This is a genomic window from Kitasatospora purpeofusca (genome assembly GCF_034043715.1).
Taxonomy (GTDB): Bacteria; Actinomycetota; Actinomycetes; order Streptomycetales; family Streptomycetaceae; genus Kitasatospora; species Kitasatospora purpeofusca_A.
The window spans coordinates 1-56,755 of the sequence record NZ_JAXCLC010000013.1 but is presented as its reverse complement, the minus strand read 5'-3'; the positions used below and the strand labels follow the sequence as shown (position 1 = coordinate 56,755).

52 protein-coding genes and 1 tRNA gene (1 of these 53 cut by a window edge) are annotated in these 56,755 nt (G+C 70.9%); 29 read left to right on the top strand and 24 right to left on the bottom strand.

The window, feature by feature from the left end:
* Positions 1-793: the end of an MMPL family transporter gene (locus SM793_RS09665; RefSeq protein ID WP_320437666.1), read on the top strand. It extends 1,415 nt beyond the left edge of the window; the window shows 793 of its 2,208 coding nt (coding positions 1,416-2,208); its start codon lies off the left edge, out of view; the stop codon is at positions 791-793.
* 121 nt (positions 794-914) lie between these two features.
* Here the strand turns inward: SM793_RS09665 and SM793_RS09660 are convergent, their stop codons facing one another.
* Positions 915-2,366 carry a PLP-dependent aminotransferase family protein gene (locus SM793_RS09660; RefSeq protein ID WP_320437665.1) on the bottom strand — a complete coding sequence of 484 codons (1,452 nt, stop codon included), beginning with the start codon at positions 2,364-2,366 and terminating at the stop codon, positions 915-917.
* Between the two features lie 271 nt (positions 2,367-2,637).
* Between SM793_RS09660 and SM793_RS09655 the strand changes: the two genes are divergently transcribed.
* The 8 genes from SM793_RS09655 to SM793_RS09620 all read left to right on the top strand — a co-directional run bounded on the left by SM793_RS09655 (position 2,638) and on the right by SM793_RS09620 (position 10,728).
* Positions 2,638-3,498 (top strand): B3/4 domain-containing protein, encoded by an 861-nt coding sequence (locus SM793_RS09655; protein ID WP_320437664.1) that lies wholly within the window; start codon positions 2,638-2,640, stop codon positions 3,496-3,498.
* 55 nt (positions 3,499-3,553) lie between these two features.
* Positions 3,554-4,774: an ATP-grasp domain-containing protein gene (locus SM793_RS09650; protein WP_320437663.1), complete on the top strand. Its 1,221-nt coding sequence runs from the start codon at positions 3,554-3,556 to the stop codon at positions 4,772-4,774.
* 5 nt (positions 4,775-4,779) lie between these two features.
* Positions 4,780-6,111, top strand: coding sequence for an MFS transporter (locus tag SM793_RS09645; protein WP_320437662.1), 1,332 nt, complete (start codon positions 4,780-4,782; stop codon positions 6,109-6,111).
* A 52-nt stretch (positions 6,112-6,163) separates the two neighbouring features.
* Complete coding sequence (locus SM793_RS09640) at positions 6,164-7,465, top strand: TrpB-like pyridoxal phosphate-dependent enzyme (protein ID WP_320437661.1); 1,302 nt, start codon at positions 6,164-6,166, stop codon at positions 7,463-7,465.
* Positions 7,466-7,702: 237 nt separating this feature from the next.
* Positions 7,703-8,383 carry a flavodoxin family protein gene (locus SM793_RS09635; RefSeq protein WP_320437660.1) on the top strand — a complete coding sequence of 227 codons (681 nt, stop codon included), beginning with the start codon at positions 7,703-7,705 and terminating at the stop codon, positions 8,381-8,383.
* A 52-nt stretch (positions 8,384-8,435) separates the two neighbouring features.
* Positions 8,436-8,849, top strand: a complete 414-nt coding sequence (locus SM793_RS09630) for a cupin domain-containing protein (protein ID WP_320437659.1) — start codon at positions 8,436-8,438, stop codon at positions 8,847-8,849.
* Positions 8,846-9,253: a chorismate mutase gene (locus tag SM793_RS09625; RefSeq protein ID WP_320437658.1), complete on the top strand. Its 408-nt coding sequence runs from the start codon at positions 8,846-8,848 to the stop codon at positions 9,251-9,253. Before SM793_RS09630 ends, SM793_RS09625 begins: the two co-directional genes overlap by 4 nt.
* A complete protein-coding gene (locus SM793_RS09620) occupies positions 9,250-10,728 on the top strand; it encodes a UbiD family decarboxylase (RefSeq protein WP_320437657.1) in 1,479 nt (492 codons plus the stop codon). The genes SM793_RS09625 and SM793_RS09620 overlap by 4 nt, the downstream gene beginning before the upstream one ends.
* On the opposite strand, the gene SM793_RS09615 is transcribed toward SM793_RS09620, so the two are convergent.
* Both SM793_RS09615 and SM793_RS09610 read right to left on the bottom strand, forming a co-directional pair.
* A complete protein-coding gene (locus SM793_RS09615; RefSeq protein ID WP_320437656.1) occupies positions 10,703-12,250 on the bottom strand; it encodes a PLP-dependent aminotransferase family protein in 1,548 nt (515 codons plus the stop codon). The two genes, SM793_RS09620 and SM793_RS09615, sit on opposite strands and share 26 nt — an antisense overlap.
* A 175-nt stretch (positions 12,251-12,425) precedes the next feature.
* Positions 12,426-12,866 (bottom strand): DUF5994 family protein, encoded by a 441-nt coding sequence (locus SM793_RS09610; protein WP_320437655.1) that lies wholly within the window; start codon positions 12,864-12,866, stop codon positions 12,426-12,428.
* A gap of 315 nt (positions 12,867-13,181) precedes the next feature.
* Between SM793_RS09610 and SM793_RS09605 the strand changes: the two genes are divergently transcribed.
* From SM793_RS09605 to SM793_RS09590, 4 genes are all read left to right on the top strand, one after another.
* Positions 13,182-13,649: a CBS domain-containing protein gene (locus SM793_RS09605; RefSeq protein WP_320437654.1), complete on the top strand. Its 468-nt coding sequence runs from the start codon at positions 13,182-13,184 to the stop codon at positions 13,647-13,649.
* Positions 13,650-13,710: 61 nt separating this feature from the next.
* Positions 13,711-14,490 (top strand): maleylpyruvate isomerase family mycothiol-dependent enzyme, encoded by a 780-nt coding sequence (locus SM793_RS09600; RefSeq protein ID WP_320437653.1) that lies wholly within the window; start codon positions 13,711-13,713, stop codon positions 14,488-14,490.
* 120 nt (positions 14,491-14,610) lie between these two features.
* On the top strand, positions 14,611-14,892 hold the full coding sequence (locus tag SM793_RS09595) for a type II toxin-antitoxin system Phd/YefM family antitoxin (protein WP_320437652.1): 282 nt from the start codon (positions 14,611-14,613) through the stop codon (positions 14,890-14,892).
* Positions 14,893-14,897: 5 nt separating this feature from the next.
* The gene (locus SM793_RS09590; RefSeq protein WP_320437651.1) at positions 14,898-15,176 is read left to right on the top strand and encodes a type II toxin-antitoxin system RelE/ParE family toxin; all 279 of its coding nucleotides are present in this window, start codon (positions 14,898-14,900) and stop codon (positions 15,174-15,176) included.
* Positions 15,177-15,263: 87 nt separating this feature from the next.
* Here SM793_RS09590 and SM793_RS09585 read toward each other — a convergent pair whose 3' ends face one another.
* Positions 15,264-15,983, bottom strand: coding sequence for a response regulator transcription factor (locus SM793_RS09585; RefSeq protein WP_320437650.1), 720 nt, complete (start codon positions 15,981-15,983; stop codon positions 15,264-15,266).
* Positions 15,980-16,810 (bottom strand): sensor histidine kinase, encoded by an 831-nt coding sequence (locus SM793_RS09580; RefSeq protein ID WP_320437649.1) that lies wholly within the window; start codon positions 16,808-16,810, stop codon positions 15,980-15,982. Before SM793_RS09580 ends, SM793_RS09585 begins: the two co-directional genes overlap by 4 nt.
* A gap of 140 nt (positions 16,811-16,950) precedes the next feature.
* Between SM793_RS09580 and SM793_RS09575 the strand changes: the two genes are divergently transcribed.
* The 5 genes from SM793_RS09575 (at position 16,951) to SM793_RS09555 (ending at position 22,291) form a co-directional block, all read left to right on the top strand.
* Entirely contained in the window at positions 16,951-17,661 is a 711-nt protein-coding gene (locus SM793_RS09575; protein WP_320437648.1) for an ABC transporter ATP-binding protein, read from the top strand.
* Positions 17,658-19,967 carry an FtsX-like permease family protein gene (locus SM793_RS09570; RefSeq protein ID WP_320437647.1) on the top strand — a complete coding sequence of 770 codons (2,310 nt, stop codon included), beginning with the start codon at positions 17,658-17,660 and terminating at the stop codon, positions 19,965-19,967. The genes SM793_RS09575 and SM793_RS09570 overlap by 4 nt, the downstream gene beginning before the upstream one ends.
* Before the next feature lie 249 nt (positions 19,968-20,216).
* Positions 20,217-20,501, top strand: coding sequence for a hypothetical protein (locus tag SM793_RS09565; protein ID WP_320437646.1), 285 nt, complete (start codon positions 20,217-20,219; stop codon positions 20,499-20,501).
* Positions 20,483-20,896: a DNA-binding protein gene (locus SM793_RS09560; protein WP_320437645.1), complete on the top strand. Its 414-nt coding sequence runs from the start codon at positions 20,483-20,485 to the stop codon at positions 20,894-20,896. The genes SM793_RS09565 and SM793_RS09560 overlap by 19 nt, the downstream gene beginning before the upstream one ends.
* Before the next feature lie 246 nt (positions 20,897-21,142).
* A complete protein-coding gene (locus tag SM793_RS09555) occupies positions 21,143-22,291 on the top strand; it encodes a N(5)-(carboxyethyl)ornithine synthase (RefSeq protein ID WP_413815906.1) in 1,149 nt (382 codons plus the stop codon).
* A 152-nt stretch (positions 22,292-22,443) separates the two neighbouring features.
* On the opposite strand, the gene SM793_RS09550 is transcribed toward SM793_RS09555, so the two are convergent.
* Positions 22,444-23,649, bottom strand: coding sequence for a hypothetical protein (locus tag SM793_RS09550; RefSeq protein WP_320437643.1), 1,206 nt, complete (start codon positions 23,647-23,649; stop codon positions 22,444-22,446).
* A gap of 180 nt (positions 23,650-23,829) precedes the next feature.
* Between SM793_RS09550 and SM793_RS09545 the strand changes: the two genes are divergently transcribed.
* Positions 23,830-24,783, top strand: a complete 954-nt coding sequence (locus SM793_RS09545) for a sigma-70 family RNA polymerase sigma factor (protein ID WP_320437642.1) — start codon at positions 23,830-23,832, stop codon at positions 24,781-24,783.
* 56 nt (positions 24,784-24,839) lie between these two features.
* Positions 24,840-25,400, top strand: coding sequence for a dihydrofolate reductase family protein (locus SM793_RS09540; RefSeq protein WP_320437641.1), 561 nt, complete (start codon positions 24,840-24,842; stop codon positions 25,398-25,400).
* A 490-nt stretch (positions 25,401-25,890) separates the two neighbouring features.
* Here the strand turns inward: SM793_RS09540 and SM793_RS09535 are convergent, their stop codons facing one another.
* Positions 25,891-26,442 (bottom strand): ImmA/IrrE family metallo-endopeptidase, encoded by a 552-nt coding sequence (locus SM793_RS09535; RefSeq protein WP_320437640.1) that lies wholly within the window; start codon positions 26,440-26,442, stop codon positions 25,891-25,893.
* The gene (locus SM793_RS09530) at positions 26,439-26,972 is read right to left on the bottom strand and encodes a helix-turn-helix domain-containing protein (RefSeq protein ID WP_320437639.1); all 534 of its coding nucleotides are present in this window, start codon (positions 26,970-26,972) and stop codon (positions 26,439-26,441) included. Before SM793_RS09530 ends, SM793_RS09535 begins: the two co-directional genes overlap by 4 nt.
* Before the next feature lie 151 nt (positions 26,973-27,123).
* Here SM793_RS09530 and SM793_RS09525 point away from each other — a divergent pair, with 151 nt between their 5' ends.
* From SM793_RS09525 to SM793_RS09510, 4 genes are read left to right on the top strand one after another with little or no spacing between them, the layout of a single operon-like run.
* Complete coding sequence (locus tag SM793_RS09525) at positions 27,124-27,387, top strand: hypothetical protein (RefSeq protein ID WP_320437638.1); 264 nt, start codon at positions 27,124-27,126, stop codon at positions 27,385-27,387.
* Between the two features lie 16 nt (positions 27,388-27,403).
* Positions 27,404-27,847: a hypothetical protein gene (locus tag SM793_RS09520; protein ID WP_320437637.1), complete on the top strand. Its 444-nt coding sequence runs from the start codon at positions 27,404-27,406 to the stop codon at positions 27,845-27,847.
* The gene (locus tag SM793_RS09515) at positions 27,844-28,344 is read left to right on the top strand and encodes a hypothetical protein (protein ID WP_320437636.1); all 501 of its coding nucleotides are present in this window, start codon (positions 27,844-27,846) and stop codon (positions 28,342-28,344) included. Before SM793_RS09520 ends, SM793_RS09515 begins: the two co-directional genes overlap by 4 nt.
* On the top strand, positions 28,334-29,815 hold the full coding sequence (locus SM793_RS09510; RefSeq protein WP_320437635.1) for a ThiF family adenylyltransferase: 1,482 nt from the start codon (positions 28,334-28,336) through the stop codon (positions 29,813-29,815). Before SM793_RS09515 ends, SM793_RS09510 begins: the two co-directional genes overlap by 11 nt.
* 220 nt (positions 29,816-30,035) lie before the next feature.
* Here the strand turns inward: SM793_RS09510 and SM793_RS09505 are convergent, their stop codons facing one another.
* Entirely contained in the window at positions 30,036-31,022 is a 987-nt protein-coding gene (locus SM793_RS09505; RefSeq protein WP_320437634.1) for a hypothetical protein, read from the bottom strand.
* Positions 31,019-35,611: an AAA domain-containing protein gene (locus SM793_RS09500; protein ID WP_320437633.1), complete on the bottom strand. Its 4,593-nt coding sequence runs from the start codon at positions 35,609-35,611 to the stop codon at positions 31,019-31,021. The genes SM793_RS09505 and SM793_RS09500 overlap by 4 nt, the downstream gene beginning before the upstream one ends.
* 370 nt (positions 35,612-35,981) lie before the next feature.
* Here SM793_RS09500 and SM793_RS09495 point away from each other — a divergent pair, with 370 nt between their 5' ends.
* Entirely contained in the window at positions 35,982-37,043 is a 1,062-nt protein-coding gene (locus tag SM793_RS09495; RefSeq protein ID WP_320437632.1) for a homoserine kinase, read from the top strand.
* On the opposite strand, the gene SM793_RS09490 is transcribed toward SM793_RS09495, so the two are convergent.
* Genes SM793_RS09490 through SM793_RS09460 form a run of 7 tightly spaced genes read right to left on the bottom strand, consistent with a single transcriptional unit; the run spans position 37,033 to position 44,267 of the window.
* Positions 37,033-38,241: a DegT/DnrJ/EryC1/StrS family aminotransferase gene (locus tag SM793_RS09490; RefSeq protein WP_320437631.1), complete on the bottom strand. Its 1,209-nt coding sequence runs from the start codon at positions 38,239-38,241 to the stop codon at positions 37,033-37,035. The two genes, SM793_RS09495 and SM793_RS09490, sit on opposite strands and share 11 nt — an antisense overlap.
* 20 nt (positions 38,242-38,261) lie before the next feature.
* The gene (locus SM793_RS09485) at positions 38,262-39,230 is read right to left on the bottom strand and encodes an aminoglycoside phosphotransferase family protein (protein ID WP_320437630.1); all 969 of its coding nucleotides are present in this window, start codon (positions 39,228-39,230) and stop codon (positions 38,262-38,264) included.
* Positions 39,217-40,185, bottom strand: a complete 969-nt coding sequence (locus SM793_RS09480; RefSeq protein ID WP_320437629.1) for a Gfo/Idh/MocA family oxidoreductase — start codon at positions 40,183-40,185, stop codon at positions 39,217-39,219. The genes SM793_RS09485 and SM793_RS09480 overlap by 14 nt, the downstream gene beginning before the upstream one ends.
* Positions 40,182-40,823, bottom strand: coding sequence for a dTMP kinase (locus SM793_RS09475; protein WP_320437628.1), 642 nt, complete (start codon positions 40,821-40,823; stop codon positions 40,182-40,184). The genes SM793_RS09480 and SM793_RS09475 overlap by 4 nt, the downstream gene beginning before the upstream one ends.
* Positions 40,820-42,352: a glycosyltransferase family 2 protein gene (locus SM793_RS09470; RefSeq protein WP_320437627.1), complete on the bottom strand. Its 1,533-nt coding sequence runs from the start codon at positions 42,350-42,352 to the stop codon at positions 40,820-40,822. Before SM793_RS09470 ends, SM793_RS09475 begins: the two co-directional genes overlap by 4 nt.
* Before the next feature lie 23 nt (positions 42,353-42,375).
* Positions 42,376-43,248, bottom strand: coding sequence for a glycosyltransferase family 8 protein (locus SM793_RS09465; RefSeq protein WP_320437626.1), 873 nt, complete (start codon positions 43,246-43,248; stop codon positions 42,376-42,378).
* Positions 43,245-44,267, bottom strand: coding sequence for a UDP-glucuronic acid decarboxylase family protein (locus SM793_RS09460; RefSeq protein WP_320437725.1), 1,023 nt, complete (start codon positions 44,265-44,267; stop codon positions 43,245-43,247). The genes SM793_RS09465 and SM793_RS09460 overlap by 4 nt, the downstream gene beginning before the upstream one ends.
* Before the next feature lie 472 nt (positions 44,268-44,739).
* Between SM793_RS09460 and SM793_RS09455 the strand changes: the two genes are divergently transcribed.
* The gene (locus tag SM793_RS09455) at positions 44,740-46,086 is read left to right on the top strand and encodes a transcriptional regulator (protein ID WP_320437625.1); all 1,347 of its coding nucleotides are present in this window, start codon (positions 44,740-44,742) and stop codon (positions 46,084-46,086) included.
* Positions 46,087-46,165: 79 nt separating this feature from the next.
* Here SM793_RS09455 and SM793_RS09450 read toward each other — a convergent pair whose 3' ends face one another.
* The 5 genes from SM793_RS09450 to SM793_RS09430 form a co-directional block, all read right to left on the bottom strand.
* The gene (locus SM793_RS09450; protein WP_320437624.1) at positions 46,166-46,525 is read right to left on the bottom strand and encodes a hypothetical protein; all 360 of its coding nucleotides are present in this window, start codon (positions 46,523-46,525) and stop codon (positions 46,166-46,168) included.
* 63 nt (positions 46,526-46,588) lie between these two features.
* A complete protein-coding gene (locus SM793_RS09445; protein WP_320437623.1) occupies positions 46,589-48,331 on the bottom strand; it encodes a relaxase/mobilization nuclease domain-containing protein in 1,743 nt (580 codons plus the stop codon).
* A complete protein-coding gene (gene mobC, locus SM793_RS09440; protein WP_320437622.1) occupies positions 48,328-48,984 on the bottom strand; it encodes a plasmid mobilization relaxosome protein MobC in 657 nt (218 codons plus the stop codon). The genes SM793_RS09445 and mobC overlap by 4 nt, the downstream gene beginning before the upstream one ends.
* A 431-nt stretch (positions 48,985-49,415) precedes the next feature.
* Positions 49,416-50,225 (bottom strand): DUF2637 domain-containing protein, encoded by an 810-nt coding sequence (locus SM793_RS09435; protein WP_413815905.1) that lies wholly within the window; start codon positions 50,223-50,225, stop codon positions 49,416-49,418.
* 137 nt (positions 50,226-50,362) lie between these two features.
* Positions 50,363-52,144: a DnaB-like helicase N-terminal domain-containing protein gene (locus SM793_RS09430; protein WP_320437621.1), complete on the bottom strand. Its 1,782-nt coding sequence runs from the start codon at positions 52,142-52,144 to the stop codon at positions 50,363-50,365.
* Positions 52,145-52,425: 281 nt separating this feature from the next.
* Here SM793_RS09430 and SM793_RS09425 point away from each other — a divergent pair, with 281 nt between their 5' ends.
* The 3 genes from SM793_RS09425 (at position 52,426) to SM793_RS09415 (ending at position 55,462) form a co-directional block, all read left to right on the top strand.
* On the top strand, positions 52,426-53,130 hold the full coding sequence (locus tag SM793_RS09425; protein ID WP_320437620.1) for a helix-turn-helix transcriptional regulator: 705 nt from the start codon (positions 52,426-52,428) through the stop codon (positions 53,128-53,130).
* 219 nt (positions 53,131-53,349) lie between these two features.
* Positions 53,350-53,646 carry a helix-turn-helix domain-containing protein gene (locus SM793_RS09420; RefSeq protein WP_320437619.1) on the top strand — a complete coding sequence of 99 codons (297 nt, stop codon included), beginning with the start codon at positions 53,350-53,352 and terminating at the stop codon, positions 53,644-53,646.
* A 10-nt stretch (positions 53,647-53,656) separates the two neighbouring features.
* The gene (locus SM793_RS09415) at positions 53,657-55,462 is read left to right on the top strand and encodes a tyrosine-type recombinase/integrase (RefSeq protein WP_320437618.1); all 1,806 of its coding nucleotides are present in this window, start codon (positions 53,657-53,659) and stop codon (positions 55,460-55,462) included.
* A gap of 85 nt (positions 55,463-55,547) precedes the next feature.
* On the opposite strand, the gene SM793_RS36360 is transcribed toward SM793_RS09415, so the two are convergent.
* Together SM793_RS36360 and SM793_RS09410 are read right to left on the bottom strand one after the other, a co-directional pair.
* Entirely contained in the window at positions 55,548-56,378 is an 831-nt protein-coding gene (locus tag SM793_RS36360; RefSeq protein ID WP_413815909.1) for a restriction endonuclease, read from the bottom strand.
* A gap of 303 nt (positions 56,379-56,681) precedes the next feature.
* Positions 56,682-56,755, bottom strand: a tRNA-Ser gene (locus SM793_RS09410).

Genomic DNA, 56,755 nt, shown 5'->3' with positions numbered 1-56,755 from the left:
GGTCGGCGGCACCGTGCTGAGCCCGGACGGCCGCGCCGCCCGGATCGACCTCTACCTGACGGCCGACCCGCAGAGCGCGAAGGCCCGCGAGCTGGTCTCCGGCCCGGTCCGCGCCGCCGTCGCCGCGAACACCCCGGCCGGTACGAACGCCCATGTGGGCGGCACGGCGGCGATCTTCGCGGACATCTCGGTCGCCGTCGACCACGACCTGGCCGTGGTCTTCCCGGTCGCGGCTGCCCTGATCGCCCTGATCCTGCTGCTGCTCCTGCGCAGCCTGCTGGCCCCGCTGGTGCTGATGCTCGCGGTCGGGCTCGGCTTCGCCGCCACCCTGGGCGCCGCGACCCTGCTGTTCCAGCACCTGCTGGACAAGCCCGGCGTCAGCTTCACCCTGCCGCTGGTGCTGTTCCTGTTCGTGGTGGCGCTGGGTACGGACTACAACATCCTGATCACCGACCGGATCCGGGAGGAGATGCAGCGGCCCGGTCCGGTCCGCGGCGCCGTGGCCCGCGCCGTCCGCCACACCACGCCCGCCATCGCCACGGCGGGCCTGGTCCTGGCCGGCTCCTTCGCCACCCTCGCCACCACTCCGGGCAGCGAGCAGGTCGCCTTCGCGATGACGCTCGGCATCCTGCTCTCGGCGCTCGTGCTCTCCCTGGTCCTGGTCCCGGCGCTGGCCGCGCTGCTCGGCCGGGGCCTCTGGTGGCCGCTGCGGCCCACCCCGCGCCATGGGTCCGCCGGGGCGGAGGCGGTGGCGCCGGACCGGGAGCCCGTTCCCGAGCGGCTGAACGTCTGAGGGCCTGAACGTCCGAGCGCTCGAACAACTGAGGGCTTGAACGTCCGAGCGCCTCTCACGGCCCCCGGTGCCCGGCCTGCCCCCGCAGGCCGGGCACCGGCTGCTGTCCCGGCACCGGCGGCTACGGTGCGTCCCCCGCCGCCGCCCCCGGCAGCAACCGCCGGTAGGCGACGCCGAGTTCGGCGATCCCGCGGGCCAGTCCCTCGCACCCGACCGTGGCATAACTGAGGACCAGCGCCGGTGGCCGGCCGGTGTCGGTGAGGGTGTGGAAGCGCCCGCCGCGGATCAGCACCGAGCGGCCGCGGGCGGCGCGGATCAGGGCGTCCTCGTCCACGGCGGGCGGCAGTTCGAGGTAGGCCTGAAGGCCGCCGTCCCCGCCGAGTACCCGGGTGCCGGGCAGCTGCCGGGCCGCCTCCCGCCGGACGACCTCCCGGCGGCCGGCGAACTCCGCGCGCAGGCGCCGCTGGTGGCGGTCGAGCCCGCCGGTGTCGATGAAGCGGGCGAAGGCGAGCTGTTCCAGGCCCGAGCAGCCGATGTCCCAGCCCGCGCGCACATGCTCCAGCGAGGCCATCAGCTCGGACGGCGCGGCGAGCCAGCCCAGCCGCAGCGCGGGGGCGAGGACCTTGCTGGCGCTGCCCGCGTAGACGACCCGGTCCGGCGCCAGGCTCTGCAGGGCCGACGGCTGGCCGGAGCGGCTCCGGTAGGCGTTGTCGTAGTCGTCCTCGATGACGTAGCCGTCGACCGCCCGGGCCCAGGAGATCAGCTGTTCCCGGCGGGCCCGGCTCAGGCAGGCGCCGGTGGGGAACTGGTGGCCGGGGGTGGTCAGGACGGCGCGGGCGCCGGACTGTTCGAGCAGGTCGACGCGGATGCCCTCGGCGTCGACCGGGATGCCGACCGGCCGGATCCGGGCGCTCGCGATGAACTCCCGTTCGCCGGGGTGCCCCGGATCCTCCACGGCCAGCGTCCGGTGGCCCCGGTCGCCGAGGACGCGGCAGAGCAGGGCGAGGCCCTGGGCGAAGCCCGAGGTGATCATGAGGTCCTCGGAGCGGGTGCGCACCCCGCGGACCCGGCCGAGGTAGCCCGCCAGGATGTGACGGGTCAACGGGACCCCGGCGGGCGGGGAGTAGCTGAGTTCGCGGTGGCCGGCGGCGCCCAGCGCGGCGGTGACGCAGCGGATCCACTCCTGGCGCGGGAAGGCGAGCAGGTTGGAGGTGCCGGTCCGCAGGTCCCAGGAGGCCTCGCCGCCGTCGCCGTCCACCGGGGCGGAGACGGAGGTGGCGGCAGCGGCGGTGAGGGCGGAGGACACCGGGGCCAGGCCGCCGCCGTCCTCGGCGACCGAGGTGCCCGAGCCGCGCCGGGTCACGAGGTAGCCCTCGGCGGTGAGTTGTTCGTACGCCTCCACCACCACACTGCGCGAGACGCCCAGATCGGCGGCGAGCTGGCGGCTGGAGGGTAATCGCGTTCCGGCGCGGAGGGTCCCGTCCTCGACCAGGCGGCGTACCGAGTCACGCACTTGCAGGGCCAGTGGGACGCGGGAGCCGCGATCGACCTCGAGGGCCAGGTGCCAGGCCAAGTGGCCTCCTGTGCAGAGGGTGAAGTGGTATGGACCGAGCATTGTCACATTTGATGGACTCCTTCCGCACAGGCAACCGCCGCGCGGGAACGCGTGAGGGGCCCGGGACCCGTCGCGGGAGCGGCAGGGCCGTCGACCGGGCGCCGTCGGGTGGCCGAGTGGACGGAAGTGGCACCAACAGATGTCCGGGAATTGGCCGCAGTCGGACGCGGCCCGGCTCCCTATCGTCGGTCAGGTCATCAACCCAGCTCGGACGCGAAGGACTCACCTCATGGACCGGACCAGCGCCCTGAAGGTCATCGTCGACGAAAGCCTTCTGGCGCGGGTGCCCGGCTACGTCCTCGGACTGATCGCCGTCCCGGTGGTCGACGTCGCGGCGGCCGCGGCGGAGGCCGACGACCTCCTCACCGCCGCCGAGGACGCCGTCCACGGGCTCTCCCTGGGCAAGGCGGAGGTCTCCGCCCTGCCCTCGATCGCCGCCTGGCGGGACGCGTACCGCAGCGTCGACGTCAACCCCAATCGCTTCCCCTGCGCGGCGGAGTCGGTGCTGCGTCGGGTGGCCAAGGGCGACCGGCTGCCGCGGATCAACGCCCTGGTCAACCTCTGCAACGCCGTCTCGCTCGACAGCCGGCTGCCGGTCGCCTCCTGCGACGTCGGCGACATCACCGGGGAGCTGGCCGTCCGGCTGGCCCACGGCGGCGAGACCTACCTGCCGCTGGGCGCGCCGGACGCACCGGAGCACCCGGAGCCGGGCGAGGTCGTCTACGCGGACGCCCAGGACCGCGCGCACTCGCGGCGGTGGAACTGGCGGCAGAGCGAGGTGATCAGGACCGACGTCGGCCGACGCCGACTGCTGCTCACCGTCGAGGCGGTGCACGAGGGCGGTCGCGCCGACGTGGAGCGGGCGCTCGACCGCCTCGCCGCCGCGCTCGACGCGCTCGGGGCGGTGCGTCAGCGGCCCGTCGTGCTCGACGCCGCCGGGCCCTGGGCCGAGCTGTTCGCGCCGGAGCGGGACGCGCCGGAGTCGGACGGGCCGAAGCAGGACGCGCCGGAGCAGGACGCGTCGGAGCGGTCCGTGCCGGAGCAGTCGGCAGCGGAGCCGACGGCCGGACCGTCCGTCGTCGCGGGTTGATCGTCGTGGGAGCCGGCCCCGGTGCCGGACCGACCGCTACCTCCAGGAGAACCCGATGAACCCCGCGATTCTGATCGTCTACCGCCCCGCCGCCGGCCGCTACCTCGCGCAGTTCCGCAGCGTGGTCGAGGTCGCCACCGAACTCGGCCACCACCCCGTCGTCCTGGTACCCACCGGGGAGCCGGCGCCCGAGACCGAGGGTCTGACGGTGCGGGAGGCCGAGCTGGACTCCACCGCGGCCTTCCGCGCCGCCGTGGACGAGATCGCCGCCGAGTACCGGCTGGTCCGGATCTTCCCGCTGTTCGAGGGCGACGTCCTGCCCGCCGCCCGGGCCCGCCGGGACCACGGCATCCCCGGACTGACGCCCGACCAGGCGCTCAACTTCCGCGACAAGAACGTGATGCACCGCCGCGCCGAGGAGCTGGGCGTCAGGGTCGCCCGCTCCTGCCGCCCCGACACCCTGGGCGCCGTCGAGGAGTTCGCCGCGCAGGCCGGCTACCCGCTGGTGATCAAGCCGTACGCGGGCTGGGCCTGCGGCAGCACCTACCGGGTCGACGGTCCTGAGCGGCTGGCCGAGGTGTGGGAGGAGATGGGCGACGACCGGCACGAGTACCGGGTCGAGGAGTTCGTCCACGGCACCGAGTTCCATGTGGACGCGCTGCTCCAGGACGGCGAGGTCGTCTTCGAACAGCTGTCCCGCTACACCTACTCGGTGCTGGAGTACCGGGACGAGCCGGGCGGCACCATCTCCCGCAAGCACGACCTCAGCAAGCACGAGCAGCGGATCCTGGAGCTCAACGCCACGGTGCTGCGCGGTTTCGGGATGCGCACCGGCGTCGCGCACGTCGAGTTCTTCCTGGACGACGACGGCGAGGCGGTGTTCGGCGAGGCGGGCGCCCGGGCCGGCGGCGGCTCGATCGTCCCGGCGATCCAGGCCGGGCGCGGCATCAACCTGGCCGGCGAGTGGGCCCGGCTCGAACTCGACCCGGACCACCGCACCGAGGCCCGGCTCGGCCCGGAGATCGGCACCGAGTACCTGTCCTCGGGCAAGTACGGCCGGATCACCGGGATCAGCTCGCCCGCGGACCTCAACGCGCTGGACGGCGTCCTGGACGCGGACGTCTGGAAGGGTGTCGGCGACGTGCTGGCCCCGCCGGTCGCCTCCAACGACGTGCTCGGCTGGTACGTCTGCGAGGGCCGCGACTACGACGACGTGCTGGCGCGGTTCGGCACCGTCCGCAGGGCCTTCCTGGTCGAGACCGAGCCGGCGGTCTGAGCGGGATGGCCACAAGTACCGGAGAAGGGGCCGCCGCCCCGAAAGCCTGGTCGGCCAGGTTCAGGGAGCTGCCGCTCCCGCTGCGGGTGCTGTTCGTGACGTCCTTCGTCAACCGCGCGGGCATGTTCGTCTTCCCGCTGCTCGCCGTCTACCTGGTGCGCAGCAAGGGCCTCGGCACGGCCGAGGCGGGGCTGCTGATCTCGGTCGGCTCGACCGGCCTGCTGGTGGGCTCGCTGCTGAGCGGGCCGGTGTGCGACCTGCGCGGTCGCCGGGACGCCCTGGTCGCGGCCCTGGTGCTCAACGCGGTCGGCTACCTCGGCCTGGGCACCCTGGACGGCCCGCCGTGGACGTACGCCCTGCTGCTGTTCGTCGCCCTGGTGGGGATGGGCATGTTCGGCCCGGCGGCCAACACCCTGATCGCCGACCTGGCGACCCCCGAGCAGCGGCCGTTCTCGTACACGGTCAGCTACATCGGCAACAACCTGGGCATGGGCATCGGCCCGCTGCTGGGCGGGGTCGCGGCCGCGTACTCGTACCACGTGATGTTCGCGGGCAACATCGTCGTCGGGCTGCTGTGCGCGGTCGTGATCCGGATCTGGGTGCCCCGGGACACGCGTACCGGCACCGCCGCGCCCAAGGCGGCCGGCGGCGGGTTCCGGCTCGGCGGCGTCCACGGCCATGTGCTGTGGATGGTGCTCGCCTCGTTCTTCTACGTGGCGCCGCTGATCGGGCTGGAGTACGCGCTGCCGCTGGCCGTGACCACCGAGCTGAACGCCTCGGCCGGGCTGGTCGGCGTGGTGTACACGGTGAACAGCATCGTGGTGGTGAGCCTCGGGCTCCAGTTGGAGAAGCGGATCGCCAGCTACCCGATCCGCACCCTGCTGCTGGTGGCCGGGGTGCTGTGGGCGCTGGGCCTGGCCGTACTGGACTTCGGCTTCTCGCTCGCGGCGGTGCTCGCGTCCACCGTGGTGTGGACGCTCGGGGAGATCATCGCCTCCGTGGTGGTGCCGACCTACATCGCCGACCACGTCGACGAGCACCGGGTCGGCCGCTTCATGGCGCTCAACGGCTTCGTCCTGGGCCTGGCCCGGCTGGTGGTGCCGTTCGGCCTCGGGCTGATCTGGCAGAACCACGGCGCGCGCCCGGTGCTGCACACCATGCTGGTCACGCCGCTGGTCGGCATCGCGGTGTTCGCGGTGCTGCGCATCCGGTCCTCGGCCGCTGCGCCCACCTCCGCCTCGGCCCCCGCTTCCGTCGAAGCCTCCGCCTCCGCCTCAGCCTCCGCTTCCGTCGAAGCCGGACCCGGACCGGCCGATGCCGTCCGCTCCGGCGCCTGAACCGTGTGACCGTCCGATCGACCGCCGTATCCACGCATTCCGGGAGGGCCCGATGATCACCAAGTTCTTGCTGCCCGAGGACCGAATCCCCACCACCTGGTACAACGTGCTGGCGGACCTGCCGAAGCCGGTGCCGCCGATGCTGCACCCCGGGACGAGGGAGCCGCTCACCCCGGCCGACCTGGCCCCGCTGTTCCCGGAGTCGCTGATCGCCCAGGAGTTCAGCACCGAGGCCGAGATCGACATCCCCGGCGCGGTGATCGACGTCTACCGCCAGTGGCGGCCCAGCCCGCTGGTCCGGGCCCACCGGCTGGAGCGCTCGCTCGACACCCCGGCGCGGATCTACTTCAAGTACGAGGGCGTCAGCCCGGCCGGCAGCCACAAGCCCAACACGGCCGTGCCGCAGGCGTACTACAACAAGCAGGCCGGTGTGCAGAAGCTCACCACCGAGACCGGCGCCGGCCAGTGGGGCAGCTCGCTCGCGATGGCCTCCGCCTACTTCGGCCTCGAGTGCGAGGTCTTCATGGTCAAGGTGAGCCACCAGCAGAAGCCTTACCGCCGGGCGCTGATGGAGACCTTCGGGGCGACGGTGCACGCCAGCCCCAGCGAGCTCACCGACGCCGGCCGGGCCGCGCTCGCCGCGGACCCCGACGCCAGCGGCAGCCTCGGCCTGGCCATCTCCGAGGCCGTGGAGGCCGCGGTCAAGAGCGGCGGCCGGGCCAAGTACGCGCTCGGCTCGGTGCTCAACCACGTGCTGATGCACCAGACCGTCATCGGCCAGGAGGCGCTGCTCCAGATGGAGTTGGCGGAGGACTACCCGGACGTCGTGATCGGCGCGGCGGGCGGCGGCTCCAACTTCGGCGGACTGGTCCTGCCGTTCCTGCGCGAGCAGCTGCGCGGCGGGCGCTCGGTGCGGGCGCTCGCCGTCGAGCCGGCCTCGTGTCCGACCCTCACCCAGGGCCGCTACGAGTACGACTTCGGCGACACCGCGGGCCTCACCCCGCTCACCATGATGCACACCCTCGGCCACGACTTCGTGCCGCCGAGCATCCACGCGGGCGGGCTGCGCTACCACGGCATGGCGCCCATCATCAGCGCGCTGAAGGACCTCGACCTGCTCGAGGCCCGGGCCGTCCCGCAGACCGCCTGCTTCGAGGCCGGCGTCCTGTTCGCCCGCAACGAGGGCATCGTCCCGGCGCCGGAGTCCACCCACGCGGTGCGGGCGGCCATCGACGAGGCGTTGGCCTGCAAGGAGAGCGGCGAGGCCCGCACCATCCTGTTCACGCTGTCCGGCCACGGGCACTTCGACATGCAGGCCTACACGGACTACTTCGCCGGCAAGCTCAAGGACTGACGAGGGCGCCCACAGGGGCCGACGAGGGCGCCGCACCGCTGACACGGGCGCCCCTCGAAGGCCGATAAAGGCGCTCGAGGGCTGACGAGATAGCTCAAGGACTGACGAGTACTGAGCAGTGACAGGCGGGCGAACAGCCGGACGGGCCCTCGCACCACGGGCCCGTCCGGCCGCCCGCCCCCGTAGGGCAGACTACGAGGGGGAAACCACGTGCAAGGAACAACTCCGACTCCGATCGTGCTCGGGATCTGCGGCTCCGAGCGGCCGGGCGGCAACACCGACCTCGCGTTGGAGTACGCCGGCCGCCTGGTCCGGGAACGGGGCGCCGAGTTCCGGACCGTTCACCTGCGCGAGCACCGGATCTCGCCGTGCAGCCCGTGCGGCGACTGCAACCAGCGGACCACGCCCTGCGAACTCCGCGACGACATGCCCGCGATCGTCGAGCAGATGAAGCAGGCGGACGCCATCGTCTACGCGACCCCGGTGCACGGCTTCGGTCCCGCCCATCTGATGCAGATATTCATCGAACGGGCCGGCGTCGGCTTCCTGCGCTTCGACCGCCCCCTGGCCAACAAGGTGGGCGGCATCATCGTCGTCTCGCGCCGGTACAGCGACGCCGCGGTGCACAGCCAACTGGTCGACAACCTGCTGCTCAACCGCATGATCCTGGTCGGCAGCGGCTTTCCGGCGCTGCTGCGCAACACCTCGCCGCAGCCGCAGCTCCAGGACGCCGAGGGCCTGGAGGCACTGGAGCGGATGCTCCACCGCATGATCGACATGTCCTTGCTGCTCCGCCGCCACCAGACGGCCGACGGCCGGCCCGTCCTGCCGCTCGAGGACCGCAACGAGCGGGTGTCCCGCGCCCCGCGCGTCGTCCTGCCGGGGCAGCGGACCTCCTCGGAGAAGCAGGCCAGCTGAACCGCCGCCGATCCACCGATACCCCGTTTACGACGTGTTGTTGAGGAGTGCCATGTCCACCGAGAACGAGACCGACACCGGGACCGACACCGGGACCGAGACCGGCGACCAGCACGGCAGCCGGGCCGGGGACCCCGTCCTGGTCGGTGTCGACTTCGACCTGATCCCCTGGGAGAAGTGGCAGAAGCCGGGCGCCGAGGGCCGGGTGAAGCTCGCCTACACCCAGGGCCTGCGGGTCCGTCTGATGGAGCTGCCCGCCGGCTTCGACGAGCACGAGTGGTGCCTCCGCGGCCACCAGGGCTACGTGCTGCAGGGCGAGTTCACCATCCACTTCGAGGACCGTTCGGTGCCGTGCCGCCCCGGCATGGGCTTCGTGATCCCGGACGGCGAGAAGCACCGTTCGCAGGGCGCGGAGGGCGAGCCGACCGTCGTGTACGTCGTCGACAAGGTGGTGCCGGCCGCATGAGCGCCGACCGTACCGACCGTGTGAGCGCCGACCGTACGGGAACCGGCCCCTCGTCGCCCGCGGTCGATCCCCGGATCGACGAACTGCGGGTCTCCGTCGACGCGCTGGACCGGCGGATCGTCGCGCTGCTGGCGGAGCGCACCGCCGTGGTGCGGGAGCTGACCGAGTTCAAGCGGGACGAGGAGACGGTCCGCTCCCCGGGCCGGGTCGAGCAGGTCGTCGCCAAGGTCCGGGGCCTGGCGGACGAGCACGGCATGCCGCCGGGGATCGCCGAGGCCACCTACCGCACGCTGATCGACGAGCTGACCCGGATGCAGATGGAGCTCCTGGACGGGCGCCGGGCCGCCGCGGCCGCCGCAGCCGCAGCCGCCGCCGGGGCAGCCGCCGCCGGGGAAGGGCCATGAGCCGTCGGCACCCGGCCGACCTGCGGGCGGCGCTGGCCGCGCTGGACCTCATGCCAGGAGAACTGGTCCGGGTCCAGGAGGAGGTCCCGGCCCGGTTCGGGGTCTCCTCCCGCTACGCCCGGTGGGCCGGCGCCCCGGCGGCGCCGCCCACCGGCCCCGGCCCGGCGGTCCTGTTCGAGCAGGTGACGCCGTCCGGCGGCGGCCCCCGGGACGGCGGGCGCGGCGCGGCCGAGGACGGCGCGGAACCCGAGGCCAGTGCCGTGCTGATGGGCCTGTACGGGACCAGGCGCCGGGCGGCCGCCCTGCTCGGCGCCACCCCCGCCGAGCTGGCCCACCGGCTGCTGGACGCGGTGGCCGCGCCGCTGCCGCCGGTGCCCGCAACCGACCCCGACCGGTGGGCCCGCAGCGACCGGAAGCCGGACCTGACCACCCTGCCCGTCCCGGTGCTCACCGACGAGGACGCCGGCCCGTACCTCACCCTCGGCGCCGTCCTGGCCACCGATCCGGCCACCGGCGTGCGCAACCTGTCGATCCACCGGATGTGCGTCCAGGGCCCCGACCTGCTCACCATCTGGATGGTGCCGGGGCGGGACCTCGAGCAGGCCCACCGCAACTCGCTCGCCGCCGGACGGCCGCTGCCGGTGGCGATCCACCTCGGCCTCGGCCCGGCCGTGCTGCTCGCCTCCTGCTGCCCCACCTCGCTCGTCCCGACCGGGACGGACGAACTCGCGGTCGCCGGGGCGCTCGCGGGAGCGCCGGTGGAACTGCTGCGCTGCCGCACGGTCGACGCCGAGTACATCGCCCACGCCGAGTACGTGCTGGAGGGCGAACTGCTGCCGGACACCATGCCGGAGAACCCCAGGGGCACCGCCGCCACCCCGGAGTTCCTCGGCTACCAGGGCACCGCGCACCCGGCCCTGCCGACCGTCCGGATCACCGGGATCACCGCCCGGCGCGGCCCGATCCTCCAGGCGGTCTCCGGCCCGGGCCACGAACAGTCCGTCCTGCTCGGCTTCGGGATGGAGGCGGCCGTGCTGGCCGTGCTGCGCCGCCGCGGCGCCCCCGTCCGGGCGGTGCACTGCCACACCGCCGGCGGGGGGCAGTTGATGGTCGTGCTCCAGTGGGCGGCCAAGCGCTCGGCCGAGGACGACGCGCTGGTGCGGGAGGCCTCCCGGGCCGTCCTGGAGGAGTTCCGGATGGCCAAGCTGGTGCTGTCCGTGGACGAGGACGTGGACCTGGAGTCGGACCAGGACCTGTGGTGGGCGATGGTCACCCGGTGGCAGGCGGACCGGGACCTGCTGGTCCTGCCGGACCGGGAGGGCTTCCCGCTCGACCCGACCCAGTCGGTCGCCTACTCGCCCGCGCTGTCGGCGGACGGCCGTACCGCGAAGGCGGTGTTCGACTGCACCGTGCCGTACGCGCAGCGGCGCCGCTTCCGCCGGGCCCGGTTCACCGGCGCCCCCGGCTCCGGCTAGCGGCCGTGGCCTCCCGGGCCGCCGAGGCCTCACGGACCGCTGCGGCCAGCAGCGCCGTGCCCTCGGCGATCCGGGCACCGGGGAGGGCGGCGTAGCCCATCAGGAAGGTCGGCTCGACCGGCGGCTCCCGCACGAAGTACCCGGAGGCCGGGTACACCCGCACACCGAGCGCCGCGGCCCGGCGGACGATCTCGTCCTCGCCGACGCCGCGTGCCCCGCTGAGGGCGACCAGGACGTGCAGGCCGGCCGCCGCCCCGGAGATCCGCACCTCGGCGCCGAAGTGTGTGTAGAGGCCGTCCAGCAGCGAGCGGCGGCGCTCCCGGTACAGCCGGGTCATCCGGCTGACGTGACGGGCGTAGGCGCCGGTGGCGACGAAGTGCGCCAGCGCCTCCTGGGTGACCGTCGGGGTCAGCCGGTCGGTGATCCACTTGATGCCGAGGAACGGCCGTACCAGGCGCTGGGGCACGATCGCGTAGCCGATCCGCAGCGCCGGGAAGAGCGTCTTGCTGAAGCTGCCGACGTACACCACCGTGCCCTGGTGCCGGGCGGCGGCCAGGGCCGGCAGCCGCTCGGCGGCGAAGGTGAACTCGTTGTGGTAGTCGTCCTCCAGCACGGTCGCGCCGCGCCGCCCGGCCCAGGCCAGCAGGGCCCGCCGCCGGGCCTCGGACATGATGAACCCGGTCGGGAACTGGTGCGAGGGCGTCACATAGACCAGCCGCACCCGGTCCGGGTCCTGGCCGTGCGCCCGGACGTGGGCGTCGATGTCCGCGACCCGCAGCCCCTCCTCGTCCACCGGCACCGGCACCACGGTGCCGGAGGTGGAGCCGAAGACCTGGCGCAGCACGGTGTGGCTCGGGTCCTCGATCACCACCACGTCGCCCGGTCCGACCAGCAGCCGGGCCAGGATGTCCAGTGCCTGGGTGGCCCCGCTGGTCACCAGGATGCTGTCGGGCGAGGCGTCCAGCGCCCGGCTCTGCCGGACCAGCGTGGCGATCTGCGCCCGCAGCGCGGCGGAACCCTCGGCCGGCCCGTACCCGAGCGCGGCGACGTCCGCCCGTGCGTACGCCTCGTGCACGGACTGCCGCCAGCGCGACACCGGGAAGTCGGCCAGCGCCGGGGTCCCGTGCCGGAAGTCCAGCGCCGCACCGGCCTGTCGCATCGGCGGCGGCTCCCACGGCTGCCACAGCGCGTCCCCGCCGTCGGTGGCGAGCGGCGGCTGCGGCGCGAGCGCCGTCCGTGCCGCACTCGGCTCGGCCCCCTCCCCGGGGGCCCGCTCCGCCACCCGGGTCCCCGATCCCCGGCGGGCCGTCAACAGCCCGTTGGCGGTGAGGAGTTCGTACGCCCGCAGGATCACCGTGCGCGACACCCCGAGTTGCGCCGCCAGCTCCCGGGACGCCGGCACCGCCTCGCCGGCCCGCAACCGCCCCGACCTGACCAGCCCGGCGATCCCGTCGCACACCTGCTGCTGCAAGGGCGTCGCACTGCCCCGGTCCAGCACGATCAGCAGCTCCGACGATCCCACGCCTCTCCCTCCGGCCCCGGCCTCTCCCTCCGGCCCCGTTTTCCCGAAGTGTCGCATGCACGACACCCCGTGGGGCCGCGCGACCGCCGGCCGACCGCCGCCCGACCGTCGGCCGGGGGAGTCCGCGTGGGCACACGCCCGGCCCGCCTTCCGCCCGCTCGACGGAGCAGGAGCCTCAATCGAGCAGGAGCTCCGCCGCCGGGCTGTGGTTCCCGGTCGCGGCGGCGCCGGCCATCGCGGCGGAGGCCGTCGACGGACTGGTGCCGGGCGGTACCACCAGAAGGAGGAAGTGGTCCTGGAAGCCGCGGGTGACGCTGATCGTCGCGTCGCTGCCGGTGAACCAGTTGATCCTGACCGTCAGGCCGTTCGCGGCGACGGAGCGGGGCACGCCGTCCCAGGCCGAGAAGTCGAGGCCGACCCGGACGATGCGTCCGAAGTGGACCCCGAGCGCGGTGATCAGGTCCGGCAGTTCGGCGGCGAGGTGGTTCGAACGGGGCCACCAGGCGCCGTCGAACACCCCTTCCCGGGACATCGTCGGTTCCAGCAGCAGACGGGGCAGCAGCGGCACACCGGGCACCGACCACGGCCCGACGGAGGCGGGGAGAGGGATCGGCATCATCGGAGGCCGCCCGTCCGGTCCACGAGGGACCCGTCATGACCCAGGGCGACGTCGACGCTGGTGCCGGTGTGCGGAGTGTCCTCGGTTGCCTCCACGGTACTCCGGTGGTTCCCGTGCTCCGGTGCCTCCGTGCCTCCGGTGCTTCCGTGCCTCCGGGGCTTCCGTGCCTCCGGCGCTTCTCCGCTCCGGGCCGTTCGCCGTCGGAGTAGCCTCGGAGACATCCAGGGCAACCCGTATCCCGGTACCCGTTCCGGCTTCGTTCTGGGTGAAGGGCGATCCGGCGGCCCCGGTGGGCGACCGGAGACGGGACCGGTGAACACCGTGACCACCTACTCCCCGCAGTCGGTACGGCCCGGCCACGGCCTCACGGTCGCGGACGCCATGGAGCCCTGCGAGTACCAGATAGCCGACGACAGCACCGTCGACCAGGCCGACGACATCCTCCACGGCGCCGACATCGAGTACCTGCTGGTCCGCGACCACGACGGCCGGTGCGAGGGGCTGGTCACCCGCACCGGACTCCACCCCTTCCTGGACCGCGCCCGGTCCACCGAGCGCACCGCGATCAGCGCGACCGCACACCAGCGGGGCCCGTTCACCTGGCCGACGATGGGCCTGGCCCTGGCCGCGATCGCGATGCGGATCAAGCACCTGGCGGTCTGGCCCGTCGTCGACGAGGACGGCTACATCCTCGGCGTCCTCACCGCGGACCGCGCCACCGGCCTCCTCACCACCGGCCTTCTCACCACCGGCCTCCTCGCCACCACTCCGACTCCGTGAGCGGCCTGGTGGCAGCGAAAATCGCTGTCCGATCACCGGAGCGCGGTGATAGACATCCGGCGTGGAAGAGAATCTCGAGTTTCCTGACCTGTTGCGACTGATCGACGAACGGTCGACCGCCTTCCGCGCCGTGGTCGCCGCCGCGCCCGGTCTCGACGCACAGGTGCCGACCTGCCCCGGGTGGACGCTGTCCGACCTGGTGAAGCACCTGGGCGGGGGAGACCGGTTCTGGGCCGCCATCGTCGGCGCCGGGCCCGCCGACGGTCCCCCGGCCGAGGCCGTCGCCGCGCGCGCCGCTCTGGAGCTGCCGCAGGAGCGTGAGGCCCTGCTGGCCTGGCTGGCCGAGTCGACGCAGCTCCTGCTGAACGCCCTGCGCGAGGCAGGACCGGAGGGCGGTTGCTGGACGTGGTGGTCCGCGTTGCAGTCACCGCGGACCTCCGGCGGTGTCGCCCGGCACCGTGTCCAGGAAACGGCGGTGCACACGTACGACGCCCAGCTCGCCGGCGGCGCCCCGCAGCCGCTGCCGGTCGAGCTGGCGCTCGACGGTGTGGAGGAGTTCCTGTTCACCGTCTGTGCGACGACGAGTGCCTGGCCGCACAAGCCCACGGCCTTCGACTTCCACGCCGCCGAGGGCCCCTCCTGGCGTCTCACGGTCGACGGCGACGGCGCCCGCACCACCCGCACGACCGGCGAGGACCCGGACGCCGCCGGCGCCGCCGTCCACGGCACGGCCGGCGAGTTGGTCCTCTACCTGTACGACCGTATCCAGGCCGAGTCCTTGCACGTCGACGGAGACGCGGGCCTGCTCGACCTGCTCCGCGCCTGGGAGCCGGAGGGATAGGCCGCCGCAGGAGCGGACCGCCCCACGTCGTTCCGCGGCGTGGGTGCGGAGGGTGGTCGGAGTCGGGGCCGGGTGGACAGAAGCCTCGAAGCTCACATGTACATCCGCTACATTTGTGACATGAGTGAACCGGTGATCGCATCCATGGCCGAGGTCCGCAGTCACTTGGCGGACGTCCTCGACCGGGCCCGTCGGGACGAGACCCCGACGATCATCACTCGGCGCGGCAAGCAGGAAGCCGTCGTGATCGACATCCTCGAGTACCGGCGTCTGAGCCGGCTGGCCGAGCAGGTCGAGGAGTCCTGGCTGAACCAGTTGGCCGACGAGGCGGAATCCGAAGGCACCGAAGGCTCGGTCTCGCTCGAAGAGATGGCCGCCCTGCTCCGCGCCCACCACGCCTGATCTCCATGGGTTACGTGACGCGGTTCACCCCGCACGCGCAACGGGACCTGCTCAAGATCCCGCGCCCCGACGCTCTGCGGATCCTTCACCGCCTGGCCGAACTCCAGAAGGGGCTGGACGCGGGCGACACAACGGCCTTCGACCTCAAGGCTCTTCAGGGGCACAGCTCGCGGTGGCGTCTCAGGGTCGGCGACTACCGCGTCGTGTACACGATCGAGGACGGCCGGCTGGTCGTGTGGGTGATGGCTGCCGGAAGCCGCCGCGACGTGTACCGCGGCCTGTAGGTGCTGTGGCGCCGATCATCCACGGTGCTCGGGCCGGCGGTCGGGACCGCGCGTTCTGCTGATTCGTGCTCGGTCAACGCTGACGGGCTACCGACGGGGGTTGGCGGTGTCAGCGGACTCGCCCGGTGAGACGAGTCCTGTCTCGTAGGCGAGGACGACGGCCTGGGCTCGATCGCGCAGGGTCAGTTTGGCGAAGATCCGGGCCACGTGGGTCTTCACGGTCGCCTCGCTCAGCGTCAGTTCCTGCGCCAGTTCGGCGTTGGACAGGCCCCGGCCCATGAGCGTCAGTACCTCGTGCTCGCGCGGCGTCAGTGCGGCCAGGTCCCGGTGGACGGCCGGGGTCGCGAGGCCCGAACCGGTTCCGGGCGGGCTGGGGGCGAAGCGCTCCACCAGGCGGCGGGTGATCGAGGGTGCGAGCAGGGCGTCACCGGTGCCGACCAGGCGTACGGCGGCGGCCAGATGTGCGGGGGTGACGTCCTTGAGCAGGAATCCGCTGGCGCCGGCGGCGAGGGCCGCGTAGACGTACTGGTCGAGGTCGAAGGTGGTCAGCATGATCACCCGGCAGTCCGGGGCCTGCGCGAGGATACGGCGGGCGGCCTCCAGGCCGTCCATGACGGGCATCCGGATGTCCATCAGGGCGACGTCGGGCCGCAGCCTCCGCACGGCGGCCACGGCCTCGGCTCCGTCACCGGCCTCGCCCACCACGTCGAGGCCGCGGGCGGTCAGGATCAGACGGAAGCCGGTGCGGACCAGCTCCTGGTCGTCGGCTATCACGACGCGAGGGGCGGGCTCGGTGCGCGTCGTCATGGCCGGTCCAGCGGGATCCGGGCGCGGACGCGGTAGCCGCCGCCGAGGCGGCGGCGGGCGTCCAGATCGCCGCCGTAGACGGCGACCCGCTCCCGCAGGCCGAGCAGCCCGCGGCCCGTTCCGTCCGCCTTGCCGGGGGCCGTCGCGGGCCGGTCGCCCGACAGGGCGCTCGGTCCGCTGTTCAGCACCTCGACCCGCAGGTGGTTGTCCGCGTATCGCACCGTCACCTCGGCTTTCGCTCCGTCCCCGTGTTTGAGGGCATTGGTCAGGGCCTCCTGGATGATCCGGTAGGCGGTGACGTCGATCCCGGTCGGCAGCGGGCGCGGCTCACCGGAGACGCGCATTTCCACGGGCAGGCCGGCGAAGGCGATCCGGTCGATCAGCGGGCTGAGCCGGCTCAGGCTCGGCTGCGGTGACAGATCGACGTCGTAGGGCTCGTCGTCGCCGTTCTGCGCCGGTGCGAGCAGGCCGAGCAGGTGCCGCAGCTCGGTCATGGTGTTCCGTCCGGCGGTCTCGACGGCGCTCATCGCCGCCGCCGCCTCCTCGGGCATCGTGGCCAGGACCTCGCGGGCGGCCCCGGCCTGGACCACCATGAGGCTCACGTTGTGGCTGACGATGTCGTGGAGCTCGGCGGCGATCCTGGCGCGTTCGGCGTCGACCGCGGTCCGGGACGCGCTCTCGCGCTCCCGTTCCAGCAGCCAGCCGCGCTCCTCGATGGCCGCCCGGTGCAGCCGTCGCGCGCGCACCGCCGCCGCGTACTGCCAACCGGCGGCGCCGACGGCCGCCGCGAGGGCGATGACCAGCCGGATCGTCCAGGAGTCCCCCATGTGATCATCTTCGCAGCCGCACGCCCGCCGCACACCCCCTCCCCGGGGTGCGGCTCCGTACATCCGTGGGATGACCGGCCCGGACGGGTACATCCGGGGGGTGACGCCCCGTCCACCGGCCCCGCCATAGATTTCGGGCCATGACGACTGATCATGGAAACGGCCGGCCGGTGGTGGTGCGGTTGGACGGCGTGCACAAGGAGTACGGCGACGCGAAGGCCCTGGACGGCCTGTCGCTGGAGATCCGGGCGGGTGACGCGGTCGCCGTGATGGGTCCCTCCGGCTGCGGCAAGTCCACCCTTCTCAACATGGTGGCCGGCCTGGACCGGCCGACCTCGGGCACGGTCGAGGTGCAGGGCCACGACCTCGGGAAGCTGAACGAGGCCGGCCTGGCGCTGTTCCGGCGCCGCAATGTCGGCATGATCTTCCAGTTCTTCAACCTCATCGACGATCTGCCCGTTCTGGATAACGTGGCGCTGGCCGCGCAGCTGACCGGCACGGCGGCCCGGCCGGCGCGTCGCCGCGCGCTGGAACTCCTCGACGAACTCGGGGTCGCCGACCGCCGGAACAACTATCCGGCGACGCTGAGCGGTGGGGAGCGGCAACGGGTGGCCGTCGCCAGGGCCCTGATGAACCGTCCCGCGCTACTGCTGGCGGACGAGCCGACCGGCGCCCTGGACAGTCGGTCGGGCGAGCAGGTGATGGACCTGCTGATCGACCTGAACCAGATCGGCCAGACCCTGTTGATCGTCACCCACGACCCGCGGCTGGCCACCCGCTGCGCCAGCCGGCTGATCGAAGTGGCCGACGGCCGGGTCGGTCGGGAGAGCGTGCTGGAGGCGACCGCGTGAGCGCCGTGTGGACGGCCTCGCGGGCGGCCGTGAAACGCCGCAGGCTCCAGACCTTCGTCATCGGGCTGGTGGTGCTCTGCTCGACCACGACCGTGCTGCTCGCGCTGACCCTGCTCGGCGCCGCTTCCGGCCCGTTCGAGAAGGCCTACGCCGAACAGCGCGGCGCCCACGCGGTGGTCACCTTCGACACCACGAAGGTCTCCCCGGAGCAACTGGCGCGCACCGCCCGACAGCCCGGGGTGGAGGCCGCGGCCGGTCCCTTCGGACAGGCGGTGGTCGACATCCCCAAGGACTGGCTCTGGATGGCGGGCGGAACCCTCACCGTGGTGGGCCGGGCCGATCCGGCGGGCCCCGTGGACCGGATCGAGCTGCTGGAGGGCCACTGGGCCACCGCCCCCGGCGAGATCGTCGTCAACTGGTCCGTCCAGGGCTCCCCTGGCACGGCGTTGCTCGGCACCAGGCTGGAGACCCCGGGCGGACCGGCGCTGACCGTGGTCGGCTTCGCCACCAGCATGAGCAAGTCGGCGAGCGGCTGGGTCTCGCCCGAGCAGATGGCCGCACTGCACCCCACCTCGGCCCAGATGCTCTACCGCTTCACCGAGTCCTCGACCGAGGCCCGGCTGAGCGCCGCCGTGGCCGGGGCGACCGCGGGGCTGCCCGCGGAGTCGTCGACCGGTGTGCAGACCTGGCTCACCCTCAAGCAGGCCTACTCGGCGCTGGTCGACTCCTACCTCCCGTTCATGACGCTCTTCGGCGTCCTCGGGCTGCTGGTCTCCACCCTGATCGTCGGCAACGTGGTCAGCGGGGCGGTCGTCTCCGGGTACCGCCACATCGGGGTGCTCAAGGCCCTGGGCTTCACCCCGAACCAGGTCGTCGCCGTCTACCTGATGATGCTCTCCGTGCCGGCCGTGGTGGGCTGCGTGCTGGGAACGCTGGCCGGCAACGTGCTGGCCGGGCCGATCCTGAAGGTCGCGTTCACCGGTATCGACGTGGGTCGGGCCTCGGTCGGGGACACCGGCCCGTGGGTGTCCGTGGCCTGCCTCGTGGGCATGCCCGCCCTCGTCCTGCTGACCGCGCTGGTCCCCGCCCTGCGGGCGCACCGGCTGCCCGCCGCCCAGGTGATCAGCGCGGGCGCCGCGCCGCGGACCGGGCGCGGGCTGCGCGTCCAGCGGATGCTCGGCGCCACCCGGCTGCCCCGCGCGGTCAGCCTGGGGCTGGGCCAGCCCTTCGCCCGCCCCGCCCGCACGCTGCTGACCCTGGCGGCCATCGCCCTCGGGGTCACCACGGTGACCCTGTCGACCGGGCTCACCAGCACCATGGCGGCCTTCGGCAACGTCGGGAAGGAGGACGGCGGCGCCAGGATCCAGGTGGAGACCGGGTCGCCGGGCAACAGCCGGCCGACCCCCCTGCTGGGCGACCAGCAGGTCGAGGACCGGCTGCGCTCCCTCCCGGGGGCGGTGGGAGTGCGGGCCCGGGCGCTGTCCCAGGCGAGCATGGCCGGGCAGAGTCAGCCCGTCTTCGCCGACTTCTACCGCGGGGACGACTCCTCCTACGACCACGTCATCGTCAAGGGCCGGGCGCCGGCCGCGGCGGGCGAGATCGTGGCCGGGCCGGCCTTCCTGACCCAGCGCGGACTGAAGCTCGGCGACCGGGTAGCTCTGGAGCTGAACGGCAGGACGGTCTCCGTGACCGTCGTGGGTCAGCTCATCGAGGGCAACGCCCGGGCGCTGGAGGCCGGTTGGGACACCCTCGCCCGACTCGCGCCGGACGCCCGGGCCACCGAGTACACGGTGCGGCTCGCCCCCGGCGCCGACGCCCGTGCCTACGCCGAGGCGGTCGAAGCGGCCGACCCGGGCCTGCACGCGTCGGTGATGGACTACAGCAACGCCGGCACCGCCACCGTGATCACCTTCTCGACGGTGTTCACCGTGCTGCTGACCCTCGTCGCGTCGCTCGGTGTGTTCAACACCGTCCTGCTGAACACCCGTGAGCGGCGCCGGGACCTGGGCATGCTCAAGTCGATCGGCATGACCCCCCGGCAGGTGGTGGTGATGACGGTGACCTCGGTCGCCGGGCTGGGCGCGGTCGGCGGCCTGCTCGGCATCCCACTCGGGATCGCGGCCCACCGCCTCGTCGTGGACCATGTCGGCGTAGTCGACTTCCCGGAGTACATGAAGGACGTGTGGCACGCGCCGCAACTGGCCGCGATGCTCCTGGCGGGCGTGGCGATCGCGGTCCTCGGCGCCCTGCTCCCGGCCCGGACGGCGGCCCGGACGACCATCGCGTCGGTGCTGCACACCGAGTAGGTCACCCCTCGGCACCACCCTCCGGACCGAGCCCGAGGCAGCGGGCCCCCGACGTCACGCCGGGGGCCCGCTCCGCTGCGTCCGGCCGGACAGAGGCGGGTCTCGGCAACTGCGACCAGAACTGCGACCGCGGAACGCCGAAGGGCCCGACCGCTGGGCGGTCGGGGGTGAACGCGACTGAAACTGCGATCACGCCGACTGGCAGCCCCGAGCAGGGTCACTTTCCTACTTCTTTGATAATCTGGCTCCATGACTGAGATGCCCTACAGCATCGGCGAGGGGCCGGCCACCAGGGTCAGCCTCTCCCTGCCCGAAGGTACGGCCGAGGCGATCCGCCGGCGAGTGGGCAAGCGCGAGTTCTCGGCGTTCATCACTGCTGCCGTGGAGCGCGAGCTGCGTGGTCAGATCCTCGACGAGTACCTGGCCGACTATGAGCGCCGGAAGGGACCGATCTCGTCTGCTGAGCAGGAGCGGGCCCGGCAGGTCTTCGACGAGGTGTTCGCAGAGGAGGGCGGATGGCCCGTCGCAAGCTGAGCCACGAGGGCACCCTGGTGCTCGACTCCGAGGGTCTCTCCAAACTGCTCAGCGACCACGAGTCTGTCGTCGCGCTGGTCGCGGAGGCGCGGAAGCGGGGCATGGAGGTGGTGATCAGCGCGCTGACGATCATCGAAGCCGTGCACACCCGTACCGACCAGGGCCGGCTGCGGTGGATTCTGTCCGGGCTGCGGATCGTGCAGGTGGGTGACGAGGAGGCCCGAGCGGCTTCCGCGATGCTGATTGCTGCAGGTCTCCACGGTCACAAGTACGCGATCGACGCGGCAGTTGCCGAGATGGCACTGCGACAGCAACGACCGGTCGTTCTGTTGACCTCGGACATCGACGACATGACCAAGCTCCGCGGTGATCGCGTGCGGCTCGTGGCTGTCTGACAGTTGCTGTTGAGGGCGGCCGCGGTCGAAGCCGCCAGGGGCTTCACGGCCCCTCGGAGGGGCGGTCGAGGTCCTGCGAACGCCGGCGAACGAGGCCGGAGCGGAGACCGTGATCGGTGTTCCCCGGCAGGTGGGGCGGTGCTGAACGGGTCCCTGGTCGCTGCTCGCGGGGCTGGCGATTAGGTGCGGCGTGCTACACCTGAAGTAATCAAAGGGGCGCTTTTGCACCATCTCAAGCTCGGAATCATGGCGCAGTCACGCAAGGAGAACGAGCACCGACTGCCGATCCATCCCGCGCATTTCGAGCGGATCGACATCGACCTCCGTGGACGTATCCACCTTGAGCAGGGCTACGGAGAGCACTTCGGGGTCTCCGACGAACAACTCGCCCCCCTGGTCGCCGGGTTGCTCCCACGGGCGGAACTGATCGCACAGTGCGACGTCGTCCTGATGGCCAAGCCGATGCCGGAGGACTTCGCCGAGCTGCGTGAGGGGCAGGTCCTGTGGGGCTGGCCGCACTGCGTCCAGGACGAGACGGTCACCCAGACGGCCATCGACCGTCGGCTGACGCTCATCGCTTTCGAGGCGATGAACCACTGGACCAGTGACGGTGCGTTCAATCTGCACGTCTTCCACAAGAACAACGAGCTGGCCGGGTACTCCTCGGTGCTGCACGCCCTGCAGTTGCGGGGTTCGACCGGCGACTACGGCCGTCGGCTGCGCGCGGTCGTGATCGGCTTCGGCGCGACGGCCCGCGGGGCCGTGACAGCACTGAACTCCCTGGGCGTGCACAACGTCGACGTACTCACCGCGCGTGGCGTCACCGCGGTCAGCTCGCCGATCCACTCCGCGCGTATCGTCCAGTTCGACCACGACGAGGCGGACGAGACGGCCGACCCGCGCCGCAGCCACGCCCTCACCGAGGACGGTCGGGTACCGCTGGCGGAGTTCCTCGCCGAACACGACATCATCGTCAACTGCGTCCTGCAGGACACCGGAGCGCCGCTGACGTTCCTGATCGACGAGGACCTTGCCACGCTGGCGCCCGGCACCCTCGTCATCGACGTCTCCTGCGATGAAGGTATGGGATTCAGTTGGGCGCGGCCGACCACCTTCACTGAGCCGATGTTCACCGTCGGCGACAACGTGCACTACTACGGCGTCGACCACAGCCCCTCCTACCTGTGGAACTCCGCCACCTGGGAGAACAGTGAGGCGCTGATCCCGTACCTGCGCCCGGTCCTCGAGGGTCCCAGCAGTTGGGAGGCCAACAAGACCATCAGCCGCGCCATCGAGATCCGCGAAGGCGTCGTCCGGAACCCGGCCGTGCTGGCTTTCCAGCACCGGTCCCCGGACTACCCGCACGCCAAGGTGCAGCCGCTCCTGGCCGGGTAACGGCAACTGCGACCAGAACCGCGACCACGGAACGCCGAAGGCCCCGACCGCTGGGCGGTCGGGGCCTTCGTGCTGCCATGCCTGGCAGAGGCGGAGGCTACCGGATTCGAACTCGTGAGGGGTTGCCCCCCACACGCTTTCCCATCCTGTGCTCAGCCGCCGCCGTAGGTGGCCTGGGTGACCGCGAAGACGTTGCGTCCGCCCGTGGTCTCCTGCAGCGACCACAGCAGGTCGGGGTTGGTGGTGTCCTCCCAGTAGGAGAGGCTCTCGCCGCCGCCCACCCAGGCGAAGGTGGAGGGGCCCGCGGTCGGGGTCCAGTAGTAGAGCTTCTTCTGCCCCGAGGAGTTGAACCACCATCGGCCGTTGTGGGAAGCCACGCCGTTGAGGTTGTACCAGGGCAGTTGGAGGGCCTGACTGGCGGTCGTCGTCGCGGCGAACGTCGTCGCCCCGGACGCGAACGGGAAGCGGACGGCCCTGGGCGGGCGGTTGGGGTAGTCGGTGCAGCCCGACTGGCAGGTGTACTCCGTCATCACGATCGACCTGCTGACCCGGTCGAGGGAGACCGACGACCACACCAGGTTGTTGCCGGAGGTCGTCTGCGACGTGACCGTGCCGACCTGGGGCAGCACGTAGGCGTAGTTGTGGGCGTAGTAGACGGTCCCGGACTGGCGGCCGATCTGGTCGGCGGTGCCGCCGGAGTCGGTGTTGAGGATCTTGCGCATGTCGAAGACGCGCATGCCGTGACCGGTGTCGGCGACGTAGAGGTAGTCGCCGTTCCACGAGACGCCGCCGGCGTGGATCGGGATGTCCTTGAAGTCCGGCGCCGCCGCGGTTCCGGTCGGCTCGACCAGGAGGATCTTGCGGTAGGTGTTGGGGTAGGTGGCGTCCCAGTCGACCAGGGTGATCCGACTGCGCTGCTGGGCGCCATCGCAGCCGTCCTTGGTGTACCAGCTCACCAGCACGAGCTGATGGCCGTCGTAGTTGCCGCTGTCCGCGGTCCCCACGGCGTCCCGGCTCGTCGTGATGCCCTGCGGGAAGCTCTGGCAGTCGGAGTTGTCGCCGTCGTCGAACCGGAAGCCGGTGGACAGGCCGCCGACGGAGAAGGACGCGGGGAGCGCCTGCCGGTCGTGGTTCGCGTTCTCCATCACCGTGTGCACGGCAGAGGTACCCAGTGCCGTGACGAGGGCCGAGTTGAGCGTGTCGAACCGGTGGTAGTCCGCGCTGATGGTGTACTCGGACGCGCTCAGGGTCGTCGGTGCCGCAGCGGCCGCCGCCGGCGATGCCCCGACGAGCGCGCCGGTGACGAGCAGGCCGGCTGCGACTATCGCTCGCGCCGCAGTTCTGACATGACGGATCATCAAGTCGAACCTCTCCATGTGAATGGATCAACGGTCACTCACGTTATGGGCGTGTTGAGCATGTCCGCAACACCCGGAGGAGGCCGGACCGGGTTCCGGAGCCGCCACCGCCGCGCGGCAGGCGCGGGTTCGAAGACGGGCCCCAGGCCTGCCGTCACTGAGGTCCGGCATGATGGACCGGTGGACTTCGAGCCGTACCGGGGTGAGCTGACGGCGTACTGCTACCGGATGCTGGGCTCCTACGAGGACGCCGAGGACCAGGTGCAGGAGTCGCTGCTGCGCGCCTGGAAGGCGCGGGACCGGTACGACCCGGTCCGGGCGTCGGTGCGGACCTGGCTGTACCGGATCGCGACCAACGTGTGCCTGACCGCGCTGGACGGCCGCGCGCGGCGTCCGCTGCCGTCCGGTCTCGGCGCGCCCGGTGAGGACCCGAGGGTGCCACTCGTGCCGGCTCCGGACATTCCCTGGCTGGAGCCGTTCCCCGACGCCCGCTTCGATCTGGAGGCGCGCGCCGACCTGCGACTCGCCTGGGTGGCGGCGGTCCAACTGCTGCCGCCGCGACAGCGGGCCGTACTCGTGCTGCGTGAGGTGCTCGGGTTCACCGCCGCGGAGGTCGCCGGCCAGTTGGAGACCACGGTCGCGGCGGTCAACAGCACACTGCAGCGCGCCCGCGCCACCCTCGCCATCGCCGGCGGGCGCACCGAGCTGAGCGAACTCACCGAGCCGGACGACCCCGAGGCGCGCGAGGTGGTCCAGCGCTACGCCCGCGCCTTCGAGGCGGCCGATGTCCCCGCCCTGGTGCGGCTGTTGGCCGAGGACGCAATCCTCGAGATGCCGCCCGTCCCGCTGTGGTACCTCGGCCGTCAGGACTACGGCCGGTTCATGGACCGGGTGTTCGAGATGCGCGGCCGAGGCTGGGCCACCCGGCGGCTCACCGCCAACGGCCAGCCCGCGCTCGCCATGTACCTGCCTGAGGCAGAGTCGGAGGACGCCTTCCGACTCCACAGTCTGCAGGTCTTCACCGTCCACGGTGGCCGAATCACACACAACGTGGTCTTTGCCGATCCACGGCTGCTGAAGGTCTTCGGCCTCCCCCTGCGGACTTCTTCCGAAAAGCTGCGCCGGGAGCGATGAGTCCGGTCGGTGTCGCCGGTACGTACTGGTGAACACCACACCGAAGGAGACTCGTCATGAGCGTCATCGTCATCGCGTTCACCACCTTGGACGGGGTCGTGTCCGACCCCGACGGCTCTGCGGGCACGCCGGAGGGCGGCTGGATGTTCCGGTTCGGCCGTGAGGAGATCGACGGCGACAAGTTCCGGATCGGGAGCACGCTGGAGAAGGGGGTCCTGCTGCAGGGGCGGGGGACCTGGCAGCAGTTCTCGAACCTCTGGCCGCACCGCGAGGGCCCGTTCGCCGCGCAGATGAACGCCGTCCCGAAGCTGGTCGCCACCCGTACCCTGACCGACACCTCGGCCTGGGCGAACTCCCGGCCCCTTGACGGCGATCTCGTCGCCGCAGTCAGGCGCGAGGACCGCGACGTGGTCGTCATGGGCAGCCTCGGCATCGTGCGCCAGCTGATGGCCGAGGACCTGGTCGACGAGTACCGGCTGATGACCTTCCCCACCGTCCTCGGCGCCGGCCGGAGGATCTTCCCGGCCGACGGCCCGCAGACGAACCTGGAGTGCCTGTCGGCGGAGCAGGTCGGCGCCCTCGTCCTCACCCGCTACCGCAGAGCCGCCGTCCAGTGACGGCCTTCCACCCCTGCTCCGTGACTACTTCGGGCCCGAAGCCGGGGAGTGGCGGCGGCTGGCAGCAGTCCGGGCCTGAGCGGGGTGAAGCCCCGGCCGACCGGTCACCGAAGCCGAAACGGACCGCCGGGATCTCCGCAGATGGTCGTTGGGACCACCGATGAGACTGGGGAACGACGAAGGCCCCGGCCGCTGGGCGGTCGGGGCCTTCGAGCTGCCATGGCTGGCAGAGGCGGAGGATACGAGATTCGAACTCGTGAGGGGTTGCCCCCAACACGCTTTCCAAATGTTCGTCCGGTCGTCCGGCGGCGGCCGTAAACGTCCTGACTTGCGTCGGAGTGTCCTGCTTTGCGGGCCCTGGACGGCGCTGAACGGGGGTGAATGCAACCAGAACTGCAACCAGGGCGGGGTGCCACTGTGGCCGCTCGCCCGCTCCCGAGCCACGTCCCGGTGGCACGCGGCAGACCAACAGCGCGCGCCTCCAGCACGGTCAGTGGGCGCGGACCTGTTTGGCCACTCCGGTGGTGTTGTACCGGTAGCGGGCCATCTCCTCGGTCACCCCGTAGTGCTCGGCGATCTGCGCCGGCCCCCACTGACGGCGGACCGCGCTGAGCAGCAGCGGCCGGGGCAGCATCAGGGTTCCACCGAAGGCGGTCGCCTGCTCCTCCTCGTCTGGGCGGCAGGTCCTGAAGGGCATGCCGCTGACTTCGCGGATCTCGGTGAGATCGTGCTTGAGGACGAGGTGGGAGAGCTCGTGGGCCACGTCACTGGCCCTGCGGCCCGGGGTCCGGAGCGGGTTGGTGACGACGATGTTCCTGTCGGCGATCTGGAAGGTCGCGGCGGAGAAGGCGTAGGCCTGGACGCGTTCCAGGTCTTCGAGGCGGTCGCGGGTGACGAGCTTCTCGGCACTGATGATCTTGACCTGGAGGTGTTCGGCGAGGGCGTCGACGTCCAGGGCGTCGGTGTCGCCGAGGTGGAGTTCGCGGCGCAGCCGGAGGGCTTCTCGTTCGGCGTTGGCCTTGAAGCCTCGGGGGAGGGTCACAGTTCTCCCGCTTCGACGAGTCGTTCGAGTTCGGTGTTCATGTCGGTGAGCAGGTCGGCGAGCCGCTGGGGGACGCCGGGGCGCAATACCGAGGCGGCGCGGAGGTGGCAGGCGAGGGCGGGGACGGCGGGGACCGCTTCCTTGGCGAGGGCGTCGTAGAGGTCTCGCAGAACGGAGCTGATCTTGTTCGCCGCGTTGCCGGTGAGCCGGGGGTCGGCATGGAGGTGGGTGATGGCCTGGTCGAGAGGTGAGATCTGGCGGGTCGCGGTCGGGGTGAAGAAGCGGCTCGGGGGGACGCCGAGCCAGGCGCAGAGGCGGGTAAAGGTGGCGAGGTCGGGCTGGGCGCCGGCTTCGACTCGGGTGAGGGTGCTGAAGCTGACGCCTGCCTCGGCGGCGGCCTGCCGAAGGGACAGGGGGCCGCGGCGCTCCTTGAGGAGACGCCCGAGCTCGGCGATGTCGAACTGTTCGACAGCATCCGGCCCGGTCGTTTCGAGGTCTGGGAGGGAGAGCTGGCTCCGGTCGGGGCTCATACGGGCAGCGTAGCGCTCACCAATATGGCGATGAAGCTTGACTGCATCGCTCCGAGGTGATCACACTGAGTCCAGCCACTGGCGACCCAGTGACGCTTTGCTGAATCAGTGGAGCTTTCCTTCAACACTCCGAACGACCAAGGAGATCAACATGCCTCAGCCCAACACCGTCAAGACCACGGTGACCTCCTCCCTCGCCGGGCACCCGTACCAGCACGACTACGCCCCGCAGGTGACCGGCGCGGCCGTTCTGTCCGACGCCATGGCCGACTTCGGCTTCACCAGCGACGGCACCACCAGCTACTACCTGTTCCACGACGGGCACGAGGTCCCGCCCGAGGCGACGGTGGGCGAGCTGGCCGGGCACGCCAAGGCCCTGCACCTGGGCCTGCGCACCAAGACCACCAACGGCTGAGGCCCGGGAGTCAGTCGTGGATCTCGAGAGCCGTCTGCGGCTGGCGGGCGACGTCCCGGCGGTCGAGGAGTTCCTCGCCTTGACCGCTGGCCGTCTCCACCGCCGCGACCAGGACCCCGACGGCCTGTTCTGGGCCGAGGTTCAGCCGAGCAACGGCGAGCGCGCGGCGTTCGTCGCCCGGATCGAGTGGACGGTCTACCCGCACCGGCCGCCCTCCCTCGTCTTCGTCGAGTCGGTCGGCACCCCCACGACCGGGGAGCCCCGCCTCTGGCCGGTAGCGGAGGGCTACCGCTGCGGCCCCAACGACGTCTGCAAGCCGTTCACCGCCGAGGGCCAGCAGCTCCACCCCGAGTGGGGCACCGGACCGCACGCCTGGCGCAGCACCGGCAACCCCTTCCTGTACGTGGTGGAGAACATTCAGGGCGACATCGACCGCGTTGACGGGAGGCGTGCCGGATGAGCGCCGACACGAGGAGCCTGGTCCTGCCGGCTGGTGCGGTCGACCCGGTGCTCCGAGAGATCCGACGCCACGGGCTGACCGACCAGGAGACCGGCGCGCTGCTGCTGACCGGGCCGTCGGAGATGGACGTCCTAGTCGTGGCCATGGCCGGGACGGCGGGGATCGTGCGGGGCCCGGGGCTGTTCACGGTCAGCGCCGTCGCGTACGACCGGCTGTTCACCTTCGCCGAGGAGCGGTCCTACCGGACGCGGGCGATGATCCACTCGCACCCGGAGGGGGCTTTCCTGTCGCGGACCGACCGCCTGTACTCGCTGCGGGTGCCGGGGTTCGTCAGCGCCGTCGTCCCGAACTACGCGGCGCTGCCCGCCGACCCGGCGTCGTGGGGGTGGTGGCGCTTCGACCGGGACTGGCTGCCCTGCGCCGCCCCGGTCGTCGATGAGGCACTGCCCCCGGTGCTGACGGTGCTGTTCGACGAGGAGGGTATCCGTGCGTACTGACTACAGCCGCAGCGTGCGCCTGGGCTGCCTGGCCGCTGGCGTGGACGAAACCACCCTGCGAGAGCGGATGGAGGGCAGCCCCATCCACTTGACCGCGGACGGGCGCCTGCCCGCAGTCGCCGAGACCCTTGGAGTGCTGGTGGCCGATTTGCGCCGGTGGCCGGTCCCGCTGAGCCTGGAACCCGGCCGCGAGCCGGGGCGGCTCGACGACGCCCTCGTCCGCCACCTGGTGGAGACGGCAGCCGGGATCGACCCGGACCGGCCGCTTCGCATCGGCGAGCCCCCGGGCGAAGCGCCGCTGCGTTTGCACGTGGGTACCGAACCGCCGCCGGACGTCGCGGTGGCCGGTGTACCGGACGGGAACGGGGCCCGACTTCGGCACGCCGGCCATGCCTTCCCCCGGCTCAACGCGCCCGGCACCGGGCTGGGCGCGGTCCTCACCGCGGCGATGCTGGCCGGCGAGGCGTTCAAGGTCGTCGCCGGGCTGCCAGAGGGGAAGTTCCACGCCACCCCGGTGGTGGACTTCTGTCCCGTCCTGCCCGGTGAGCAGCCCGGGACCGCCGTCGCCCCGCCGCCCGCCCTGGAGCGGGTGCTGCTGGGCGGTGGCGGCGCGATCGGCACCGGCATCGCCCTGGTCCTGGACCTGCTGCGGGTCTCCGGCGAGCTGACGGTGGTGGACAGGGAGGTCTTCGAGAAGCCGAACGTCACCTCCTACAGCATCGGCACCCTGGCCGACGCGGCCGCGCTCCTGCCGAAGGTGCGGCTGATCGCCGCGCGCCTGCGGCGGATCGAGGTGAACCCGTTCCACGGGACGATCCAGGACTCCATCGAGGCCGTCGACACCGGCACCCTGCCCTGGCCCCGAACCGTCCTCGGCGGACTGGACAGCATCGACGCCCGGCACGACCTGCAACGCCTGCACGCCGACCTCACTCTGGACGGCAGCACCGGCGGCCCGATCGGCACCACCGTCGCCCTGCACGAAGCGCTGCCCACCGGCCCCTGCCTGCGCTGCTACTACAAGGCCGACCACTCCGGGAGGAGCGCTGAACAGCGCCTTCACGAACTGACCGGGCTCCCGCTCGCACGGATCGCCCGCGGACAGGAACCGCTGACCGAACAGGACTTGCAAGGACTGGACGACCAACAGCAGGAACTCGTGCGACAGTTCCTCGGCCGGCCGGTATGCGGGCTGATCAACTCGGCAGAACTGGGCGGCGGAACCGACGACGCTTTCCGGCCCTCGGCCGCGTTCGTGGCCCAGCAGGCCGCATGCCTGGTCGTCGGCGCCTGGATCGCACGCAGCACGGGCCTGATCACCGGACCCGCGCGGCGCATCGAGTACGACACCCGCTTCGGCCCCCGACCCGACCAGATGACCGACCACTGGACCCCCGCCCCCGAATGTGCGTGCCAGAAGGACGCCGACCTCATCAGCCACGTCCGAGAAACCTGGCGCACGCGCGGTTGACGCCGAGCTCAAGGGCTGTCGGCTGCTGTCCAATCAGTAGCAATCACTGCGTGTCAAAATGCCGCCCGGTTCCTATTTCGGGCGGCATTTTGATGGATCATCCACGAGTGCTGACAGCCTGCAGTGGGACTGGGAGCGCCGTAGCCCTTACCGAGCTTGTGGCGGTGCCTACCAAAGTGGCATGCGGAGATCGCCGACGCATCTGATTCGAACCTGCGGGTTATCCAGGATTTGTCGTCGGCCGTGCGGGCCCTGCCGCAGTACGCGAGCGGCTCGGCCGTCCGTCGGCGGGCCCGGAAGGACGTCGAGGTCGGGCGACGGATGCCGGGGTCGGGCGATTCGCCCCGGAGATGGGCGGGTCTGAGGGCGCCGGCCGTGCGGGCGCGGCCGACGCGGTGGCGGCCAGGTCGTTGAGAGTCGCGTTGACGATCGGCCAGCACATGTCGACTGTGTCGCGATTGGGGCCGTGTCCTGTTCGCCGCTCCGCTGCTGGGTGTACCAGGTTGCGGTAGTGCCGCACGAGGTCCGACGCGAGCTTGGCGTCGTGCTCGATCCAGCCGTTGTCGTGCGCGAGATCGACGAGATCCTTCAGCCCCAGTTCCTCCGGCCGCTTTCTCGGTGCGCGAGCGGCTGCGCGCACCTGGGCGACGTGCACGAGAACCCCCTCCAGGAGACTGCCCAGCATGATCACGGCTGCCGTGTATGCACCGTGCTCGTAACACGTGTGCGCCTCGTCGAGCCTGGTCTGGACCGCCGCTGCCAACGCCGGGTCGCTGATCACCTGCGAGACGGAGACCTGCAGTTCGACCCTGGGCATCCGCACCGACTCATCAGCGCCAGCCTCGACCGGTACGAGGATCGGCTGTCCCTCCGCGTAGCCGATTCGCCATCCTTCCAGGGCCAGAACCTCGTCGAGCCGGGCGACAGTGGCCTTGTACTCGCGCGGCTGGCCAACGTACTCACGTTGGTCGGCGAGTCGCAGCACTGCCTTCAGGGCATCGCCCTCGTCCTCCTCCTGGCGTTCGCGAAGCAGCCCGAGCGTCCACTGGTGCCGCGGTGTGCCGTCGGGGTCGGGGACGTCCTCCCACTTCGCGCGGCGCAGGAACTCGGCGATCTCGTAGCCCTTGCGGTACAGCAGCGGTGAATCGTCGCCGCAAATCAAGTAGGCGATCTCGATGAGGACGCTCTCGTCGAACGACTGGCTCATGTCAGGTCTCCTCGGGCGTCATCGGCGGACAGATCCTCGTCATCGGTCGTTTCGTCATCAACGTCCGCGTCCTGCGCCACGTCGTACAAGGCGACTGGGTTCCAGGTGCTCGCCCCATCAGAGGCAAACTGTTCGAATCCGGCCGCGCCCGGCTGGATATCGAGCGCTGCGAGCTTGCGCCACAGGGGTGCGAGAGCCTGGTCGGGTGCCAGCGCGAACTCGCTGCTGCGCACTCGCCAGAACGTCCATCCCGCACGCCGCAGGTCCCGCTCACGCTCGTAGTCTTCCTGGCGCTTCTTGCTGGTGGCGTGGTGAGGGCTGCCGTCACACTCCACGGCCAGCCGCGCGTTCTCCCCGACCACGACCAGGTCGATGAACTTGCCGGCGACCTCCCACTGGGGAAGGACGTGGTACCCGCGCCGCCTGATCTCCAAGAAGACCCTCTGCTCGAACAGTGAGTCGAACGGGTCGCACCTCTCATCGGGAGTGACCGTAGCCAAGGTCGGCGGTGCGGGGTGCAAGGCTGGCGGGTTCTGCATGTAGGTGAGCAGGGAGTGCCGCAGATCCTTGCTACTCAGCTGATCCGGGGTCACGGAGGTGAAGAGCCACATCTGATCACGGCCGCGGCTCGCCGCGACATTGAAGCGCCTGCCGTCGTTCAAGCCGGTCAGCGCCCGGACGTGGTCACCGTCCACCACCATGGAGAGCAGGATCACGTCCCGCTCGTCCCCCTGGAACTGTTCGGCGGTCCCGACTCGGATGTTGTGCCGCTCACTTGCCTCAGGACCGATCTCCGTGTCGATCAGGTCCTCCAGCAACCGCGTCTGCGCACCGGACCGCAGGACGATGACGCCGATACTCCGGCCCGCGTACGCAGGGTCGCTGATCAGCTCCCGCAGCTTGCCGACCAGGCGTTCCGCCTCGGGCCGGTTGACGAGGCGCTCACGCGTCCCCTCGCAGTAGCCCTCGCGCACATGGACGACTTCCAGGGGCCTCAGCCGGTCAGCGCCGTACTGGCGCAAGGGGACCAACTCGTTGTCCGGGTAGAACTGCCGCGAGGACCATTTGATGATCTCCGGCATGCAACGGAAGTGCTCAGTCAACCGGATGACCTCGGGGAAGCGAGCGGACAGCAGCTCGTAGAGATTCGATTTCGGGTTGAAGCCGTCCCGCTGCCAGTCGGTGAAGCCGGCCAGTCGTTCATCGACCTTCTGGTTGATCTTGTCGTGCTTGTTGCCGGTGTAGAACGGTGCGCACTGCTTGTCATCGCCAACGACGATTACCCGAGGCGCCAACCACAGCAACAGCAGCCCGGACAAGCCGACCTGGCTGGCCTCATCGACGATGACGACGTCGAACGCGTCGGGTTCCGGATCCAGCATCTCGACCACCTGACGCAGCGGCATGACCCACGCGGGCACCGCTCCCCGCGCATCACGCATCGCGGACCGGGCCGCGGCCAGATGCCGCTTCCCCTGGGCCGTGGCACCCCGGCCGGCATGCGACATCGCAGTGGCGTAGGCGCTCAGCGCCTGCTTCTGCCTGGTGGTCATCCGACTGAGGCAGTGCAGCAGCGCTCGGTCCGCAGCGAGCTGTTCCTTGACACCCTTGAGCTGTGCCTCGACCTCTGCGAGCTCGCGCTCGAGTTGCGGCTCTCGCCCCGGAGACAGCATGCGGTCCATGAAGCGCTTTGCCAGCTGCCAGGACCACGCCCGGTCAAGCGCGGCGAACCGGTCTTGCCACTGCGGGTCCGTGGGGGACGCGGCGAACGCGCGCCCGAGTTCGGGCAGCCCCTCCTGCAACTGTGTGAGCAGCTCGTATACCTGCCTGCGGTCGGCTTCCCGCAGGTAGGCAGCTCCCACGGCGTCGATCGCCCGGGCATACGCGGTTGCGTCACGGTTCGACGCCGCGCGGTGGACCTCGGCCAACTCGGGTACATCGGCGCCGCTCGGATTGGGAAGCGACTCGACCAGGGAAGCCAGTTCACGTTCCGCCAGCCTGGCCGACAGCACCAGCCGCGCGCGCCCAGCCGTCTGGCGTACCTCGTTCCACTGCTCCGGGGATCGCACCATGAGCCCCTTCACCCCGGCCTTCACCAGAGCATCGTGCACGGCACGCGCCGCCCCGGTGAACGAGTCCACCGCCTGCAACAACGTGTAGCGGTCCAACAACTCTGACAGCACCGCCTCGGAGTCGCCCTCTACCTTTGGAGCGGGGAACGCCTTCCAGCGCTCTTGGAGCTGGCGCGCGCACTCCCGCAGTTCGAGGTGCACGACCACGGCCTCCACCTCTTCGGCCGTCCGCGGGACCCGGCCGTCGACCCGGCAGTTTTCCAGCAGAGGACGAGCCTGCTTGTGGAAGGGCTTCTTCAGCGCCCACCTGCTCGGTTCGCCGTTCTTCCTCAGGTACTGCGCGAACTCGCGGGCAGCCGCCCGCTGGTGCGGCTCTTCGGTCTGCGACACCTGCGGGAGCACGACCTCCATCAGAGGCATGCCGAGCAGTTGGTCACGTACCTCCGTGGCACGGGCGGAGTGGCGGCGCACTCCTTCCCACAGCTGCTGACGCTTGTCAGTCATGCCGTCGACCAGCGCGGTGGTCTGCCAGTGGTCCTGCGGCCACGTTGCCGGATCGGCCGGCAGGCCCTCCTGCTGGAGCGCCCGCTCAGCGGTGTCGAGGAGCCTGATGACGGTGTCGATCAGTTCCTCTCCTCGGTCCGCCATCGTCAGCGACGCTTCCGAGGGCGCGCTGCCTGACACCTCCAGAGCGGCCTGCAGACTTCGCACGAGTTCCTCGAACCGAGCCGGAGCAGGCAGGGATTCGGGGGCAGGGCACAGGAAGGCACGCGAAGTGAGCACCTCGAACCCGTGACGCTCCACAAGCCCGAGGAGGCGCTGGGCTTCTTCGGCCGTGATCGGCGGACGGGCGGACGCAGCTGCTGGCAGCTCGGGAAGCCACTCGTAGGACGCTGCTCGCCCGGAGACCAGTTCGACGATCTCTGCGAGCCGTCCGGAGTACCCCGGTGCCACTGTGGACTCGAGGTGCTTAACCCACTCGGCCTCCCGCAGATCACGCAGGTCCTCGCGTAGTTCGGCCTGCAGCTTCTCCAGGTCCGACCGCTCCTCCTGGTTACCCTCGATGCGTTCGGCGAGCTGATCGGTTGTCACCGAGGCACTGAGATAGGACAGGGAGCGAACAGACTGTCCGAGTTCGTCTCCGCCCTCGTACCTGAAGTCTCCCTGCAGGACGCAGAGTTGGCGCAGCTTCTGCGGGATCTTGTCACGCAGGACCTTCAGTGCCTGTGCCTTCTCGCTGGTCACCAGAACCCGCTTGCCGTCGGCCAGAAGTGCCGCGATCAGGTTGGCGATGGTGTGGGTCTTGCCGGTTCCGGGCGGTCCTTGGACCACGACACCGGTGTCCTTCTGCAATCGGCGCAGCACTTCGCTCTGTGCTCGGTTGACCGGGAGCGGGAACAACGGATCCGGTCCGAGCGCGGGCTCGAAACCTCCCGTCCCTCCAACCGCCCAGCTCGTCCGGTCCTCAGACTCGATTTGGAACAGCAGTTGCGCCAGCCCGAGTGGGCTCACGGCACCCGGCTGGGCCAAGCGACGGGCGATGCCGTCGTAGAACGTGACCAGCGCCCCCTGGCCACGCTCGCGCAGAACGATCGCTGGCGTGAACGAGACGCTGGGCTCGGCGGGGAAAGTCTCGTCCGGGCGGCTCCAGGAATCGTCGAAGCGGGCCGCGTGCTCCATGCCGAAAGCCCGCTCGCACCAGGAACGCAGCACCTCCAGGGCATCCGTGGACAGAGGGTGGAAGGTGTCGTCCTCGATCCGGGACCGCAGCGCGTTCAGCAACTGCGCGGTGTGGCCGTGGGTCTCGTCCAGGAAGTCCCCGTCCTCCAGCCTCGGGCTGTCACCATCCGAAAGCGAGACGGTGATGTGAACCGTCGCCGGGTCCACAGCCAGCACCAGGGGGACCGTCAGAACATGCCGGTGCACTCGCTCTCTCTTACTCCCGCGGTCCAAGGACAACAGTCCGGTACTCAGGACTGCCTCGAAGACCTCTCCCTCCCGCTGGATCTGGGTCGCCATGCGGTAGAGGCGGCGGTGTAGCTGCCGGTACGGCTCTTCCGCCTGCTCGCGCTGTGCCCAGCGCCTCCACTCGGGAAGCCAGCGGCTGTAGGCGTTCAGCACGTCCAGGGCGTCTTCCCTGGCGATCTCGTCGGTCTCGTAGGTGTTGCCGTCCTCGTCCTCCGCATAGCCGCGGCCGGGTCCGACCTCAGCCAGAAGCGGGTCCCCGGTTGTTGCGGAGGCCACGTCTTGCGGCTCGATCCAGCCTTGCAGCACGTCGGGAACCGTCGGCGCGGGTCGTACCGGATAGTGCTTGACCTTGAACAGCACCCCGCTGGTTGCGAGCTTCGCGGGAACGAGCTCGTCGGGGCATTCGGCAAGCCAGAGCACCTGCTTGTACTTCGAACAGTCGCGCACCGGCTTGTAGGAACTGCGCACGAACTCCCGTAGGAACTCGACCAGGTCACGCGTGTGCCTGACAACCTGCGGATCATCTGCGCGCAGCATTGGCTGCTTCAAGGCTTACCCCTCCAACTGTCACCTATAGAAAGCCTTTCAGGATCTGTGGAAGTCGGTCACAGGGCAAACGTCGCAAGTTGTCGGCGGATGGATCCGGTCATGATCGCCAGGATGGTCCCATCGGGTACCAGGCCGTGATCACCTTTGGTAGCTTCCTGACTACGCCGAGGCGTCGAGGAAACGCTGGCCAGTTCAAGCATCGATCCGCTGGTTCGAGCGGCGTCCAGCTTGTTCTTGTTGTCTGAATATCGCCCGAGGGGGGCTCCTGCCGCCGGAACACAGCATGACAACGTTCGACTCGAAATCCATGAGATGTAACAGTTGCCTGCTGCCACACCGATGTCTGCCAGGCTCGGATAGCCTGCATCAGGTGACAGAAGCGATCGACGACGGCTCGCGCAGCTCGCGCTACAGCATCATCGAGGAGGACCTGGTGGTCCTCGGCAAGACCTTCGGGCTCGGTGAGGTTCAGGCGTGCCGCTTCCTGCCCAACGGCCTGATGAACGGCAACTGGCGGCTGGAGACGGCCGACGGCGCGTTCGCGCTGAAGCGGATCATGGACGTGCCGCTGCCGCTCGCCCGCCGAAACCTCGCCGTCCTGTCCGAGCTGGCCGACACCGGAATCCCGGTCGGGCGGCCGATGGCCACCCCCTCTGGGGAGACCGTGGCAGAGGTCGCGGACCGTGGCTACTGCCTGATCCCCTGGTTGGAAGGCGGCCACCGGCCAGGGACGGAACTCACCCTGGGCCAGGCCGGGGACCTCGGTGTACTGCTCGGCCAGATCCACCGGAGCCTGAACGACGAGCGGACCGCCCGCGTGCTGCCGCCAGCATCGGAGCTGTTGGCTGCCCCGGTGACCACCCCGAATGCGGCGCACGCCGACGCGGACCGCTTCCTGGCGCTGATTGCCGCTCTGGACAGCCCTACGGCTTTCGACGCCGGGGCGGCCCGGGCGCTGGGCGAGCGCAAGGTACTGCTCGACAAGCACGCCCACTTTCACCCCGGCACCGAGGTGGCGGCCGGTCCGGTGGGCTGGACGCACGGTGATGTGCAGCACCGCAACGTGCTGTGGCGGGACGGCAAGATCGCCGGAGTGATCGACTGGGACCGCATCCGCGTGCGCCCGTTCGGCGAGGAGGTCGCCCGCACCGCCAGCGTGCAGTTCGGCGGTGAGGACGGCTTCCTCGACCTGGAGCGGACCTCCGCGTTCGTGGCTGGCTACCGGTCGGTGGTGCCGATCCTGGTGCCGGCGCTGGCGGACGCGGTCGAGCGGCTGTGGTGGAAGCGCATGTCCGACTACTGGCAGCTGGTCTTCCACTACGACCGCGACGACCACTCGTGCGACCACCTGTTCCTGCCCGCCGAGCGACTGCTGGCCTGGTGGACCGCGCGGCGCGAGGACGTGCAGGCGGCGTTCGCGGCTATGCCGTGACCACTGTGCGGAACAGCACGGTGGCGAGGGCCTCGGCGACCTGCTCCATGTAGTCCGGCGCGAGGATCTGCGGCACCTTGAGGACGATCATCTGCTGCATCGCCTTGTGGAAGTTGGGCAGCGCGTCGGCGGTCGGCGGTCGGTAGGGACTGTTGGCCAGGTGCGGCCAGAAGCGGGCGGCCAGGTCGGGGCGCTGGAAGAGCGGGGCCTGGGTCCAATCCTCGTACAGGGAGCGGACGGGGACGCCTGCGGCCTTGAACCGCTTGCTCAGCTCGGCCGGGTCCGGCACCGGGACGCCGATCGTCAGTGGGGTGCCGTACCAGCCGCGCACCGACAGTTCGCCGATCGCGGGCCAGGAGAGGGGCACGTCGTACGCCTGCAGCACCTTGCGGAGGGTGGCGAGGTTCTGCTCGGCGGCCAGCATCCGGTCGGGCAGGGATCGCAGCTGCTGGCGGGCGATGACGGCGGACAGGGCGGGCATCCGGTACTTGTACGCGGCGCCGGTGGTGGCGAACGGCTGCAGGTCGGGCAGGGTGAGTTCGGCGGCCAGGCGGGCGGGGTGGTGGCCGAGGGTGAGCGCCCGCTCGTAGACCTGGCGGTCCGTGGTGGTCAGGATGCCGCCCTCGCCGCCGGAGACGGCCTTGGACTCCTGGAGGCTGAAGCACCCGGCCGCACCCCAGGAGCCGACCGCGCGGCCCTGGTAGAGGGCTCCGTGGGCGTGCGAGCAGTCCTCGACGATCGGCAGCCCGGTGGCGGTGGCCAGCTGGTCCATGCGGGCGGGGATGCCCCAGGTGTGGGTGGCCAGGACCGCTGAGCAGGACCCGGTGGCCTCGGTGACGGCGGTGGCGGCGATGTTCGGGCTGTCGGGCTCGATGTCGCAGAAGACGGGGTAGCTGCCGGCCTGGAAGACGGCGGTGATGGCGGAGACCCAGGTCATCGGGGAGACGGCGACGCCAGCCTCGGGGCTCGCGCCGACCGCGTGGAGGGCGGCGTGGAGGGAGGCGGTGCCGGAGTTGAACGACAGCGCGTGGCGGGTGCCGGTGAGGCGGGCGAAGGCTGCTTCGAGGGCGTTGGTGGCCGGGCCGAGGTTGATCTCGGAGAGGTGGCCGTCGTCGAGGAGCTTGAGGACGGCGTCCTTCTCGGCCTGCCCGTACTTGGGCTCGCGGGGGAACGGGAGGGTGACGGCGGGGTCGTTCACGGATGTCCTTCCGGGCTGGGTTACGGGCGGCGGCGCGCGTCGGAGTCGGCGTCGGGGGTGATACGGGGGATGGCGGCGAGGTGGCCGTGGTCGAGGTCGTCGAGGTCGGCCTGGAGCTGGGCGGCCCGCAGCCGGACCATGTCCTGCTCGTCGCAGGAGGCGTGGACGTGCAGCAGCGAGTAGGCGATGCGCAGGCGGAACAGGACCAGCGGCAGCAGGCGGTCGGCCGGGATCGGGCCGTCGAAGTAGCCGTCGAGTAGGGCCTCGGTCATCGGGGCCGGTTCGCGCAGGGACCAACCGGCGAGTTCGGCCAGGGGGTCGCCGCCGCGCACGCTCTCCAGGTCGACGACGCCGGTGATCTGCCGGTCGTCGGTGAACAGGTGCTGGCCGACCCAGTCGCCGTGCAGGAGCCGGGGTGTGCTGCGGGGCAGGCGGCCCGAACCGACGTCGAGGATGAAGCGGGTCCGGTGCAGCAGTCCGGGCAGGTCGAGGCCGTCGATGTCCGGGATGCCGCGGGACGCGAGGCTGAGGAACCAGCCCTGGATGGTGGCGTGCTGGCCGATGCCGTGGCCATCGAGCTGGCCGAAGCTGCTGACCTCGATGGTGTGCAGGCGCCGGAGCACCTCGCCCGCGCACCTCGCCGTGTCCAGGTCCTGCGGCGTGGGCGGTTCGGCTTCGAGGGGGCGGCCGGAGCAGCGGGTCTCCACGCACGCTTCCCGGCTGTGCCAGAGGATCTCGGCGGCTGGAACACCAGCTTCGCGCATGCGCGCCGAGGCCCAGGCGGCAGTCGGGTAGCGGGAGCGGCTGCCCGCGCGGCGGACCTTGACGACCAGCTGGTGGCCGTCGTGGGTGGTGGCCGCGAAGGGGAGGCTGTCGGTGCCGGACTTGAGCGGGGCGAAGCGCGCGTCCGAGGGGTCGAAGCCCGCTGCGGAGAGCGCGTCGACCAGCAGCGGGTGCGGGCGGCTGATCACAGTGTCAGAGGCGGGCATCGGGCACCTCCGGCACGGGGACAGGGTGGCGGCTGGTGGCGGAGGCCAGAGCGGCGTCCAGCAGGGCGATGGAGGCGAGGTTGCCGGCGGCGGGCACCGGCAGGCGGCCGTCCAGATGGAGGGCGTCGACCATCGCGGTGATGCACCGCTGGTAGGCCGGAGGCCCGGCCTCAGGCGCGTTCCGTCGGCGGTTGGGGTCCTGGGCCCACCGGGCGGCGAAGCCCCGGCCCTCGACGCGCCAGTCGCCGTTCGCGTCGGTCCGCAGGGTCGTGTCGACGATGTACCCGCCTCGGTAGGTGAACAGGGATCCGTCGGCGAAGTGGACGGTGATCGCGGCGATCGAGCTGTGGGTCGCGAGGAAGCCGGTCAGGGTCTCGGTGCAGGTCACTTCGGTGGGCGGTGCGGTGATCAGCGCGCGGATCTGGTCGAAGGCGTGGACGGCGAGGTCCGTGGTGACGGGCAGGTGCTGGCCGGCGCGGAAGCCTGGGCCAGGCAGGGTGACCAGGGTGTCGGCGGTGATGGCGAACGGTGGCCGGCCGCCGGAGCGGACCGTGTCGGCGAATGCGAGGAAGTCCGGGTCGGCGCCCCGGTTGTGCATGACGGACAGCAGCAGGCCGCGTTCACGGGCGAGGTGGACGAGGTCGAGGGCGTCGGGCAGGTTCAGGGCCAGCGGCTTCTCGGTCAGGACGTGCAGGCCCTGGGTGAGCGCCGAGCGGCTGACGGGGTAGTGGAGTTCGGGCGGGGTGAGGTTGACGACGACGTCGGCCTCGGCCTGGGCGAGCGCCTCGGGAAGCGTGGTGGCGACGGCCGGGCTCAGCCCGTAGCGGGCGGCGAGCACCTGTGCCGCCTGCTGGTCGGGGTCGACGAGGGCGGTGATCTCGATGCGGCCGTCGGCGAGCAGGGAGCGGACCCAGCGGCTGGCGATGGCGCCGCAGCCGATGATCGCGGCCTTCACGACGCCTCCTTGAGCGGGTGCGGCCCCAGGGCCGGGTTGGGGCGGTGCTGGGCGGCTTGGTGGCGGTGGACGTGGTCGAGGGCACGGGCGGTGAGGTCGTCGAGCGAGCCGGCGGCGTCGAGCAGGGCGACGGCCGGGGCAAGCGGGTGGGCGAGGTAGGCGTTGAAGTGGTCGCTGAAGTGGCGGTCGTAGAAGATCGTCGGCATGCCCTTGCGCAGGCGGGCCCGGCGGGCGAGCACGTCCGGGTCGGCGGTGAGCACGATCGTCAGGTCGGGCATCGCCACCGGGCGGCTGGTGACCAGGCGCCGGGCTTGGTCGTCGCAGTCGAAGCCGTTCATCCGGCCGACAGCGTGGGCGTGGGCGAGGAGGGTGTCCACGGTGCGGTCGAGGATGACGTCCCGGCCCTCGGCGAGGGCTTGCCTGGCCCGGGCGAGCCGCAGGTCCTCGACGTCCAGGAACTGGGCGATGTTGGCAAGTTGGTGCTCGGCCGTGAACGGCTCGGGGGCCGGCAGCAGGGTGGGGTCGGGGCTGGCGTGGTAGTAGCAGGGGATGACGGCGGGCCGGTTCAGGTGGGTGGAGAGTTGGGCGGCCAGCGTGGTCTTGCCGACGCAGCTGACGCCCTCGATGCCGAGGATCACGTGAACTCCCTGTCCGTGGTGGTGGATGGGGCGGTGCGGCGGTTGCTCTTGGGGGCGAGCGTGGTACGCCGGGTGCCGGTGACCGCCCAGCGGCCGAGCGCGGTCAGCGGGCCGACGCTCTTGAGCAGGAGCCCGGCCAGCGTCTCTGCGCTCCGCACCGCGGTCTCCCGCCCCATCGGGGGGCGACCTTCGGCCGCGGCGAGTGCGCGGACCGGTGCGACGGTGGCCGCCCAGAGCGCCGTCGCGGCCATCGCCCGGACGGGCAGGCGCGTGCGCGGCCCCAGCACGAGGGTCAGGCAGAACGCGGTGGCGGGCGAGACCAGCAGCCACGCCATGCCCCGGTAGGCGCCGATGGTCAGGGCCGCTGCGTGGTCGCGGCGGCGGCCGTGGCCTTCGGCGTGCCAGCGGGTGGCGCACTTCTGGTAGTCGAGGTAGCTCTGGAACCAGCGCTCGCTCTGGGCCAGCAGTTCGCGCACATACTCGGCCGCCGGCACGGTGGTGGTGAAGGGCAGGCTGTCCACCGGGACCCGATCCAGGGTGAGCCGGTAGCCGAAGGCGACGTCGTCAAGGACGGTGAAGGTCGGCAGGCCGCCGACCTGCCGGAAGATGTCCGTACTCACGAGCAGGCCGTGGCCGACGGTCTGGGCCAGCCCCGGCAGACCGGGGGTGGTGTGCGGGCGGCGGGCGGCGTCGGCGTACCGGCGGAGGTTGGGGATCTCGCGGCGAAGGGTCCAAAGGGTCTGGGCGTGGGCGGCGCCCCGGCACAGGCTCCGCTCCCACCAGGTGCCGGCCGCACCCTGGGTGGCGAAGCGGGCCGACTGCTGGACGACGCATGGGAGTTCTCCGTCGTCGGCCCGGCGGTGGGCCAGGAACTCGGCGGTCCGCGCCAGCAGCTCGCGGCTCGGGCGGGAGTCCACGTCGTAGACGGCGACGTACTCCTGGTCCGCGTCGGCAGTGGCGAGTTGTTCGACGGCGGCATTCACCTGCGCGGCCTTGCGCCCGTCGCCCCGGTAGTGGACGTGCCGGACCACCGGGTCGGGCTCCGGCATGCGTGCGAGTTCCGCCGTGACGACGTCCGCCGTGGTGGGGAAGCCGGACAGCACCTCAGCCGCCACGGCAGCGTCCAACGAGCCCTTGCCGCTGCCGGTCAGGGTCTTGCCGAGGGCGGCCAGCTCATCGCCGGTCAGCTGCGGGAAGCGCTCCACCGTGAGGTCGGCCGCCGTCGCCCCCGCCAGCCGGGCGGCCAGGTGCTGCCGCTCGGCGTCCTCTCGGGCTGTGGTCACCAGTGTCAGCGTCGAGCCGGGGAGGTCGCGCAGGAGAGGGACGAACCAGGCCAGTGCGGCGGTGATCTGCTGTTGCTCCCGCAGCACCGGGACGATGACGTGCAGCACCATCGGCTCCACCGCCCGCCGGTTCCCACCTGACACGGGCTGGTCGGCCCAGTCCAGCGTCCGGCGGATGTGCCGAAGTCCGTTGACGTTGCGCGCGGCCACGGCGGCGGCGATCCACCAGGCCGTGCTTCGCCACAACGACTTGCGCCGTTTTGTGTTCACTAGCTGCTGCCAGCGACGTAGTCGCGGAACAGGCGGTAGGTGTCCCGGAGTTGGCCCGCCGGGTAGGTGTCCTGCCAGGGCTTGTCGGGGCCGGCGAAGTGCACGAGGGCGGCGGTCCTCTCGTCCTTCAGGAGCTGGGCGAGCGGGCTGTCCGCCTCGGCGTAGTGGATGAAGCCGGGCTGGGCGGCCTGCGGCGACATGGCGAAGGTGTTCCACCGCCGGTCCAGCCGCTGCCAGTTGTCGTCGACGGCCCAGTTCAGGGCGTCCTGGTCCCAGAACCGGACCTTGTCGGGGTGCTCGGACAGGAACTGCCGGGAGCGGTCGAAGACGCCGAGCCGCTGGCAGCGCTCGAGGTCGATGAGCATGACGCCGCTGTTGAAGTAGTCCCGGCCGTACGGGACGCCGAGCTGGTCCCAGCCGGGCAGTTGGATGCCGCGGCCGACGACCGGGTTCTGCGGGTCGCGCACCGCGCCGATCGGGCGCCCGTTGAGGGACTGACGCAGTAGCGGCCGGAGGTCGCCGAGCACCATGGTGTCGGCGTCCAGGTACAGCACCTGGTGCTCGTCGGGGATGACCTCCGGGATGGCCAGACGCACGTACACGGCGCCGCTGACCCAGTCGGAGACCGGATAGCGCGGGTCGGTCACCGGCGCCGGCCGCAGCTCGGTACGCAGGCCGGTGCGGGCGGCGTCCCGCAGGATCGCCTTCCGGTTGGTCTCGCTGATCTGCTGGTCGAGGACGATCAGCCGGAGCTCACCGACGGCGGTGGGGTGGGCTGCGGCGATCGAGTGCATCAGCGTCCGCAGCGGGCGGGCGTATCCGTCGTCGACTCCGCAGACGATCGCGGGCAGCGGTCGCGGGGAGGCGTTCACGAGGTGCTCCTTCCAGTGGTAGCGGTGGTCTGGCGGGGAAAGTGCTGCTGGGCCCAGTCGAGGGTCTGGCGCAGGCCGTCGCGCAGGTGGGTGGTGGGCTCCCAGCCGAGGTGGGCGCGGGCAGCGGTGATGTCGGGGCAGCGGCGCTTGGGGTCGTCGGCGGGCAGCGGGACGAAGGTGATCGCGGAGTCGGAGCCGGTCATGGCCCGGATCTCCTCGGCGAGCTGCAGCATGGTGATCTCGTGCGGGTTTCCCAGGTTCACCGGGCCGGGGTAGTCCGCGGTGGCGGCGGCGAGCAGACCGGCGACGGTGTCGGCCACGAAGCACAGCGAGCGGGTCTGGCTGCCGTCACCGGCAACCGTGATCGGCTCGCCCGCCAGTGCCTGCTGGATGAAGGCCGGCACCGCCCTGCCGTCGTCGGCCCGCATCCTCGGGCCGTAGGTGTTGAAGATCCGCACGATGTGGGTGCGGGTGCCTCCAGAGCGCTGGAAGCAGGAGGTCAGCGCCTCGGCGTACCGCTTGGCCTCGTCGTAGACGCTGCGGGGCCCGACCGGGTTGACGTTGCCCCAGTACTGCTCAGGCTGCGGGTGCACGAGCGGGTCGCCGTACACCTCGGAGGTCGAGGCCAGCAGGAACCGGGCGTGCTTGGCCCCGGCCAGCTCCAGGGCGTTGAGCGTGCCCATCGCGCCGACCTTCAGAGTGGCCAGCGGATGGCGGGCATAGTCGAGCGGCGAGGCAGGCGACGCGAGGTGGAAGACGAAGTCCACCGGGCCGGCCACCGTGAACGGCCGAGTCACGTCGTCGGTCTGGAAACGGAAGCCGCTGGCCGAGCGCAGGCCCGCCAGGTTGTCGAGGCGGCCGGTCAGCAGGTTGTCGACGCCGACCACTTCCGCCCCCAGGCTCAGCAGTCGCTCGCACAGGTGTGAGCCAATGAACCCGGCGGCACCGGTGACTACCGCGGTACGGCGGGCGAAGGCTGTGGGTACTGCCGTGGCTGCGGGGTCTTTCGGGTGGGGCAGTGGTGCTTGCAGGCGTGGCACGGTGCGTGTCCTCCAAGTCCTAGGGCGGGTGTCGGCTTCGCTGCGGGCCGTCGTGGCAGCGCGGGCCCGGGGTTCAGACGGCCGGATCGTGATCGGGAAGGGATCGTGGGGGCGGTGCCGCGACCGGGTGGTCAGTGCTGAGCTGGTGATCGGTGGCGACCCCGAGCAGCGCGAGCGTGACGACGTGGCCCAGGCCCCACAGCGCGGTGAGCGCTGTCCCGACCGGGTCGCGGTGTGCGCCGCGGTGCCTGCCTTGACGGCTCTGATGCGGCCTCTCAGCTGCCTCCATGGCTCCTCCCCTCGTTGGACTTCGGGGCCGGGCGGCCGGTACAGGTTCGCCGTGCCGCAGCGCAACTCGGAACGTTTCTGGGGGGTTTCTGGTCGATGCGGCCCGCGCCACAGCGGGTAGCAGTACGCTCACCAACAGGTCATGAATCGTCGGGGGGTTGAGATGAGCTCAGACGTTCTGGCAGTCCACCCGCTCACCCACCTGATGCGGTTACGCGGCTGGGGAAAGATCCAGTTCGCGCGCATGATGCGCGATCACGGCGCCGCGCTGAAGATCAACCTCGCGACCAACCGGACGCTGGTGTGGAAGTGGGAGCAGGGCCAGGAACCCGAGCCGGACGCCCAGTTCTTTCTGGCTGACCTTCTCGGCGTCAACCCCGGTACTCTGGCTGCCAATCCGTGGCCGAGGTGGCTCCCGGTGTGGGAGGTGACCGGCGTCACGGCGCCGTGGACGAAGGCCGGTACCGTGGATGTACTGGTGGAACTGGTCAGGAGTGGTCGTATGGATCGGCGTGGCTTTCTCACCATCACCGGGGCCGCCATGGCCACCGTCGCCGCGAGCTGGGCCTCGGCCTCGCCCGCCTTCGCCTCTGCCCTGAACGGCGACCAGGTGACCGACTCCATGGTCGACACCCTCGAAGCCCGTGTCGCCACCCTCCAGACCCTGGACGCCCAGATGGGCGGCGCCCGCCTCATCGAACAGGCCCGCGGCGACCTTGCGATCATCACCACCTTGCTGAAGCAGGGCCGCCACACCGAAGCCGTCGAAGCCCGCCTCTACGGGCTGGCCGCCCAGGTCAACTACATCGCGGGCTGGATGGCCTACGACAGCGGCCTGCGCTCAGTCGGCCAGCAGTACTACCTCGGCGCCCTCCGCGCCGCGAAGACCGTCGGCGACGACGCCCTCGGCGCCTTCCTCCTCGCCGAGATGGGCGTCCACCTCTCCGACGCCGACAACCCCGCCGAGCGCGTCGCCCAGGTCGAAACCGCGCTCGCCAACACCCCCTCGACGATGCAGCCCGGCGTCCGCAGCTACCTCGAACTCCACCACGCCGAGAGCCTCTCCCGCGACGGCCAGCACCAGAAGGCCGGCTCCGCCCTCAACCGCGCCCACGACCTCTGGTCCAGGAACGGCGGCGACCAGCTCCCGACCTGGCTCTCCTGGTACGGGAGCGCCCAGCTCAGCTCCACCGAGGGCAAGATCATGCTCCGCGCCGGCCAGGTCGACCGGGCCACCAGCGCACTCGCCTCCTCCATCGACCACGCCGTCCCCCGTGACCAGGCCGTCCGCTCCGGCCGCCTCGCCACCGCCCGCCTCGCCGGCAAGGACCTCGACGGCGCCCTCGACGCCGCCAACCGCGGCCTCGGCCTCCTCGAAACCCAGGTCCACTCCGTGCGCGCCGTCAGCCGCCTCACCAAGTTCGAGGGCTACCTCAAGCCGTACGGCGCCGAGCCTGCGGTCGCCGAGTTCCGCGAGCGCCTGCAGGCTTTGCCCGCCATGGCTGCCTGAGCTTGACCGGGCAGCGACCTCCTGAATGAGTTAGTGGGGCCAACGTTGTCCAAGCGTTGGCCCCACCACGCACCCGCGACTAATCCCACGTAGTGCCCGCGAGCAGGCCGTCGAACGCGAGCGCCCTCATGGCGGTGTGGAAGTCGCCCCACTCGTCCTCGGGGGTTGTGAAGTGCTCCTCGAAGAAGGCGCGGGTGAGGTCGGGCTCATGCCACTCGTGCGCGCACCGGCAGCGGACGAAGACGTGCTCACGGACGTTGAGGAGTAGCCAGTCACGGCGGGCCCGGCAGCGGGGGCATGTGATCGGGATGCTGCGGGCGTCGAGCTCGTCGGGGTGGGGGACGACGCGGATGGTGGTGGGGCGGTGGGCGTTCTCGTCGTGGCGGCGGTTGATCAGCGTGGTGCCCTTCGTCCGGTGACGGTTCCAGCGACACGACAAGACGTGCGGCGGCCGGGATGTTCCCGACCGCCGAAGACGACATCAGATCGACACCTGAGGGTGTCAGCGTGTTCGGTGCGGCGGGGTGCCGACGGCCGCAGTGGGGGGGACGGTCTGGTCGGTGGGGGTGACGCGCACACCGAGGACGATCGCGGCGGGTGAGCGGCGGCGGGCGGCTTCGGCGGCCAGGTTGCGCTCGGGGTTGCGGCTGGTGTGCTGGATACGGCCGAGGAGGACCTTGGCGGGCAGGCGGGCGGTAGTGAGCTCGCGGCGGGCGACGGCCTCCTGGAGGAGCTGTCGGGGCTCGTGGCCGAGGGCCTGGGCGTCGGCGAGGACGGTGGCCAGGGCTGGCCAGTTGGGGTCGGCAAGGATGCGCTGGGCGTGGTCGGGGACGGCGGAGCGGACGTCGCCGGCGAGGATGTTGGTGATCTCCGGCTTGGGCTGACGGTGTGTGAGGGCGGCGAGTTGGTCGGCGGCGGCTTGGTCGTAGGCGGTCTGGAGGTGCTGGACGGCCTGCTGGGCGGCGTGGGCCTGTTGGGCGTGGCCGCGGGTCTGATGCCAGCGGCCGGTGAGTATCGCTGCCCACACCAGGGCGGCGATCATCACGGTGAGGGCGTTGCCGTCGGGGCCGTCGCTCGCGTGGATGATGTCGCGGGCGGCTCGGCGCAGGTCTGCGGCGGCCTGGTGGTCGGCGCGGAGCTGGGAGCGCTGGGCGCGGGCGAACGTCCTTGTGGCGGCTCGCAGTTCAGCCCGGAGTTCGGCGGGGGCCTGCTGGCTGGTGGCGTTGATGATGTCGCCCAGCGCGGTGATCTGCGCCTGCGCCAACGCGCCGTCCCCGTCATTTCCGCCGACGGCGGTCTCGTTGGTGAGGTGTTGGTGGAGGCTGTCGAGGGCGTCCGTGGTGCGCTGCCAGCTCGTGGTGGGCCGGTTGCGCTGGGCGGTGGGGTGCTCTTCCGGGGTGCCGGCCGCGAGGCGGGCCTGGAGCTTGGGCAGGGAGAGGTCGGGGGCGAGCTTCCCGCCAGGGATGTAGATCTGCTCGCCCTTGGCGTTGAGGTCACCAGGCCGGCCGACGGCGTAGCCCTGGAGGTCGCCGGACGGGAAACGGCGGATCTTGACCTCGACCCCGTCGGCCTGGAGGTAGGCGAGGAGCTCCTCCACGTCGGCGGAGTGGGGGATGGCGTCGCGGATGCGGTCCCGGAGCCAGTCGCGGCCGGTCTGTTGCCAGCCGAGGCGGTCGGCCTTGTGCATCTCGGCCTGCGTGGGTCGGCGGTCGCCGGTGCGGTCGCCGGGCTGGACCTGGTGGAGGCCGAGTTCTTTCTCGATCTTGCGGGCTTCGGCCTGGGCGAGCTTGCCGCTGTTGTGGAGTTTGGGGCGGCGGCCGTCCTCTCGGACGGTGGTGGCGAGGATGTGGATGTGGTCGGTGGCGTGGCGTACGGCGATCCAGCGGCAGCCGTGCGGGTCGCGGTCGGGGGCGATGCCGGCGGCGTTGACGATGCGGCGGGCGATCTCACCCCATTCGGCGTCGGAGAGGTAGCGGTCGCCGGGGGCGGCGCGGACGGGGCAGTGCCAGACGTGGTCGGTGACCTTCTTGCCGAAGCCGCTGTTGCACAGGTTGACCGGCTCGTCGAGGATCCGGGCGAGCTGGGTGAGGGTGGCGCTCTGATCGCGGCCGGGATCACGGAGGCCGAGCGGGCTGAAGGAGGCGACGATGTGCGGGTCGAGGTGCTCGTCGTGGCGGCCGGGTCCGTAGAGGTAGGCGAGCAGTCCGCGGGTGTTGCCGCCGGGGGCCTTGATGGAGGGGATCACGCGCGCTGGCCTCCTTCGGGGCTGCTGGTGGGGATGAGCAGGGCTTCGGCGATGTCGCGGAGCAGGTTCTCCAGCCGGATCAGGCGCTCGCGGCTGTCGGGAACGAGACGGTCGTCCCGGTGGAGCACGTGGACCATCTGGTTGATGTTGTTGCCGATGGCGTTGATCTCCTGACGGACCTCGGCCCGGAACTCCTGCAGAGCGAGGCGGTCGGTGTGCAGGGGTAGGTCGACGGTGAACTCGCCCCGGATGAACGCCAGCGAGATGTCGCCGACGTATCCGGAGATCGTGTCCCCGTATCCGTGACGGTCGGCGGCATCAAGCAGTTCGGCGTGCTGCAGCGGGGTATAGCTGACAGGTCCGACCCGCTCCGTGCGGCGGGTTCCGATGTGCTTCCGGTGCTTGCCCTGGGGCATCGGCTGGGCGCCTTCGGGGGCGTTCAGTTTCGGGACGTCGAGGGCTGCGGTGTTCTCGTGCAGGAACGCGGCACGGGCGGCGCTGACGCTCTCGCCATCGACGGCGGAGGGTGGCTCGGCGCTCGGCTGATCGGTGCGGACGCGGGCGAGGATGTCGAGCTGCAGCGTGTTGAGCTCGTCCGGGCCGAGGGCCTTTGGCTGGCCCGGCGCGCCCTCGCGCCGGGCCTCCTCCGCCACCCCTGGGGCGGAGGACCCCAGACCCGCGCGAAGTGTCGGAGACTGGGTACAACTGGCTCCGCCAGGAGCTGAGTTGCCGAACGCGCGGAGCAGACGGCCGATCAGCCTACCGCCCTTGATGCCCTGCTCGGGCACGGTACGGGCGGGATCGTGGCGGGGCTGCTGGGCGGGCAAGGAGTCCTCCGGATTTCCTGTCGGGGCGGGCGGGTGCAGGCACAGGGTGTGTGCGGCGTGCGGGGTGATGGTCGGGTTGGGGATCCGGTTTGGCGGTGCCGGATATCCGGTGTAGGAGGCGGGGCATCCGGATTTCCGGTGTGCCCGCCGACGACACGCGGGGTGCCGGTGATCACCAGCGCGGAAGAGAGGGCGGCTCGCTCGCCCGGTCCGGCAGCGACCAGTCCTTGGGCGAGCAGCGATGACGCGGCGGGGCGTCAGGCGACCGACAGGCTGGTCTGCCCATCGGCTTGCTGGGCGGCCCGCTCGTCCTTGAAGCGCTGGGTCAGCTTCCCGAGGCGGTCACTGGCGATCGGCATGCCGGCTTCGCGCAGGGCCGTCTTGATCACGGCCTGGATGGGTCCGTGCTCCTCGACGGCCGGTCGGACGATCTCGGCCAGCTCGTCCATCGAGGCGGCGGGCCTGCGTCCCGTGCGCCTGGTACCCACCACCGGTTCCCGGTCGCCGGACGGCCCTTCGTCGTCGGGGGCGACCTCGCGCCCGGCGTCGAGCGGGTCGCTCTGGTCCGTTTCCGTCTCCGGAAGGGGCTCGGCTGCCGGGGGAACCACGGTGGGCTCAAGACGGTCGCGGAGCGTGGCCTCGGCCTCGGCGGACTGCGGCTTGGTGACGACCGCAGTAGCCGTGGTGCCGTGCGCGAGGAGGGTGCCGCCGAAGAAGGCGAGGGCGGGCCATCCGGCGACCAGGACCCGCAGCCAGCCGGGGACGTGGGTGAGGTTGAGGAGTCCAGCGGTGGCGACGTTCGCGCCGAGGGAGGCGGCCAGGGCGGTGGCGAACCAGGTCCAGGCGGTGCCGACCGGCTGGCCGCTGGTGCGCAGGGTCCGCATGCGGTGCCAGGCGGCGACGAGCAGCAGGTCGACCGAGATCGGGTAGGCCCAGGCTTTCCAGCCGTGCTGTCCGGCGGCTTCGGCGATGTCGTGGAGGTGGGCGAAGGACAGGGCACCCGCGATGGCGGCCTGGACAAGGACGGCGTCCAGGCGGGGCATACGGCGTGGGTTGGTGACGGTCATGCGGAAGGTGATCCTCGTGGGTCGAGCGGCGATGGGTAGCGCGATTACCGGGGGCGTTTACGCGAACCCCCTTCTAAAGGGGGTCCGCGCGAAAACGCTCGGGCGCGACAACGGCGTAAACGGTCGCGAAAACGCCTCTACCTGCGGTTTTTCCTCGGAGCGTCCGGTGCAACAACGGGTTGTACAACGGTTGTGGCGGTGGAGATGCGTGAACGCTCGCGAAAACGCCCTGTTCCCCGTGACGTGGCCGTCGCGGCGGCGACCCGGTGGCTCTCGGCGTCGGTGAGGGCAGGTTCGACGGGCGCTTGCGTGGTGTTCTGCGGTGCGGCCGGTACGACGGCCAGCGGGATGGCGGGCTGCTCGACCAGGGTCGGCGGGACGCTGGTGTTGATGTGGCGGGCGGAGGTGAAGTAGCGGTCTTCCTTGCCGCCGCCGATGCCACCTGCGGAGCCCTTCTCCACCTCGGCGAGCCCGGACTTGACCTGGGTGTTCAGGCGCCGGCGGGCCCGCCCGATGGATGCGGCGTCGGGCTTCTTGTCCCCCGTCATAGCGGTGGCCAGCTGCTTGGCGGTCACACCGTCCTGTGCCGCGCGCAGGAGTTCGGCGATGTCGATGGTCTCCTCGACGGTGCTCGTGCCCGCCTCGTGGTCGTGGACGATGGTGAGCGGGCCGATCTCGCCCGTGACGGTCTTGAGGTGGTGGAGGTTGACCACAGGGTCGCCAGCCTCGCCGGCGATGAACAGCACGCTGCCCGCGCCAGAGGTCAGCCAGGTGGAGCCGTACACGCGGTCGAGGGTGGGGCGCTGTCCGCGGGGGGCGTCTGCGGTGGCCTTGCGCTGGTGGTGCAGCTCCAGGACCTGGATGCCCTCGCGCAGGGCCCGGTTGCGGGCGCTGTTGTAGGCGATGGCGAGGCTGTCGTCGACGAGGGTGCTGACGGCGTCCTTGAGGCTGTCGATGACGATGGTGTCGGCGCCGTGCGCGGTGGCCAACTCGGCGAGGAGGCCGGGCTCCTTGTCGAGGCTGGTCGGCAGCGGGCCCTCCCAGATGAGGAGTCGCTCTCGGACCAGCTTCTCGTGTTCGGGCCGGACCAGCCGGGCCATGGCCCGAGCGATCTGCTGTGGCCGGTCCATGGCCAGGTACAGGACGCGCTTGCTCTCGGCGACGGGCATGCCGAGCGCCGAGTCGCCCAAGCCGATCCGGGCGAAGATCACCTGGTGGGCGATGGTGGTCTTACCAACGCCGGGGGCACCGACGATCATCAGGCTCTCGCCGGCGGCCCACGCGGTCTCCCCACGCGTGCCCCACAGAGGCTCCTTGTCCGCCCCGGTCTTGGTGACGAAGTCCCAGCCGTCCACCATGAAGCGCGACAGACGACTGTTCCCGGAGGCCAGCGCGCGCTCACGTCCCTCACGGACCTCGGCATCGAGCGCGCTGCGGATCTCGTCAGGCTGGGCGCCGGGCAGCAGGGCCTGCTGGACGGTCCGGATGCCCGTGGCGTGCAGCTTCCGCAGCTCCGACTCGCGTCGCACGATGGCCGCGTAGTAGTCGGCATTGTCCGCCGAGGGTGGCGCCTCGGCGGCGAGCCGGACCAGGTAGTTCACGCCGCCCACACGCTCCAGGGCACCGTCGCCTCGAAGCCGGTCGGCGACGGCCACGGCAGCTGTTGGGGCCCCCTCGAAGGTGAGGTCGAGGATCGCGCGCCAGATGGTCTCGTGGGCAGGCCGGTAGAAGTCGCCGGCGTCGAGGACGGCGCGCGCCGCGTCGATGGCTGGCCTGCCCAGCGCCATGCAGATGCCGACGACCGCCCTCTCAGCGTCCAGGTCGTTCGGCGGTGTCCCGTTCGGGGACACCGCGTGGTCGTCGTCGAAGCTGGCACCGGAACTCGACGGCCCGTATACCGGGCCCGTAGGCTGGGACATGGATTCCCTCCCGCCGTGTATCAGGCCCTGGCAGGCCGCACAGCGGTTGATCGTCTTGATGGGTGGTCAGATAGGGAGCCTTCACGGCCCTCGGTGCGCTAACACCGGGGGCCGCCCTCGTTTCCAGGCTCGCGCGACCGATCGTGCTGGCCTGAGTCCGTCAACGTACGCAGAGTAAACACACACCAATTGCGCCACGTCAAGGCAGATGTTGTGTCGTCGTGACACGATGAATGTGCTGGATGTTGACTCGGCCTGTGTCGGATCGGTATCTTGATGCCATGACGAACCCCAAGGACTGGCAGGCCGGTGTGACCGGTCGCGTCGCCGAGGCGGTCCGGCGCTTCCGTGAGGAACGGGGGATGAGCGCGCAGGACGTCGCCGCGGCCTGCGCGAAGCTGGGCTACCCGATCGCGCGGAACGTCATCGCCAACCTCGAGAACGGCCGACGCTCCAGCATCGATGTGGCCGAGGTGCTGGTCCTCGCGGAAGTGCTCGGCGTCCCCCCGGTCGTCTTCCTCGTCCCCCTGGGTGAGGTCGGGGAGATCGAGCTTCTCCCGGGTTCGATGTACTCCACCGGCGATGCGCTCCGGTGGGTCTGCGGGGAGCAGATGCCCGACCACGAGCCCACCAACGATCTGGAGCTGCGGTTCCAGGAGATCCGCTTCTACAACGAGACGCTCCACGGCCTGCAGAGGACGATCAGCGACTCGGAGGAGTACCGCCGCAAGGTCGCCACGGCCCGTGATGCGGCGACCCGCGAGGTCAACGTCAAACTGGTCAACCAGTTCGACGAGATCATCGGCGACTACTCGCAGGAAATCCAGGACCGAAGATCGCTGATGCGCCAGAAGGGCATCACCCCGCCGACCCTGCCGTCAGCGCTCGCCCACCTTGACCTCAGCCAATACGACGACTGGGGGAACACCCCCGCCGAGACTCCCGAGGAGTCCGGCAGCGGGTCTGCCGCGGGCGAGGAAAGCTAGAGCCCGAGGACGCGCTCGCATGACCGGCCAGTAAGCACGCGGGAGTACCCGTCTGACCTGACTCCCCGAACAACGCGGCACGCATGACGGATTGCCAGATCCGTCCGCGTCTCGCTCCAGGTGTTAGCGCGCCTGGGCGAGGGATCACGCCGCCATGACCACCCATCACACGATCAGCCCGCTCGGGGTGCCAGCCCCGCGCGGTCGACGAGGAGTCCCATGCCTCAGTCCGCCCTTTCCCTTGCCCGCCTCTCGGAGGCGCTGGGCCTTCCCGAGCAGAGCCTGCTCGCCCTCGTCGCGAGCTGCGACGACGTCCCGGACCCCACACTTGTCGCGCTCACCGTGGAAGAGGCGGCCCGCCGTCTCGGCGTCGGGCGGACCACCATGTACGCCCTCGTGGCGTCGGGCGAAGTGCCGTCCGTGACGATCGGCCGTCTTCGCCGGATCCCCGCCCAAGCGCTGAACGACTACGTCTCCGACCGGGCCGGTGCTACTGCCGCTGCCCTCGCGGCCTGAGGGGGACTTCATGACCAGGTCCCGCAAGCCCAACGGCGACTCGACCATCTACCAGGCCCAGAACGGCCGTTGGCACGGCTACGTCACCGTCGGTGTGAAGGACGACGGCAGCTCCGACCGCCGTCACGTCAGCCGCAAGACCCGCCCGGAGATCACCAAGGCGGTCCGCGAGCTGGAGGCCAAACGCGACAAGGGCAAGGTGCCGAAGGCCGGCCAGCGCTGGACCGTCGCGACCTGGCTCACCCACTGGGTCGAGAACATCGCGGCACCCAGCGTGGGTGAGAACACGATCGACGGCTACCGCGTTGCCGTCTACCACCACCTCATACCCGGCCTCGGCGCGCACCGCCTGGAGAAGCTTGAACCCGATCATCTCGAACGCCTCTACCGGAAGATGCAGGACACCGGCAGCTCGGCGGGCACCGCCCACCAGGCCCACCGGACGATCCGCACTTCCCTGAACGAGGCGGTCCGCCGCAAGGCGATCACCGAGAACCCGGCAACGATCGCCAAGGCCCCGGTGCTGGACGAGGAGGAGGTCGAGCCGTACTCGGTCGAGGAGGTCCAGCGGCTCCTGCTCGAAGCGTCCAAGATCCGCAACACCGCCCGCTGGGTCATCGCCCTCGCACTCGGCCTCCGGCAGGGCGAAGTCCTCGGACTGCAGTGGGAGGACGTCGACTTCGACGCCGGCGTCATCAGGGTGCGGCGTGGTCGACTGCGGCCCCGCTACAAGCACGGCTGCGGGGACCGCTGCGGGCGCAAGCCCGGTTACTGCCCGAAGAAGATCAACATTCGGCGGGAGACCAAGTCCACCAAGTCCAGGGCCGGTAAGCGGCCGATCGGCGTGCCCGAGGAGCTGATGAAGCTCCTGGTGCTGCACAAGGAGACGCAGGAGCGCGAGCGCCTGCGCGCCCGTGACCTCTGGACCGAGAAGGGGTACGTCTTCACCTCCGAGGTTGGCGAACCGCTCAACCCCAATACCGACTATCACCGCTGGAAGGACCTGCTGAAGGCGGCCGGGGTCCGCGATGGCCGTCTCCACGATGCCCGGCACACCGCTGCCACTGTGCTGCTGATCCTCGGCGTCCCCGACGCTGTGGTCGACGCCATCATGGGCTGGGAGCCGGGGAAGTCCGCCCGGATGCGCCGGCGGTACCAGCACCTGACCAGCCCCGTCCTCCAGCAGACCGCAGCGAAGGTCGGCGGGCTGCTCTGGCCTACCAAGGCGGCCGTGGATCAGGACGATGCCGCTCCGGCGCCAGCCGTGGTGCCGGTCGGCGCCCGAGTGGAGCTTGTCTCCACGGAGCCGGACGTCGAGCACAGCCCAGACCCGTCACTGTTGTTCGTCGCACACCTGGAGGGGTGCCGCATCCCATTCCTGCACCATGACCACGCGAGGTCGGTGGTCGAGCAGTGGTCCGCCGAGCAGCCGGGCCGCACGGCGGAGGTGGAGGAGTGGCAGCGAGAGAAGTGGGAGCGCGAGGGGCCGGGCGGCTTGAACGCTGTCCGTGACCGAATCCCCGACCGCCGGGTCGTCTTTCACGCCTTCGCGGCGTACCGCCCCGGCGGCGAGCGCCTCGACCTCGCCATGCCCGAGCAGTGGGCCGTCACCGTCTGGGACTTCGAGCCCGACCTCTACACAGACCGTCCGGTCTCCTGGCGTACCACCCGTCGGCCGGGAACCGACCAGCTGGTGGAGGCCCAGGTGCGCGGCACGGACAGGGATGCAGTTGCCGGGGCGTACGTCCAGGCGAAGGACCAAGCCGTCGACCGGGCCCAGAATCCCGGCAAGTACGGCGACAATAACGACTGGTGAACTGAAAAGTGGCCCGAGCTGGTTGGACGGCTCGGGCCACACGCTTCCATCAGGCTGGTCGGGCTCAGGGCTCGTACCTGATCAACTACCGCAAGCCGTGAGCGGTAACGAGTTGGGGCCTCTGGGCAAGGAGCGCTTCGAGCTTGCTGTCGGGCCAGAGCTCAACGAATGGGGCAGCGCCGCTGTTGTTGTGCTTCTCCACCCACATGATGGCGTCGCTTGAGAAGCGCCCGCTTGTTGCGATGATCAGGGTGCGGACCACTGGTGGTTCCCAAAGCTTCATGGCTGCCACGGTCCCCGAGACGGCCGGGACGTCTACGGTCTTTGCCAGCCAATGCTTGGCCTGGACGATGACTCGTTCTGTGCGGACACTGCCGGTGCTGTCGTAAAGCACTCGGTCCATCGAAAGGTCCCGCCCGCGGTCTGCCGCTCGCGTATGAGACAGCCACTGGACGTTGTGATGCTCTGGGAAGGCGCGGAGCAGGTCGAACAGAAGTCGTTCAAATCCATCGGCATCCAGGCGGCGCCAACGCAACGGCGCGGCGGCTGAACCTGGGTGATGCCTGGCCGCTCCAGGGGTTCCTCGGTCACTCCTCCGGTTCAGGGGGGCGGATCCGACAGAGGTGCTGATGGGTGGCGCAGAGTTAGCGGCATGGTCTTGTGACGCCGCGGACGGTGTCTTCCACTGCAGCCTTGGTTGGGCCGGGCTCACAGGGTTGGCTGGTGGAGGCTGAGACGTAGGTCGCCGCTGTTCACGCCATCGTCGTACGAGCAAACGAAGCCACGTGGGTAGGACCCCGAAGAGGACGGTGAATGTGATCGTTGCCAGCGAGGTGTCCAGCCATCTAGGCAACGGGGACGGCTTATCGCTCGTCCCAATGGAGAGTGCCGTCACTACCGCGAAGCCGAGGGTCATCCAGAACGCCCAGTCGCGGTACAGCGGCTGGTCGTAGAGATGTAGTACCGCGTTGCGGTGCACAGTCCGGCGCTGCCGCCTGGGTGGGAGCCCGGCGTCTCTGCTCATATGTCCATGGTGCGTGCCGTGCGGAGTACCTGCAGCGTTCCATGGGCCGGATGGGATGGCCTTAGCTGCTGGAGTGCAGGGCTGCGAACACCGCTAGCTTCGAGTCAACTGCAACCAAAACTGCAACCACGGAACGACGAAGGACCCGGCCGCAGTGCGGTCGGGTCCTTCGTTTGCCCTGGCGGGCGGGTGCGGAGGATACGAGATTCGAACTCGTGAGGGGTTGCCCCCAACACGCTTTCCAAGCGTGCGCCCTAGGCCACTAGGCG

What these genes read in the sequence shown, in the direction of transcription:
- SM793_RS09655 (WP_320437664.1), top strand. Translation starts at nt 2,638, where the DNA reads ATGGACCGGACCAGCGCCCTGAAGGTCATCGTCGACGAAAGCCTTCTG.
- SM793_RS09650 (WP_320437663.1), top strand. Translation starts at nt 3,554, where the DNA reads ATGAACCCCGCGATTCTGATCGTCTACCGCCCCGCCGCCGGCCGCTAC.
- SM793_RS09645 (WP_320437662.1), top strand. Translation starts at nt 4,780, where the DNA reads ATGGCCACAAGTACCGGAGAAGGGGCCGCCGCCCCGAAAGCCTGGTCG.
- SM793_RS09640 (WP_320437661.1), top strand. Translation starts at nt 6,164, where the DNA reads ATGATCACCAAGTTCTTGCTGCCCGAGGACCGAATCCCCACCACCTGG.
- SM793_RS09630 (WP_320437659.1), top strand. Translation starts at nt 8,436, where the DNA reads ATGTCCACCGAGAACGAGACCGACACCGGGACCGACACCGGGACCGAG.
- SM793_RS09625 (WP_320437658.1), top strand. Translation starts at nt 8,846, where the DNA reads ATGAGCGCCGACCGTACCGACCGTGTGAGCGCCGACCGTACGGGAACC.
- SM793_RS09620 (WP_320437657.1), top strand. Translation starts at nt 9,250, where the DNA reads ATGAGCCGTCGGCACCCGGCCGACCTGCGGGCGGCGCTGGCCGCGCTG.
- SM793_RS09610 (WP_320437655.1), bottom strand. Translation starts at nt 12,866, where the DNA reads ATGCCGATCCCTCTCCCCGCCTCCGTCGGGCCGTGGTCGGTGCCCGGT.
- SM793_RS09595 (WP_320437652.1), top strand. Translation starts at nt 14,611, where the DNA reads ATGAGTGAACCGGTGATCGCATCCATGGCCGAGGTCCGCAGTCACTTG.
- SM793_RS09590 (WP_320437651.1), top strand. Translation starts at nt 14,898, where the DNA reads ATGGGTTACGTGACGCGGTTCACCCCGCACGCGCAACGGGACCTGCTC.
- SM793_RS09585 (WP_320437650.1), bottom strand. Translation starts at nt 15,983, where the DNA reads ATGACGACGCGCACCGAGCCCGCCCCTCGCGTCGTGATAGCCGACGAC.
- SM793_RS09580 (WP_320437649.1), bottom strand. Translation starts at nt 16,810, where the DNA reads ATGGGGGACTCCTGGACGATCCGGCTGGTCATCGCCCTCGCGGCGGCC.
- SM793_RS09575 (WP_320437648.1), top strand. Translation starts at nt 16,951, where the DNA reads ATGACGACTGATCATGGAAACGGCCGGCCGGTGGTGGTGCGGTTGGAC.
- SM793_RS09565 (WP_320437646.1), top strand. Translation starts at nt 20,217, where the DNA reads ATGACTGAGATGCCCTACAGCATCGGCGAGGGGCCGGCCACCAGGGTC.
- SM793_RS09560 (WP_320437645.1), top strand. Translation starts at nt 20,483, where the DNA reads ATGGCCCGTCGCAAGCTGAGCCACGAGGGCACCCTGGTGCTCGACTCC.
- SM793_RS09555 (WP_413815906.1), top strand. Translation starts at nt 21,143, where the DNA reads ATGGCGCAGTCACGCAAGGAGAACGAGCACCGACTGCCGATCCATCCC.
- SM793_RS09550 (WP_320437643.1), bottom strand. Translation starts at nt 23,649, where the DNA reads ATGATCCGTCATGTCAGAACTGCGGCGCGAGCGATAGTCGCAGCCGGC.
- SM793_RS09540 (WP_320437641.1), top strand. Translation starts at nt 24,840, where the DNA reads ATGAGCGTCATCGTCATCGCGTTCACCACCTTGGACGGGGTCGTGTCC.
- SM793_RS09530 (WP_320437639.1), bottom strand. Translation starts at nt 26,972, where the DNA reads ATGAGCCCCGACCGGAGCCAGCTCTCCCTCCCAGACCTCGAAACGACC.
- SM793_RS09525 (WP_320437638.1), top strand. Translation starts at nt 27,124, where the DNA reads ATGCCTCAGCCCAACACCGTCAAGACCACGGTGACCTCCTCCCTCGCC.
- SM793_RS09515 (WP_320437636.1), top strand. Translation starts at nt 27,844, where the DNA reads ATGAGCGCCGACACGAGGAGCCTGGTCCTGCCGGCTGGTGCGGTCGAC.
- SM793_RS09505 (WP_320437634.1), bottom strand. Translation starts at nt 31,022, where the DNA reads ATGAGCCAGTCGTTCGACGAGAGCGTCCTCATCGAGATCGCCTACTTG.
- SM793_RS09485 (WP_320437630.1), bottom strand. Translation starts at nt 39,230, where the DNA reads ATGCCCGCCTCTGACACTGTGATCAGCCGCCCGCACCCGCTGCTGGTC.
- SM793_RS09455 (WP_320437625.1), top strand. Translation starts at nt 44,740, where the DNA reads ATGAGCTCAGACGTTCTGGCAGTCCACCCGCTCACCCACCTGATGCGG.
- SM793_RS09435 (WP_413815905.1), bottom strand. Translation starts at nt 50,225, where the DNA reads ATGACCGTCACCAACCCACGCCGTATGCCCCGCCTGGACGCCGTCCTT.
- SM793_RS09430 (WP_320437621.1), bottom strand. Translation starts at nt 52,144, where the DNA reads ATGTCCCAGCCTACGGGCCCGGTATACGGGCCGTCGAGTTCCGGTGCC.
- SM793_RS09425 (WP_320437620.1), top strand. Translation starts at nt 52,426, where the DNA reads ATGACGAACCCCAAGGACTGGCAGGCCGGTGTGACCGGTCGCGTCGCC.
- SM793_RS09420 (WP_320437619.1), top strand. Translation starts at nt 53,350, where the DNA reads ATGCCTCAGTCCGCCCTTTCCCTTGCCCGCCTCTCGGAGGCGCTGGGC.
- SM793_RS09415 (WP_320437618.1), top strand. Translation starts at nt 53,657, where the DNA reads ATGACCAGGTCCCGCAAGCCCAACGGCGACTCGACCATCTACCAGGCC.
- SM793_RS36360 (WP_413815909.1), bottom strand. Translation starts at nt 56,378, where the DNA reads ATGACCCTCGGCTTCGCGGTAGTGACGGCACTCTCCATTGGGACGAGC.